This is a genomic window from Desulfitobacterium sp. (genome assembly GCF_034927245.1).
Classification (GTDB): Bacteria; Bacillota; Desulfitobacteriia; order Desulfitobacteriales; family Desulfitobacteriaceae; genus Desulfitobacterium_A.
The window spans coordinates 1-57,671 of record NZ_JAYFQK010000024.1 but is presented as its reverse complement, the minus strand read 5'-3'; the positions used below and the strand labels follow the sequence as shown (position 1 = coordinate 57,671).

General features: G+C 43.7%; 57 protein-coding genes and 1 tRNA gene (1 of these 58 running past the window's edge). 52 read left to right on the top strand and 6 right to left on the bottom strand.

Going from position 1 to position 57,671, the window contains the following annotated elements; all coding sequences use genetic code 11:
• The 32 genes from VB077_RS07035 to VB077_RS06880 all read left to right on the top strand — a co-directional run.
• Window positions 1–127 carry the 3' portion of a tRNA (cytidine(34)-2'-O)-methyltransferase gene (locus VB077_RS07035; protein ID WP_323414514.1) on the top strand. It extends 335 nt beyond the left edge of the window, so the window shows 127 of its 462 coding nt (coding positions 336–462); the start codon falls outside the window, past its left edge; the stop codon is at window positions 125–127.
• A gap of 36 nt (window positions 128–163) precedes the next feature.
• Entirely contained in the window at window positions 164–1,192 is a 1,029-nt protein-coding gene (locus VB077_RS07030; RefSeq protein ID WP_323414513.1) for an MraY family glycosyltransferase, read from the top strand.
• Window positions 1,193–1,274: 82 nt separating this feature from the next.
• The gene (locus tag VB077_RS07025) at window positions 1,275–2,231 is read left to right on the top strand and encodes a glycosyl hydrolase family 18 protein (RefSeq protein WP_323414512.1); all 957 of its coding nucleotides are present in this window, start codon (window positions 1,275–1,277) and stop codon (window positions 2,229–2,231) included.
• A 38-nt stretch (window positions 2,232–2,269) separates the two neighbouring features.
• Window positions 2,270–2,974 carry a metal-dependent hydrolase gene (locus tag VB077_RS07020; protein ID WP_323414511.1) on the top strand — a complete coding sequence of 235 codons (705 nt, stop codon included), beginning with the start codon at window positions 2,270–2,272 and terminating at the stop codon, window positions 2,972–2,974.
• 283 nt (window positions 2,975–3,257) lie between these two features.
• Window positions 3,258–3,440, top strand: a complete 183-nt coding sequence (locus VB077_RS07015) for a small, acid-soluble spore protein, alpha/beta type (protein ID WP_323414510.1) — start codon at window positions 3,258–3,260, stop codon at window positions 3,438–3,440.
• Window positions 3,441–3,537: 97 nt separating this feature from the next.
• Window positions 3,538–4,851 carry a DRTGG domain-containing protein gene (locus VB077_RS07010; RefSeq protein ID WP_323414509.1) on the top strand — a complete coding sequence of 438 codons (1,314 nt, stop codon included), beginning with the start codon at window positions 3,538–3,540 and terminating at the stop codon, window positions 4,849–4,851.
• Window positions 4,852–4,995: 144 nt separating this feature from the next.
• Entirely contained in the window at window positions 4,996–8,481 is a 3,486-nt protein-coding gene (locus VB077_RS07005) for a DNA polymerase III subunit alpha (protein ID WP_323414508.1), read from the top strand.
• A 19-nt stretch (window positions 8,482–8,500) separates the two neighbouring features.
• Window positions 8,501–8,983: a pantetheine-phosphate adenylyltransferase gene (gene coaD / locus VB077_RS07000; RefSeq protein ID WP_323414507.1), complete on the top strand. Its 483-nt coding sequence runs from the start codon at window positions 8,501–8,503 to the stop codon at window positions 8,981–8,983.
• 178 nt (window positions 8,984–9,161) lie between these two features.
• On the top strand, window positions 9,162–9,362 hold the full coding sequence (locus tag VB077_RS06995; protein WP_323414506.1) for a glutamate decarboxylase: 201 nt from the start codon (window positions 9,162–9,164) through the stop codon (window positions 9,360–9,362).
• A 6-nt stretch (window positions 9,363–9,368) separates the two neighbouring features.
• Window positions 9,369–10,274, top strand: a complete 906-nt coding sequence (accD, locus tag VB077_RS06990) for an acetyl-CoA carboxylase, carboxyltransferase subunit beta (protein ID WP_323414505.1) — start codon at window positions 9,369–9,371, stop codon at window positions 10,272–10,274.
• A complete protein-coding gene (locus tag VB077_RS06985; protein ID WP_323414504.1) occupies window positions 10,258–11,259 on the top strand; it encodes an acetyl-CoA carboxylase carboxyltransferase subunit alpha in 1,002 nt (333 codons plus the stop codon). Before accD ends, VB077_RS06985 begins: the two co-directional genes overlap by 17 nt.
• A 62-nt stretch (window positions 11,260–11,321) precedes the next feature.
• A tRNA-Leu gene (locus VB077_RS06980) sits at window positions 11,322–11,408 on the top strand.
• A 255-nt stretch (window positions 11,409–11,663) separates the two neighbouring features.
• Window positions 11,664–13,187, top strand: coding sequence for a DNA methylase (locus VB077_RS06975; RefSeq protein WP_323414503.1), 1,524 nt, complete (start codon window positions 11,664–11,666; stop codon window positions 13,185–13,187).
• The gene (locus tag VB077_RS06970; RefSeq protein WP_323414502.1) at window positions 13,184–13,609 is read left to right on the top strand and encodes a hypothetical protein; all 426 of its coding nucleotides are present in this window, start codon (window positions 13,184–13,186) and stop codon (window positions 13,607–13,609) included. Before VB077_RS06975 ends, VB077_RS06970 begins: the two co-directional genes overlap by 4 nt.
• Window positions 13,610–13,786: 177 nt before the next feature.
• Window positions 13,787–14,719: a 1,4-dihydroxy-2-naphthoate polyprenyltransferase gene (locus VB077_RS06965; RefSeq protein ID WP_323414501.1), complete on the top strand. Its 933-nt coding sequence runs from the start codon at window positions 13,787–13,789 to the stop codon at window positions 14,717–14,719.
• Between the two features lie 194 nt (window positions 14,720–14,913).
• Window positions 14,914–16,155 carry an NAD(P)/FAD-dependent oxidoreductase gene (locus VB077_RS06960; RefSeq protein WP_323414500.1) on the top strand — a complete coding sequence of 414 codons (1,242 nt, stop codon included), beginning with the start codon at window positions 14,914–14,916 and terminating at the stop codon, window positions 16,153–16,155.
• Window positions 16,152–16,790: a hypothetical protein gene (locus VB077_RS06955; protein WP_323414499.1), complete on the top strand. Its 639-nt coding sequence runs from the start codon at window positions 16,152–16,154 to the stop codon at window positions 16,788–16,790. The genes VB077_RS06960 and VB077_RS06955 overlap by 4 nt, the downstream gene beginning before the upstream one ends.
• Window positions 16,791–16,823: 33 nt before the next feature.
• The gene (locus VB077_RS06950; protein WP_323414498.1) at window positions 16,824–18,140 is read left to right on the top strand and encodes a DUF2157 domain-containing protein; all 1,317 of its coding nucleotides are present in this window, start codon (window positions 16,824–16,826) and stop codon (window positions 18,138–18,140) included.
• Window positions 18,137–18,724, top strand: a complete 588-nt coding sequence (locus tag VB077_RS06945; protein ID WP_323414497.1) for a GDYXXLXY domain-containing protein — start codon at window positions 18,137–18,139, stop codon at window positions 18,722–18,724. The genes VB077_RS06950 and VB077_RS06945 overlap by 4 nt, the downstream gene beginning before the upstream one ends.
• Window positions 18,725–18,735: 11 nt before the next feature.
• Window positions 18,736–19,569, top strand: a complete 834-nt coding sequence (locus tag VB077_RS06940; RefSeq protein WP_323414496.1) for a deoxyribonuclease IV — start codon at window positions 18,736–18,738, stop codon at window positions 19,567–19,569.
• A 107-nt stretch (window positions 19,570–19,676) separates the two neighbouring features.
• The gene (locus tag VB077_RS06935) at window positions 19,677–20,651 is read left to right on the top strand and encodes a D-2-hydroxyacid dehydrogenase (RefSeq protein ID WP_323414495.1); all 975 of its coding nucleotides are present in this window, start codon (window positions 19,677–19,679) and stop codon (window positions 20,649–20,651) included.
• Between the two features lie 176 nt (window positions 20,652–20,827).
• On the top strand, window positions 20,828–23,458 hold the full coding sequence (gene polA / locus VB077_RS06930) for a DNA polymerase I (RefSeq protein WP_323414494.1): 2,631 nt from the start codon (window positions 20,828–20,830) through the stop codon (window positions 23,456–23,458).
• A gap of 40 nt (window positions 23,459–23,498) precedes the next feature.
• A complete protein-coding gene (gene mutM / locus VB077_RS06925) occupies window positions 23,499–24,320 on the top strand; it encodes a DNA-formamidopyrimidine glycosylase (protein WP_323414493.1) in 822 nt (273 codons plus the stop codon).
• Between the two features lie 39 nt (window positions 24,321–24,359).
• Window positions 24,360–26,222: an ABC-F family ATP-binding cassette domain-containing protein gene (locus VB077_RS06920; RefSeq protein ID WP_323414492.1), complete on the top strand. Its 1,863-nt coding sequence runs from the start codon at window positions 24,360–24,362 to the stop codon at window positions 26,220–26,222.
• Window positions 26,223–26,295: 73 nt separating this feature from the next.
• A complete protein-coding gene (gene ytaF / locus VB077_RS06915) occupies window positions 26,296–26,955 on the top strand; it encodes a sporulation membrane protein YtaF (RefSeq protein WP_323414491.1) in 660 nt (219 codons plus the stop codon).
• 10 nt (window positions 26,956–26,965) lie between these two features.
• Window positions 26,966–27,568 (top strand): dephospho-CoA kinase, encoded by a 603-nt coding sequence (coaE, locus tag VB077_RS06910; RefSeq protein WP_323414490.1) that lies wholly within the window; start codon window positions 26,966–26,968, stop codon window positions 27,566–27,568.
• Between the two features lie 60 nt (window positions 27,569–27,628).
• Window positions 27,629–28,204: a lytic transglycosylase domain-containing protein gene (locus VB077_RS06905; RefSeq protein WP_416337038.1), complete on the top strand. Its 576-nt coding sequence runs from the start codon at window positions 27,629–27,631 to the stop codon at window positions 28,202–28,204.
• A gap of 40 nt (window positions 28,205–28,244) precedes the next feature.
• Window positions 28,245–28,538, top strand: a complete 294-nt coding sequence (locus tag VB077_RS06900; RefSeq protein WP_323414489.1) for a metal-sensitive transcriptional regulator — start codon at window positions 28,245–28,247, stop codon at window positions 28,536–28,538.
• A gap of 200 nt (window positions 28,539–28,738) precedes the next feature.
• Window positions 28,739–28,993 (top strand): hypothetical protein, encoded by a 255-nt coding sequence (locus VB077_RS06895; RefSeq protein WP_323414488.1) that lies wholly within the window; start codon window positions 28,739–28,741, stop codon window positions 28,991–28,993.
• Window positions 28,994–29,045: 52 nt separating this feature from the next.
• Window positions 29,046–29,288 carry a hypothetical protein gene (locus tag VB077_RS06890; RefSeq protein WP_323414487.1) on the top strand — a complete coding sequence of 81 codons (243 nt, stop codon included), beginning with the start codon at window positions 29,046–29,048 and terminating at the stop codon, window positions 29,286–29,288.
• A 12-nt stretch (window positions 29,289–29,300) separates the two neighbouring features.
• A complete protein-coding gene (locus VB077_RS06885; protein ID WP_323414486.1) occupies window positions 29,301–30,005 on the top strand; it encodes a 4Fe-4S dicluster domain-containing protein in 705 nt (234 codons plus the stop codon).
• A complete protein-coding gene (locus VB077_RS06880) occupies window positions 29,998–30,927 on the top strand; it encodes a CoB--CoM heterodisulfide reductase iron-sulfur subunit B family protein (protein ID WP_323414485.1) in 930 nt (309 codons plus the stop codon). Before VB077_RS06885 ends, VB077_RS06880 begins: the two co-directional genes overlap by 8 nt.
• A 159-nt stretch (window positions 30,928–31,086) precedes the next feature.
• Here VB077_RS06880 and VB077_RS06875 read toward each other — a convergent pair whose 3' ends face one another.
• A complete protein-coding gene (locus tag VB077_RS06875) occupies window positions 31,087–32,319 on the bottom strand; it encodes an IS110 family transposase (protein ID WP_323414484.1) in 1,233 nt (410 codons plus the stop codon).
• A 549-nt stretch (window positions 32,320–32,868) separates the two neighbouring features.
• Here VB077_RS06875 and VB077_RS06870 point away from each other — a divergent pair.
• From VB077_RS06870 to aroD, 5 genes are all read left to right on the top strand, one after another.
• Entirely contained in the window at window positions 32,869–33,552 is a 684-nt protein-coding gene (locus VB077_RS06870) for a response regulator transcription factor (protein ID WP_323414483.1), read from the top strand.
• 34 nt (window positions 33,553–33,586) lie between these two features.
• Window positions 33,587–35,080 carry a HAMP domain-containing sensor histidine kinase gene (locus VB077_RS06865; RefSeq protein WP_323414482.1) on the top strand — a complete coding sequence of 498 codons (1,494 nt, stop codon included), beginning with the start codon at window positions 33,587–33,589 and terminating at the stop codon, window positions 35,078–35,080.
• A gap of 17 nt (window positions 35,081–35,097) precedes the next feature.
• Window positions 35,098–35,733, top strand: a complete 636-nt coding sequence (locus tag VB077_RS06860) for a fumarylacetoacetate hydrolase family protein (RefSeq protein ID WP_323414481.1) — start codon at window positions 35,098–35,100, stop codon at window positions 35,731–35,733.
• Window positions 35,734–35,847: 114 nt separating this feature from the next.
• Window positions 35,848–38,193 (top strand): hydratase, encoded by a 2,346-nt coding sequence (locus VB077_RS06855; RefSeq protein WP_323414480.1) that lies wholly within the window; start codon window positions 35,848–35,850, stop codon window positions 38,191–38,193.
• A 161-nt stretch (window positions 38,194–38,354) separates the two neighbouring features.
• Window positions 38,355–39,113 (top strand): type I 3-dehydroquinate dehydratase, encoded by a 759-nt coding sequence (gene aroD, locus VB077_RS06850; protein WP_323414479.1) that lies wholly within the window; start codon window positions 38,355–38,357, stop codon window positions 39,111–39,113.
• A gap of 93 nt (window positions 39,114–39,206) precedes the next feature.
• On the opposite strand, the gene VB077_RS06845 is transcribed toward aroD, so the two are convergent.
• Complete coding sequence (locus tag VB077_RS06845) at window positions 39,207–39,917, bottom strand: DUF2225 domain-containing protein (protein ID WP_323414478.1); 711 nt, start codon at window positions 39,915–39,917, stop codon at window positions 39,207–39,209.
• Window positions 39,918–40,186: 269 nt separating this feature from the next.
• Between VB077_RS06845 and VB077_RS06840 the strand changes: the two genes are divergently transcribed.
• From VB077_RS06840 to VB077_RS06815, 6 genes are all read left to right on the top strand, one after another.
• Entirely contained in the window at window positions 40,187–40,660 is a 474-nt protein-coding gene (locus VB077_RS06840) for an NAD(P)H-dependent oxidoreductase subunit E (protein WP_323414477.1), read from the top strand.
• Between the two features lie 34 nt (window positions 40,661–40,694).
• Window positions 40,695–42,491, top strand: a complete 1,797-nt coding sequence (locus tag VB077_RS06835) for an NADH-quinone oxidoreductase subunit NuoF (protein ID WP_323414476.1) — start codon at window positions 40,695–40,697, stop codon at window positions 42,489–42,491.
• Window positions 42,492–42,507: 16 nt separating this feature from the next.
• Entirely contained in the window at window positions 42,508–44,256 is a 1,749-nt protein-coding gene (locus VB077_RS06830) for an NADH-dependent [FeFe] hydrogenase, group A6 (protein ID WP_323414475.1), read from the top strand.
• Window positions 44,257–44,331: 75 nt separating this feature from the next.
• The gene (locus VB077_RS06825; RefSeq protein WP_323414474.1) at window positions 44,332–45,105 is read left to right on the top strand and encodes an ABC transporter permease; all 774 of its coding nucleotides are present in this window, start codon (window positions 44,332–44,334) and stop codon (window positions 45,103–45,105) included.
• 2 nt (window positions 45,106–45,107) lie between these two features.
• Complete coding sequence (locus VB077_RS06820; RefSeq protein WP_323414473.1) at window positions 45,108–45,878, top strand: ABC transporter ATP-binding protein; 771 nt, start codon at window positions 45,108–45,110, stop codon at window positions 45,876–45,878.
• Window positions 45,857–46,864: an aliphatic sulfonate ABC transporter substrate-binding protein gene (locus tag VB077_RS06815; protein WP_323414472.1), complete on the top strand. Its 1,008-nt coding sequence runs from the start codon at window positions 45,857–45,859 to the stop codon at window positions 46,862–46,864. The genes VB077_RS06820 and VB077_RS06815 overlap by 22 nt, the downstream gene beginning before the upstream one ends.
• A gap of 72 nt (window positions 46,865–46,936) precedes the next feature.
• On the opposite strand, the gene VB077_RS06810 is transcribed toward VB077_RS06815, so the two are convergent.
• Entirely contained in the window at window positions 46,937–47,704 is a 768-nt protein-coding gene (locus tag VB077_RS06810) for a GDSL-type esterase/lipase family protein (RefSeq protein ID WP_323414471.1), read from the bottom strand.
• 174 nt (window positions 47,705–47,878) lie between these two features.
• Between VB077_RS06810 and VB077_RS06805 the strand changes: the two genes are divergently transcribed.
• The 6 genes from VB077_RS06805 to VB077_RS06780 all read left to right on the top strand — a co-directional run bounded on the left by VB077_RS06805 (window position 47,879) and on the right by VB077_RS06780 (window position 51,436).
• Window positions 47,879–48,391 (top strand): nicotinamide-nucleotide amidohydrolase family protein, encoded by a 513-nt coding sequence (locus VB077_RS06805; protein ID WP_323414470.1) that lies wholly within the window; start codon window positions 47,879–47,881, stop codon window positions 48,389–48,391.
• A gap of 152 nt (window positions 48,392–48,543) precedes the next feature.
• Window positions 48,544–49,623, top strand: a complete 1,080-nt coding sequence (gene rsgA / locus VB077_RS06800; RefSeq protein WP_323414469.1) for a ribosome small subunit-dependent GTPase A — start codon at window positions 48,544–48,546, stop codon at window positions 49,621–49,623.
• Window positions 49,624–49,672: 49 nt separating this feature from the next.
• Window positions 49,673–49,927, top strand: a complete 255-nt coding sequence (locus tag VB077_RS06795; protein ID WP_323414468.1) for a CD3324 family protein — start codon at window positions 49,673–49,675, stop codon at window positions 49,925–49,927.
• Window positions 49,928–50,504: 577 nt separating this feature from the next.
• Window positions 50,505–50,834 (top strand): DUF2975 domain-containing protein, encoded by a 330-nt coding sequence (locus VB077_RS06790; RefSeq protein WP_323414467.1) that lies wholly within the window; start codon window positions 50,505–50,507, stop codon window positions 50,832–50,834.
• Window positions 50,835–50,847: 13 nt separating this feature from the next.
• Entirely contained in the window at window positions 50,848–51,066 is a 219-nt protein-coding gene (locus VB077_RS06785) for a helix-turn-helix transcriptional regulator (protein ID WP_323414466.1), read from the top strand.
• 103 nt (window positions 51,067–51,169) lie between these two features.
• Window positions 51,170–51,436: a CinA family protein gene (locus tag VB077_RS06780; RefSeq protein WP_323414465.1), complete on the top strand. Its 267-nt coding sequence runs from the start codon at window positions 51,170–51,172 to the stop codon at window positions 51,434–51,436.
• A gap of 84 nt (window positions 51,437–51,520) precedes the next feature.
• Here the strand turns inward: VB077_RS06780 and VB077_RS06775 are convergent, their stop codons facing one another.
• Both VB077_RS06775 and VB077_RS06770 read right to left on the bottom strand, forming a co-directional pair.
• Window positions 51,521–51,706: a ferredoxin gene (locus tag VB077_RS06775; protein ID WP_323414464.1), complete on the bottom strand. Its 186-nt coding sequence runs from the start codon at window positions 51,704–51,706 to the stop codon at window positions 51,521–51,523.
• Between the two features lie 247 nt (window positions 51,707–51,953).
• Window positions 51,954–52,757 (bottom strand): hypothetical protein, encoded by an 804-nt coding sequence (locus VB077_RS06770; protein ID WP_323414463.1) that lies wholly within the window; start codon window positions 52,755–52,757, stop codon window positions 51,954–51,956.
• 532 nt (window positions 52,758–53,289) lie between these two features.
• On the opposite strand from VB077_RS06770, the gene VB077_RS06765 reads away from it, so the two are divergent.
• Window positions 53,290–53,694 carry a hypothetical protein gene (locus VB077_RS06765; protein ID WP_323414462.1) on the top strand — a complete coding sequence of 135 codons (405 nt, stop codon included), beginning with the start codon at window positions 53,290–53,292 and terminating at the stop codon, window positions 53,692–53,694.
• Window positions 53,695–53,936: 242 nt separating this feature from the next.
• Here the strand turns inward: VB077_RS06765 and VB077_RS06760 are convergent, their stop codons facing one another.
• The gene (locus VB077_RS06760) at window positions 53,937–54,890 is read right to left on the bottom strand and encodes a sigma-54 interaction domain-containing protein (RefSeq protein WP_323414461.1); all 954 of its coding nucleotides are present in this window, start codon (window positions 54,888–54,890) and stop codon (window positions 53,937–53,939) included.
• A gap of 220 nt (window positions 54,891–55,110) precedes the next feature.
• Between VB077_RS06760 and VB077_RS06755 the strand changes: the two genes are divergently transcribed.
• Together VB077_RS06755 and VB077_RS06750 are read left to right on the top strand one after the other, a co-directional pair.
• Window positions 55,111–56,466: a glutamine synthetase family protein gene (locus tag VB077_RS06755; protein WP_323414460.1), complete on the top strand. Its 1,356-nt coding sequence runs from the start codon at window positions 55,111–55,113 to the stop codon at window positions 56,464–56,466.
• Between the two features lie 156 nt (window positions 56,467–56,622).
• The gene (locus tag VB077_RS06750) at window positions 56,623–57,528 is read left to right on the top strand and encodes an acetamidase/formamidase family protein (RefSeq protein WP_323414459.1); all 906 of its coding nucleotides are present in this window, start codon (window positions 56,623–56,625) and stop codon (window positions 57,526–57,528) included.
• Window positions 57,529–57,671 lie beyond the last annotated feature (143 nt).

Here is a 57,671-nt window from a genome sequence, read left to right as displayed (position 1 = left end):
CAAATATCCGGATACAGCGATTCGTTTACCGATGCTCCCAAATGCTCGCTGCTTAAATTTATCAAATTCTGTTGCTATAATCGCGTATGAGGCCTTGCGTCAGTGGGGATATCCCGGTCTTGTCTAAAGCATCAATAATCAAGCGGATTTCGGAGGAGGAATCATGAGTTATATCTGGACATTTATCCTTGCCCTTTTGATTGCTGTCGTGGCCACGCCTATTTCGATGGTTTTGGGCCATCGTTGGGGTGCCATTGCCATACCGGGAGGCAGACATGTTCATAAAAGACCGGTCCCTCGAATTGGCGGACTGGCAATCTATGCCGCTTTCTGGCTGGCTGTTGTGTTTACACAAAAGTGGGACTTTGAGCTAACGGGTTTATTTATTGGAAGCACAGTCATAGTTGGGGTTGGTCTTTGGGATGATATTAAAGATATGCGACCGTGGACAAAACTTTTCTGGCAGATTGCCGCTGCCTCGGTACTCTTATTGTTCGGCTTCTCGGTGGATCAAATCACTCTCCCTTATTTTGAAACAATACGTTTGGGATGGTTTGGCGGTCTGCTTGCTATCTTTTGGGTTATCGGGCTTGTCAATACTGTAAACATCTCAGATGGTCTTGACGGATTAGCGGCAGGGATATGTTTTATGGCTGCAATCCTCTTATTTTGGTCGGCTAACCGAATCGACCAGGTTGGTCCGGCGCATCTGACGATAGCCTTAGCGGGTTCGGCTCTTGGATTTCTTTTCTATAATTTTCATCCGGCAAAGGTATTCATGGGGGATACGGGAAGCATGTTCCTAGGATATATCATTGGCGGAATTTCAATCATGGGGTTATTAAAAACAGCTACGGTTCTTGGTTTGGTTTTTCCCCTGATCGTTCTGGGGATGCCGCTTACGGACCTAACCTTCGCGATTATCCGCCGCAAAATTCATGGACAGTCGATAGGACAAGCCGATAGGGGACATCTGCATCACCGCTTGCTTGACGCAGGACTCTCCCAGAGACAGGCAGTTCTTGTGCTCTATGCGATGAGTGCCTGTTTTGGAATTGCCGCGGTGTTAGGAACACTTAATTTATGGATTTGGGCAGCACTGTTGTTGATTGCGGATTTTACCTTCATACTAACGATCATGCTCCGTCGTAACCGGGCGCTGACGGGATTGGCTCGAAAGCACAGTAAGTAAATTATAAAATTGATGATAAGATGCCTTTAATGTAAACTCCCCCCTTTCTGTAGCATAAACTGCTTGAAAGGGGGGATGATCTATGCCTCTAAGTATTTTGGGGTTTTATACCGGGTTAACCGAACAGGAAAGAGCGTATTCCTATTTTCAGCGCTACGGGTATCTTCTCGATGAAATCGCCTTCTTCGAGGTTTCAATTCAGGAAAACGGGGAACTGTCAGCAAAACCCAGCCGTAAACTGGTCAATGAGGCTCGTCAGAAGGGAATTAAAACGCTGTTAGTGATTTCAAATCTAAATTCGAAAGGGCAATTTTCGGCGGAACTTATGTCTAGGCTAGTCCGCGACCCGGCATTTTCTAATCGGGTATACCAAAATATTCGTAATATGTTAAGTACATATCGTTTGGATGGTGTCAATTTTGACCTTGAAAAAGTAGACGTACGGGATCGAAATCTCTTCACTCAACTTATCTATAATTGGACCCGCCAATTTAAACAGGATAATTATCGAGTAACAATGGATGTTCCTGCAAAAACAGGGGAAGATACAACTGATATCTGGAGGGGAGCGTTTGATTATCCGGCTCTGGGGCAAATTGTCGATGAGATCATCTTGATGACCTATGAAGAGCATTGGCCGGGTAGTTCACCGGGTTCTGTAGCTTCTTTGCCATGGGTAAATCAAGTCCTTAATTACGCCTTGACCACGATTCCCGCTCAAAAAATAATGATAGGTGTTCCTTTATATGGGTATGACTGGGTTCTCGGCAATGGGGCAAAAGTGATAAGTTACCGGCGTGCGACGGAGTTGGCACGGCGGATGGGGGCGCCGCTGCAATGGGATACTCAACAACATTCCACCTTTTTCAATTATGAAAGTGAAGGAAAACGTCATACCGTTTACTTTGAAGACGTGCGGAGCTTGAAAGAGAAATTAGATCTGGCCATTCAACGGGGAATTCGCGGTGCAGCCCTTTGGCAATTAAATCTTAGTTATCCGGAATTATGGACAACGCTGCAGACATATAAGCAAATGTAAACCAAGTGGAGGCTTGGCTTACAGGGGAGGCATCATTAGTGGAAATTCGTTATCATGGACATTCTTGTTTTGAGATTTCCGGGTATGGGGGCAGGGTCTTGATTGATCCGTTTTTAACGGGTAATCCGAAAGCAGATATAAAAGCTGAGGATATTCAACAACTGGATGGGATACTCGTCTCCCACGGCCATGCGGATCATCTGGGGGATGCTATTGAGATTTCGAAACGAACGGGTGCACCCATAATCGGGGTTTATGAAATGGCCTTGTTTTGTGAGCGTTGCGGGGCTAGGGCGCATGCGATGCATATTGGCGGAAAGCATGAGTTCACCTTTGGTACGGTTCGTTTAACCCAGGCTTTGCATGGGTCGTTTTTCGAAGTCCCGGGAAGTGAAAATAATTTTGAATATGCAGGTTTGGCGTGCGGCTTCCTTCTGCAAATGGAGGGAAAATGGCTTTACCATGCCGGTGACACGGGCTTGTTTGGAGATATGGAACTGATTGGACGCCGTCATCCCCTAGAGCTGGCGATGCTTCCGATTGGGGATAATTTTGTCATGGGTCAGGAAGAAGCAGCCTATGCGGCAACGCTTTTGCGTGCCAAACGTGTGATTCCGATGCACTATAATACCTTTTCCAACATAAAACAAGATCCGAATGAGTTTAATGAAATGCTAAGGCGAAAATTCCCGGAAAGCCAGGGAATTGCGCTAAAACCCGGAGAAATATTGAGAATTGATTAGGGTTAATAAAAAACGTTATGAAAAGAGCTGCCAAGGTAAATGGCAGCTCTTTTCTGCTTTTTGTGTACAGCTAACGCTGGCTATTATCAAAGAAGGGGTATTTTTTTCGTAATTTCGGCAAAAATGAGAATAAGGAGTTGAGGAGTATGACGCAAAAAAATTGTACAGCAAACTGCTTTTTCCTCATTGATGGACGTTGCCGCTTAGAACATAGGCATGGGCAGAAGACCCCCATTTGTCCACATTATCTAGAACATGGGATAAGTAGGGGGGGACTTTAATCATGAAAAAAGGGAATAACCCGAAAGTAAAGCGAACAGATCCGTACGAAGCTTTAAAACTCGAAATAGCCGCGGAATTAGGCTTGCTGGATCAAGTACGGGATAAAGGCTGGCATTCTCTTAGTGCGAAGGATGCCGGTAAAATCGGTGGAATTATGACCCAGCGCAAGAAAAACATTAAATAATATCCGTAAGCTGTAATGGTTGAAAATCAATTCTTATGTTATAATACAGTTAAATAAATACTAAAGTTGTTTGTAGATAAGTGGGGAGCGTATACATTTGAGCCAAACAAAACATCAACAGATTTTAAGCTTTATTGAGAACCTTGCTGTGGGGAGCAAGGTTTCTGTGCGTTTTATCGCACGGGAATTGGATGTAAGTGAAGGGACCGCTTACAGGGCAATTAAAGAGGCCGAAAATAAAGGCTTTGTTCGCTCAATACCTAAGGTCGGTACGATACGTATTGAAGGAGTTAAAGAACGACAGATTGAAGACTTAACGTTACGTGAAGTTTCTCAAATCGTAGAAGGAGTTGTCCTTTGCGGTGCGGAAGGTCTGGATCATACCCCCAATCGATTTGTTATTGCGGCGATGGAAATAGATGCCATGGAGCGCTATCTTGAAGAAGAAGGACTTTGCATCGTAGGAAATCGTCATGATGCCCAACTTTATGTTTTAAATCACGGTTTACCTTTGCTTATTACAGGGGGGTTTGACCCTGAGCAAGATGTCCTTGATTTAGCTCGTCAAAAGAATTTGGCAATTATTCAATCTCCTTATGATACATTTGCGGTAACAACAATGATCAACCGAGCTCTTTATGATCGCTTGATTGAGAAGGAAATCGTACTCGCCGAGGATATTATGGTTAAAGATGTTCAATATTTAACGACTAAGGCGACGGTTAAGGATTGGTATGAACTTTCCCAAAAAACGAATCACAGCCGTTTCCCTGTTGTTGATGAGGACATGATGGTGGTGGGTATTATCACCGCCGTAGATCTTGCAGGGGCCGAGATGAATACTTCGGTGGTTGATGTGATGAATCCGAAGCCATATGTCGTAGGGCGTGACGATTCAGTTACTCATGTTTCCCGTATTATGGTCTGGGAAGGCTGGGAAATAGCTGCGGTTGCCGAGCAGGGCAAACTTATTGGAATTATCAGCCTCCAAGATGTACTGGAAGCCTATCAGCAGGTTCAGCAGCAGCCTCAATTCGGTGAAACTATGGATAACTTAATCTTAAGCGGCTTCCGCTATGCAGAGGATCCGGAAAACGTAACGATCGAAGGGGAAATAACCCAATTCATGATCAACGAGTTCGGCTCAGCGAGCTGTGGTGTGTTAGTCACGGTGATGAATATGGCCGGATATATTGCATTGCGTAAGCAACATCGTCTGGATGCAATAACGGAGAATTTTACGCTTTATCAATTGCAGCCGATCGCAGTAGGAACACAGGTGCGAATTACGGCAAAACTCCTCCTGGTTACCAAAAAACATTGCAACATTGAAATCGATGTTTATGCAGAGGATACACTCGTGGCTAAAGGCTTGATGGCAGCGCGTATGGGCAATAAGAAACTTACTTAGTTTTAAAAAAGTTAAATAATGAATAATAACAGCGAGCCTTTGACTCGCTGTTATTTCACTTTTTAGAATAGACAAGTTATGGATATCACTGTTACAATGTTTAGAGTTAGAGGTGCATTGTACAAGAAAGGAGATGGCTATTTTATGGGATTTGTTCACCTTCATGTCCATACTGAATATAGTTTGCTTGACGGCGCAGCTCGGATTGAGCAGGTTGTGAAACAAGCGGCTGAACTTGGTATGAAATCATTGGCCATCACTGATCATGGTGTGATGTACGGGGTGGTAGATTTTTATAAAGCCTGTCAAAAGGCGGGGATTAAGCCGATTATCGGATGCGAGGTCTATGTGGCTCCACATGGGCGAAAGGAACGAATTCCGGGAAGAGATGAGAAGAGCCGTCATTTGGTCTTACTAGCGGAAAATGAAGAAGGCTATCATAATCTGGTTCGTTTAGTCACACTAGCCCAAGTGGAGGGATTTTATTATAAGCCGCGGGTAGATAAGACATTGCTGCGCGGGTATAGCCAAGGACTGATCGCGCTCAGTGCATGCTTGGCAGGGGAAGTTTCAGAGTATCTTTTAGGAAATCAGTTTGAAAGTGCGTGTAAAGCGGCCTTGGAGTATCAAGAGATTTTTGGAAAGGGAAATTTTTTTCTTGAAATCCAAGATCACGGACTAGAGGAACAGCGCCGCGTGAATTCCGGCATGTTCAAAATACATGAGCAGACTGGCATACCCCTGATAGCGACCAATGATGTTCACTATATTAAACGGGATGATGCATTTGTTCAGGATGTGCTGCTATGCATTCAAACGGGAAAAACATTAACAGATGCTTCGCGCATGAGCTTTTCCAGTCAAGAGTTTTACTTAAAATCCGAGGAAGAAATGAAGCTGCTTTTTGGAGAATATCCGGAGGCACTCGAAAATACGTCACGGATTGCTGAACGCTGCCAAGTGGACTTTACGTTTGGGGAGCACTATTTGCCGGTTTTTCAAGTGCCGGAAGGGTATACACTGGATACCTTTTTACGTCAACAATGTATGGAGGCTTTTCCCACACTTTATCCCGAGCAGACAGAAGAACAAAAAGAACGCTTGGAGTACGAACTTGGGGTAATCTCCCAAACGGGGTTTTCAGGGTATTTTCTGATTGTTGCTGATTTTTGTCATTATGCGCGGACACATGGCGTGGCGGTGGGACCGGGGCGGGGGTCTGCTGCTGCAAGTATGATAGCTTACCTCCTAGGGATTACCACGGTCGAACCGTTACAACATGATCTCCTTTTTGAACGTTTTCTTAATCCGGAACGGATCAGTATGCCGGATATCGATATTGATTTTGACCCCGAAGGACGAGAGCGCGTTATCCAATACGTGACAGAAAAATATGGGGCGGATAAGGTCTGCCAAATCATTACCTTCGGAACGATGGGGGCGAAGGCCGCTATCCGAGATGTCGGACGTGTTTTAGCATTACCCCTGATCCGAGTAGATAAAGTAGCAAAGGCGATTCCCAATGATCCCGGGATGACGCTTGAAAAGGCATTAACGGTATCTCCCGATTTAAATAAGATGATTGAAGAAGATCCCGAAATAAAACGCCTTTATGAGCTGGCACAAGCCGTAGAAGGAATGCCGCGTCATGCTTCAACACATGCCGCAGGGGTTGTTATTGCAAAGGAACCATTAATGAATTATCTCCCTCTTCAAAAGACGTCAGACGGGAGTTTTCTCATGACCCAGTTTCCGATGAAAACGGTAGAGGAAATTGGACTTTTAAAAATGGATTTCCTGGGATTACGAAATTTGACGATTATCCAAGTTGCTGTAAGATTGATTGAAGAAACGCATGGAATTACTTTAGATTTACGCAATCTCGCGCTTGATGACCCAATGACTTATACGTTGCTTTCTTCAGGTAATACTACCGGAGTGTTTCAGTTGGAAAGCGGAGGAATGCGAGCTGTACTTAAAGAATTAAAACCAACGTGCTTTGAAGATATTATCGCAGTGTTAGCACTTTACCGTCCCGGTCCGATGGATCAAATCCCTGAATTTATCCGTCGTAAACATGGGGGTGAAATCACCTATCTTCATCCGGAACTCGAACCGATATTGCGCTCAACTTATGGAATTATTGTCTATCAAGAGCAGGTTATGCAGATTGCTCGAAATTTAGCAGGTTACTCTTTAGGCCGAGCCGATTTACTGCGGCGGGCAATGGGAAAAAAGAAAAAAGAAATCATGGTTGAGGAACGGCAGAATTTTATCTATGGGTCTCAAAACGAAGACGGAGATTGGGAAATCCCAGGAGCCATACGTTTAGGAACTACCGAAAAAGAAGCCGGAGATATATTCGATTTGATGGCTAAATTTGCGGAATATGGCTTTAATAAGGGACATGCGACAGCTTATGCAGTAATTTCGTATCAAACTGCGTATCTAAAAGCTCATTATCCTCAGGAATTTACAGCTGCACTGCTCAGTACAGTTATGAATTCTTCAGATAAAGTTTCCTTCTATATCCAAGATGCAAAATCGTTAGGAATTCAAGTCCTGCCGCCGGATGTACAAAAAAGCGGTGTTGATTTTACGATCGAAGGGGACGGAATTCGATTTGGCCTGGGAGCTATTCGCAATGTAGGAGTAAATGTCGTAGAAAAGATTATTGAAGCCCGTCAGGACGGTCCTTTTACTTCGCTTTATGATTTCTGCATTCGAGTGGATAGCAAGGTTCTTAATAAACGTGTTTTAGAAAGCTTATTAAAAGCCGGGGCTTTCAGTACACTTTGCGGCAGGGCCCAAGGACTTTTGGGGTTAGACCAGGTTCTGGAAATGGCTCAACAGCGGCAGAAAGATAGAGAAAGCGGACAGATTTCGTTCTTTGACTTGAGTGAGTCAGCAGATGAAGGTGTGACTTTACCGGAGGTCGCCGAATTTCCGGAACGAGAATTGCTCAATATGGAAAAAGAGTATTTAGGACTTTATCTTTCCGGACACCCTCTTTCAAGCGTTCTGGATAAGCTTAAAACGGCTGTTTCCATGGATATTATGACTTGTCTTGAAGCAGAGGAAGATCAGAGGGTTATCCTGGGCGGATTAGTTACCGGATACCGAACAACGATAACGAAGAAAGGGGAGATGATGGCCAGTTTTGTTCTTGAAGACTTAACAGATACGATCGAAGTTCTCGTTTTCCCGCGTGTTTTTGCGCAAATATCAGGATTAGACAATGATCAAATCTTGATCATTGAGGGGAAGTTCAATGTCCGTGACGATGAAAAGAAGCTATTTGCTGAAAAAATTTACGATTTGGACCACTTACCGGAGTATAGGATAGAACAGAACAAGGGTTACCCAAGCAATTTCACTTCAACGCATAGAAGCAAGCGTTCAAATCGAAAACTATATCTGAGATTTTCACAGGAGGGAACTCCCCTTTTAGAGCAAGTTCTTCCCGTATTACAGAAATATGCGGGTCCCTATCCAGTTTACTTTTATTATGAAGAAACCAAAAAACTCATTCAAAGTCGACAAGATTATTGGGTTAAAGATTTTGACGCACTGATTCAGACTCTTGATCACATTTTAGGTAAAGAGAATGTCGCGTGGAAGGTTAATTGAGTTAAAGTGAGGTATGTGTGTGAAAACGGCAATTTATCCGGGAACATTTGATCCCGTAACTAATGGTCACTTAGATATTATTAAGCGAGCATCGGGGCTTTTCGATGAAATTATTGTTGCGGTTGCCTCAGATAGTCAAAAAGAGACACTGTTTTCTATTAAGGAACGAGTGGCCATGCTGGAAGAAGCTACGAAAGATATCGAAGGGGTAACGGTTAAAGGATTTAAGGGGCTCACCGTTGAATTTGCAAGGCAGTATGGCGTAAACGCCGTTATTCGAGGATTGAGAGTTTCGGGTGATTTCGAATTCGAATTACAGCTTGCATTGATGAATAAAAAACTTGCGCCGGATATCGAAACGATCTTTCTGATGACCAAAAGTGACTACTCATATATAAGTTCAAGTGCAATCCGTTGGGCGGCCAGCCTGGAAGGCAAAATTTCTGAGTTTGTGCCGCCACACGTTGAGAAGGCACTATTAGAAAAATACCATCAAAGTTGATCCGGTCCGCCCGTCTGTTGCAGAATTGTTGGGGACATGATATTATAAATCAAAAAAGCTCATGGCAGCTATACTATTTATTTTGTTAGCTGGTCACAAATTATAAACTAGTAACGGTTAGAACATATCCGTTCAAGCGGGGTATGTTTCTCTTTTTGAACAAGGAGGAATCAGTGTTATGTGGACCGTTATTTACATTGCACCAAATAAAGCTATTGCTGAAAAGTATAAGAAAAACTTGACGGATGAAGGAATGCTGGTTCAACTCAGACCCATTGGTTCAGCCCATTTGGGAGAGCATGCTTCTGTTGAAATTCTCGTTCCGGAATCGGAAGCAGAAGAAGCCCATGAAATTATTACTAGCTTGATGGGGAGCTAGTTGGGTATGTTTAAAGATATCTTTCGTAAACCGAAATATGCAACATTAACACCAACCGGGCTTGCTCCGCGGCAACAGCAGAAAACAACAGCGGCTTTGGAGCGCAGAGAAATTCCGGACGGTCTATGGGTGAAATGCCCCGGCTGCGGAGAAGCTCTTTTTAAGAAGGATATTGAAGAGAATCTCAAGGTATGCCCACTCTGCAACCATCATTTCCGAGTTACATCACGTGAGCGATTAGCATTAATTGCTGACCCCGGAAGTTTTGAGGAATGGGATACCGGACTCTGTACCATAAATCCTTTGGATTTTCCCGGCTATGAGGAAAAATTAGCGAAAGCTAAAGAAAACTCAGATCAAACCGAATCCGTCCTTACAGGAAGAGCGACGATTGAGGGTTTGCCGATTGTATTGGCAATCAATGAGGGAAACTTCATGATGGGGAGTATGGGGTCGGTAACCGGTGAAAAAATCACGCGGGCGATTGAACGTGCTATTGAATTACGTTTACCGGTGATCATTTTTTCGACGTCGGGTGGAGCACGAATGCAGGAGGGCATTTTATCCCTCTATCAAATGGCAAAAACAAGTGCTGCGCTTGAGCATTTGTCCGAAAATCACTTGCTATATATTTCTGTAATGACAGACCCTACCTTTGGAGGAGTTACGGCCAGTTATGCTTCTTTAGGCGATATTTCTATCGCTGAACCGGGGGCGCTGATTGGATTTACCGGTCCTCGCGTCATTAAACAAACTATGCGTCAGGAACTTCCTCTTGGAGCGCAGACTGCTGAATTTAACCAAGAGCATGGAATGATTGACCTTGTGGTTGATCGAGCGCAGATGCGTTATGTTTTAGCTCGTTTGTTGCGCTATCATCAGGAAGGGGCATCATATGACACATCACTTTGAATTTGAAAAGCCAATCGTTGAAATCGAACAGAAAATAGCGGAGCTTCAAGGATTTTCGAAAGAAAAAGAAGTAGATTTAACTCAGGAAATTTCGAAATTGCAGCATAAACTTATTCGTAAGAAAAAAGAGATTTACGGAAATCTTGAACCTTGGCAAAAAGTGCAGATCGCGCGTTATTCGGAACGTCCTAATATTTATGACTATGCTCCGTTGCTCTTTGACGACTTTATTGAGTTAAAAGGAGATCGCCTGTTTGCGGATGATCATGCAATTGTCGGCGGTATTGCAAGCTTTCAAGGAATTCCTGTGACAGTAGTGGCTCATGTCAAAGGAAAAGATACAAAGGAAAACATCCGGCGCAATTTTGGTATGCCCCATCCGGAAGGCTATCGTAAGGCCTTGCGGTTAATGGATCAAGCGGATAAATTCAATCGCCCGATTTTAACCTTTATTGATACTCCCGGAGCGGCTTGTGATCTCGCAGCTGAAGAGCGAGGTCAGGGTGAAGCGATTGCCCGATGCTTACAGGCAATGGCAGGGTATCGTGTTCCGATTATCAGCACGGTTATCGGGGAAGGGGGCAGCGGCGGTGCGCTGGCTCTTGGTGTCGGCAATATCGTTTTAATGCTGGAGAATTCTTTTTATTCGGTGATTGCTCCGGAGAGTTGTGCTTCGATTCTATGGAAGGATACCGGCAAAGCGAAAGAGGCTGCGGCTTCTTTAAAATTTACTGCCGATGACCTTTTCGCTTTAGGTGTAGCCGATGGGATTTTGCAGGAGCCTTTAGGGGGAGCCCATAAGGATGTTAACAAAACGGCCGATGGGATTGCCAAAGGAATTGCCAAACATCTCATGAAACTCAGGAAACAATCTCCTGAAGCATTAAAGCAGCAACGTTATGAAAAGCTGAGAGCAATCGGACGCTTCGAGGAGCGAGCCGGTCAGGAATTGTCTGAGCAATCCGGTAGCCCAGAAAAGGCTTGACTAATTTCTTGAGAAATGATAATATAACTTTCGTCACCTGATTACTATGCGTTGTAACCTTTGCGAGTGTGGCGGAATCGGCAGACGCGATGGTCTCAAAAACCATTGGGTGAAAGCCCGTATCGGTTCAAGTCCGATCACTCGCACCATATATGAATTTTAAAAGAGCCTGAGAGGGCTCTTGTTTTTAACAGTTGCAGAATAGAAAAAGCTTGAAAGTCTTGCGTTTACAAGGCGTTCAAGCTTTTTTACATTTTAAAAGTGAGTAAATTTTTTATTTTAGTCTGAAACTGTGGTATTCTGGATTTAAAGACTATCACTTCGCACAGAAATATCGAAACGAACGCAGTAAGCTCCGAATTTGCCTGGCAGATAATTTTCGAAGGAGGTGACCGGAGAATAAAATGAAGAACAGAACCTATATCGCAATCGATTTAAAGTCCTTCTATGCTTCGGTCGAGTGTATTGAACGGGGGCTTGATCCGCTGACCACCAACCTTGTTGTCGCCGATGCAAGCCGCACCGAAAAAACGATCTGTCTCGCCGTTTCTCCCTCCCTTAAAGCATACGGCATTCCCGGTAGGGCAAGGCTGTTTGAAGTCGTACAGAAGGTCAAGGAAGTAAACGCGGCACGGCTGCGCAAAGCACCGGGACGAGCCTTTTCCGGCGTTTCTTGCAACGATACTGAATTAAAATCCTCACCGGGTCTTTCGTTGGACTACATTGCTGCTCCACCGAGGATGGCGTATTATATAGAGTACAGCACGCGGATTTACAAAATCTATTTGAAGTACATCGCGCCCGAAGATATTCATGTCTACTCCATCGACGAGGTATTCCTTGACGCCACCGATTATCTGAACACCTACAGTCTTTCAGCCCGTGAGCTTACCACGAAAATGATTCTGGATGTACTCAAAACAACCGGCATTACAGCAACGGCAGGAATTGGCACAAACCTATACCTTAGCAAGATCGCTATGGATATTCAGGCAAAGCACATACCTGCTGATAACAATGGTATGCGGATCGCCGAGCTGGATGAAATGAGCTACCGTCGCTTGCTGTGGTCACATCGGCCTTTAACAGACTTTTGGCGCGTTGGAAAAGGATATGTCAAGAAACTGGAGGAACAAGGCCTCTTTACGATGGGAGATATTGCAAGATGCTCCCTCGGTAAACCTTCCGATTACTACAACGAGGATTTACTGTATAAACTGTTCGGCATCAACGCTGAGTTGTTGATCGACCATGCGTGGGGGTGGGAGCCATGCACAATTGCGGATATTAAAGCGTATAAGCCAAGCACAAACAGTATTGGATCAGGGCAGGTGCTGCACTGTGCCTATACTTTTGACAAAGCGAAGCTGATCGTGCGGGAAATGACTGATTTGCTGGTACTTGATCTGGTAGATAAAAGGCTTGTGACCGACCAGCTTGTTTTGACAGTCGGATATGATATCGATAATCTAACAAACCCTGAGATAAAGAAATCATATCACGGGGCGATCACCACTGACCACTATGGACGCGCCGTTCCGAAATCCGCGCATGGTTCAGTAAATCTTGGCAGACAGACCTCCTCTACAAAACTAATCATGGATGCCGTCACAGAGTTATTTGAACGCATCGTTGACAAAAATCTCCTAATCAGAAGAGTCAACATCACGGCAAATCATGCTGTTGATGAGGCAACTGTTCAAAAGACGGACACCTATGAACAGCTTGATCTCTTTACGGATTACGCGGCTGCGCAGGCGAAAAAAGAGGATGAAGAAGCCGAGCTTGCACGGGAAAAAAAGGTGCAGAAAGCAATGCTGGAGATAAAAAAGAAACACGGCAAGAACGCCATTCTAAAGGGTATGAATCTGGAGGAAGGCGCTACCACAGTAGCCCGGAACAAGCGGATTGGAGGGCACAAGGAATGACGAGGACATATGATGACATCATTAATCTACCGCACCCTGTTTCCACGACACACCCTCATATGACGGTTATTGACCGGGCGGCTCAGTTTTCCCCCTTCGCCGCATTGACCGGCTTTGATGCCGCCATCAAAGAAACCGCAAGATTGGCTGACAAGAGAGTAGAATTGGACGAATATATAAAGGACGCATTGAACGATAGGCTGCAAATCATAGCAGATCGGATTAAAGAGCATCCCGAAATCACAATCACCTACTTTCAGCCGGATGCGAAGAAGAACGGCGGCGCCTATGTTACTGCTATCGGTACGGTAAAAAAGATAGACAGATATGAGCGGGTTGTCGCTATGGCTAATGGCACAGTGATCCCCATTGATGAGATAATCAGCATAGATGGGCAGATATTCTCCATATATGAATTTTAAAAGGGCCTGAAAGGGCTCTTCTTTAATACTAAAAAATGCAAAAGGTAGGGAAATTAATCCTACTATACAATATCGCTTCTCTTGGGTAAAATATTAAATAGAGCAGACATACTACTGATAAGAAAATATAATATTGTTACAAAACTAAGTCTATTTTTAAAGATTAGAGGAGAAAAAATGCAAGTACAATACAAAAATCAGTCTCAGTCACTCTCCCAAACGCGGAATTGGAAAGTTTGGTGGGAATTAATACGGCCGCATACCTTAACTGCCTCTATTGTTCCTGTTCTTCTGGGAACGGTTTTAGCTCTTCTTGACGGAAAGTTTGATGGATTGATTTTTGCAGCGATGATGGTGGCTAGTATCCTTATTCAAATCGCAACGAACCTCTTTAACGAATACTACGATTTTAAACGCGGACTAGATACCGAGGAATCTGTGGGTATAGGCGGAGGAATTGTCCGCTTCGGAATGACTCCGCAATTAATTATGAAGCTTGCCCTTAGTTTGTATGGAATCTCAGTAATTCTGGGAGTCTATATTTGTGCATCATCTTCCTGGTGGCTTGCTTTACTGGGAGCGGGATGTATGCTGGTGGGTTACCTCTATACCGGTGGTCCGTTGCCGATTTCCAGAACTCCCTTTGGGGAGCTTTTATCCGGTCTGTTTTTGGGCTATTTAGTTATCCTTATTTCCTTTTTTATTCAAACAGGGTATGTTTCAAATACAGTTATGCTTGTTGGTGTACCGAGCTGGATTTTAGTCAGTTTAATCAATCTAAGCAACAATCTTCGTGACCATGATGGAGATAAAGCCAATGGGCGCAAAACGCTTCCTATTGTTCTCGGACCGAAAAGGGCGATCCGTTTCATGGGGATTATGTTTGCTGTTGTTTATCTTTGGTTAGTTGGACTCGTTATTACTAATACGGCAACTCCCTGGGTACTCTTAGCTCTCCTAAGCATACCTAAAGCTGTTGCCGCGACCAAAGGGTTTATAGGAAAAACCGAACCCATAACAATGATGCCGGCTATGAAAGCAACAGCTCAAACGAATACGTTCTTTGGGTTACTCATGGCCATTGGCTTATTTATCAGCTTCCTTATGTAAATCTAAAGAATTTGAGCATCTGCGAACGTAGGCAGGTGCTTTTTATTTTACACAGAAAACGTATGGTATAATGATTTTATTGAGTAATCCTATTTGATTTGTAAATAAATGACTATATTTGGATAAAAATCAACTTGATTATATAATATTAAACAGATGGCTAGAGAGATTGGTTTTGGCATAGGGGGATAATAATGGCGAAAGACGAACGTAACAAGATTGCCGTAGTTGGAGGAGGAGCAGCGGGTTTATTTGCGGCGGTAATCGCTGCTCGGCAAGGAGCTCAGGTTACGATTTTAGAGAAAAACCAGCGTGTCGGCAAGAAGATACTGGCCACGGGGAATGGACGGTGTAATTTAACCAATATGGATATGCACATTTCTCATTTCCATGGTTTATATCCAAAATTCTCCTATAGTGCTTTGCATCAATTTGATAATATTAAGGCCATCGATTTCTTTGAACACTTAGGGATTTCTCATAAGGTAGAAGATGAGGGCAAAGTGTTTCCCTTTTCAAATCAAGCGTCAAGTGTCCTTGACGTCCTGCGCTATGAAGCAGAACGCCTAGGGATCGAAACACGGGTTGAGTCGGAAGTAAAAGAGATTCGAAAAATAGCAAAGGGCTTTGAGCTTACAGTAAAAGATGGAACAAAAATATTTGCGCACCGAGTGATACTTGCAACCGGCGGAAAAGCGGCTCCTAATTTGGGTTCAGATGGCAGCGGTTATGTTTTAGCGGAAAAGTTAGGGCATCGCCTTGTTGAGCCTTTCCCGGCGCTTGTCCAGCTTAAGCTGGCTGAGCCCTTTCTTAAGCAAATCAAAGGCATTAAATTCGAGGGTGAAGCGGAGATAATCGTTCATGAAAAATCCCTGGTTAAAGCACAAGGCGAACTTCTGTTTACGGAATATGGCATTTCCGGTCCTCCGATTTTTCAGTTGAGTCGGACAGCGGCCGAGCAATTAAAAAAGAAGCAGAAGGTTTGGGTCAAGGTCAAGATCGTCCATCACTTAGCGAAGGAGGAACTGGGCAGCTATCTGGACAAACGCTGGCAGGACAGTCCCGAAAAAAATATTTCTTTCAGCTTTGTGGGTTTTCTTAATAAACAACTTGTACCCGTTTTGCTCAAACAAGCGGGGCTCAATGACATAAACAAGCCGGTTAAGCAGTTGACAATTCAAGAAAAGGAAAGAATCATCACTATTTTGCAGGACTGGCGCTTTGAGGTCACCGGCACTAACACCTGGACGGCTGCCCAAGTAACCGCGGGAGGAATCGATGTCCGAGATATTAATCCGCATACGATGGAATCAACGTTAGTTCCCGGACTCTTCTTTGCCGGCGAAATCATGGATATTGACGGCGACTGTGGAGGCTATAATTTACAGTGGGCCTGGTCTTCAGGTTATGCTGCGGGGAAGGAGTGCGGGCGATGAAGGCAGTAGCCATCGGCAATCTCAATCTATTTAAGATTGTGGATAAAACGAAAGCAGAGACTTATTATGGCTGTCAGCAGTTATGGTATCCTAAACAGTGGCAGCGTCTTTCAGGATGCGGACCGACAGTGGCCACCAATCTTTTCTTTTATCTCTGTCATAATCAAGCCCCACTTGAATTGGAAGAGAAAACCAATACCAAGGAAAACTGGATATCCCTGATGGAAGAAATGTGGGAGTATGTTACCCCAACAAAGCGGGGAGTCAATACAACCGAACGGTTTTACGAATCTCTGCAGACCTTTTTGCAAGCGAAGGGATTAGAAGCGGACTATCGTTTTTGTAACGTGGCTGTAGATAAGTCGCAACGTCCCGGGTTCCGGGAAATCTTAGATTTTATTGTAGAAGCACTCACTAATGATAGTCCGGTTGCATTTCTTAATTTATGCAACGGTAAAGTTGAAAATCTTGATCGGTGGCATTGGGTAACTCTTATTTCACTCGATTACTCTGAGGATGATTCTTGTGCCTTTGCCAGTATTTTAGATGAAGGTCAAATTAAAAGAATTGATTTAGCGCTTTGGTTTGAGACGACAACTCTGGGCGGCGGATTCGTTTATTTCATGTTGGAATAAGGCATCAGGCAAACGTTTGAAGGGGGGACTTTTGTGAGAGACCGGAATATCAAATGGCTCCTGGAAGAATTACCGAAGTGGGTTGCCAAGGATGTGGTTAATGAGGAGACTGCGGCTAGAATTCAGAGTTATTACGATGAGACTGAAGAAAAAAATGGGCTAAGGATGGCTCTTGCCATTTTTGGGACCATCGGAACCGTTTTGATCGGGAGTGGAATTATTCTCCTTTTTGCAAAGAACTGGGAAAGTTTCTCACTCTCCGTACGAACCGTTTTGTCATTGCTCCCCTTGATTCTTGCTCAATTGCTTACAGGCTGGGTTATCTATAAAGAAAAAGATTCTCCGGCGTGGAGAGAAGGAACAGCCGTTTTTCTCTTTTTAACGATCGGTGCTTCGATTTCCTTAATAGGTCAAACCTATCATATTCCGGGAAATGCGCCTCAATTTATTTTGACGTGGATGCTTCTTGCCCTTCCGGCTATTTATCTTTTAGAGGCGACAGTTCCCGCAATCGCCTATATTTTTGGCATAGTTGCTTGGGCGGGTGCAACCCGGGGAGAAGGGGAATATACTTTCTTTTACTGGTTACTGCTGGCGTTAATCAGCGGTTATCTTTTTAAGATGTTTAAAACCTCACCGAATTCCAATCGTTCATCTTTCTTACTGTGGGCTTTGACGCTTAGCTTGTGTATTTCCTTTGGAATAGTAATGGAACAGGCTTTACCCGGCCTTTGGATTATCGTATACAGCTGTTATTTTACGATTCTCTTTTTACTGGGCTGGATGAATTGGGGGCAAGGTGAGCTTAGATGGAAAAAATCGGTGTTGATAATCGGGGCCATGGGGTCACTGATCCTTTCAATTATTCTTTCCTATAAGGGAGTATGGAAAGAAATTGGCTGGAAATATTATGCTAACGGCTTTAATCATAATTGGGCAAATGCAGTTCAAGATTATATTTTAGTAACCTTTTTATTGATTTGCCTAAGCTATTTGCATTATAAATTCTTCAAACAGAAAAATACGCTCGGTCTGATTTTTTCTGCGTTGCCCGTAATTGCAATTTTAGGCTACCTTCTGGCATCTTTCATAGGGCCCGGCATTTCCGATTTATTATTTGATGCGTATTTACTGATTATCGGAATCTTTATTGTCGTGCGGGGGCTGAAAAATTATAGCTTAGCCTTGACGAATGCGGGGATGCTTATTCTTGCCTTTCTTATCGTCTTACGGTTCTTCGACAGCGATCTGGGTTTTCTTGAAAAGGGAATCGCTTTTATTCTTGTAGGCTCAGGCTTTTTGCTGGCCAATTACCGATTGGTTAGACGGCAGAAAGGGGTTGGACAATGAAGAAAAACGTTAAACTGCTGATTTTCCTTGGAATGGTCATTCTTCAATTGGCTGTACCGGTTTTTATGATTCAGGACCATCAGGCAACGCTTAATCAAGGTCAGCAGTTTAAATTCAAGGCTGCGCCTGTAGATCCGTATGATGCCTTTATGGGGCGATACCTCAATATCAGTATTGAAGAACAGCGTAAAGCCGTAGAAGATAGCTCCATTTATCAGCCAGGCAAAACTGTTTATGCGGTACTTGAAAATGATGCTCAAGGATATGCGCATATTTCGGGACTAAGCTTTAATCGTCCGCCAAATCAAGCTTATTTTAAAACGAAAATTGCCTATACAGAGGGTTCTAATTCACCGTCCGGAAATGTTATTCTCCAAATTCCCTTTAATCGTTATTACATGCCGGAGAATCAGGCTATAGAAGCTGAGAAAGTCCTTAATACTCGTTTTATCAATAGAATCGATGATGTTTATATCACGGTTAGAATCCATAACGGAAAGGCAGTCATGGAACGGGTTTATATCGGCGGTAAAACAATTGAGGATTATCTCGAGGAAAATCGTGGTCTGGCAGAAAGAAAGTGAGGAAATTTTTTATGTTAAATATAGGCTGTCATCTATCCGTTTCTAAAGGCTTTGCAGCTATGGGAAAAGAGGCCTTGAAAATCAATGCCAATACGTTTCAGTTTTTTACGAGAAACCCCAGAGGAAGTAAAGCGAAGGCAATCGACCCTAAAGATGCCCTTGAGTTGCAAGAACTCGTTAAGGAAAATAAATTTGCAGTTCTTTTGGCCCATGCTCCCTACACCCTCAACCCCTGTTCAGCTGATGAAAAGACGCGGGAGTTTGCGGCCCAAGTTATGGCAGATGATCTGGAGCGAATGGAGTATTTACCTAACAATTTTTATAACTTCCATCCGGGCAGTCATGTCGGTCAAGGTGCGGATGCAGGTATCGAGCAAATCACCGCGCTGCTCAATGCGCTGCTAAAGTCTGAACAGACGACCACGGTTTTGCTGGAAACGATGGCTGGCAAAGGGACGGAAGTAGGGCGTACTTTTGAAGAATTAAAGCGGATTATCGACGGTATAACTCTATCCGAAAAGGTGGGGGTTTGTCTCGATACTTGTCACGTCTATGATGGCGGCTATGATATTGTCCACGACCTTGAAGGTGTTCTTGAAAAGTTTGATCAGGTCATCGGTTTGGACAAGCTTCGGGCTATTCATCTCAACGACGACATGAATCCAATGGGCAGTCATAAAGACCGCCATGCTAAGATTGGCGAGGGTTCTATTGGTCTGGAAGCCATCACCCGAATCATCAATCATCCCAAACTTCGTCATTTACCCTTCTTCCTGGAAACCCCCAACGATATCGCAGGCTATGCTAAGGAAATCGCTTTACTTAGGAGTCTTTTTAAGGAATAGCGAATAGGCATGTACAATTTTAGAAATGCGTTTATTCATTTACGGGAAAGGGCCGAAAAGGGGAGCGGCGATTTCTATAAATTTAGCATAGAAGAGGATGTGAAAGAATGAAGATTGTTGTTCTTGATGGCTATACTCTCAATCCCGGTGATTTATCTTGGAAGGGCTTGGAAAGACTCGGTAATCTAATCGTTTATGATCGCACAACCTTTGACCGAAGCGGGGAGTCCTTAATCGTTGAAAGAGCAAAGGAAGCGGAGGCTCTTTTCACAAATAAAACCCCCATATCCAGAGAAGTTCTGGCGCAACTGCCCCACCTAAGGTACATTGGTGTTCTTGCAACAGGATATAATGTTGTCGATATTGAAGCGGCCCAAGAAAAAGGCGTTGTAGTCACTAATATTCCTGCATATGGTACAGATTCCGTGGGACAGATGACAATCGCCTTATTGTTGGAAATGTGCAATCATGTTGGGGTACATAGTGAATCTGTAAAACGTGGAGAATGGACCAATAATGCGGATTGGTGTTACTGGAGCACTCCAATGATCGAGCTTACGGGCAAAACCATGGGGATTATCGGCTATGGAAAGATTGGTCAAGCAACAGGCCGGATCGCTCAAGCCCTCGGGATGAAGGTCATTGCCTATAATCACCGCCCCCGTAAGGAGTTAGAAAACGAAATAATGAAATATGCAGACCTTGACATCGTATTTGCAAATTCTGATGTGATTTCCCTTCACTGCCCGCTTAATGAGGAGACAAAGGGGATAATCAATAAACAAACAATTGCCAAGATGAAAGACGGTGTAATGCTTATCAATACCTCCAGAGGCCCTTTGATTGTCGAGGAGGATTTAGCGGAAGCATTGAATCTTGGAAAGGTAAGAGGGGCAGCTTTAGATGTTGTTTCTAATGAACCTATCCGGGCCGATAATCCGTTGCTGACGGCTAAAAATTGTTATATCACTCCTCATATCGCGTGGGCAGCAGTAGAGACAAGGCAACGATTGATGGGCATCGCCGTCGATAATTTCGAAAAATTTCTTACCGGTCAGCCCGTGAATGTAATTAAACATTAATTTAGAAAGTGAACAGCCCTTTCTTTATACTAACAGAAAGTATAAGTTTTGGGCAGATAGCATAAGTGCAACCAGCGGCTTTGCCTTCGCTGAGGCTCGGCGAAGCCGGGTTTTCTTTATTTGGCACTAACTATATCAATATGGTATAGTAATGTCGGATAGAAAGGGGTTTTTTTATGCCGAAAATCCTAGTTCTCGATGGAAACAGCCTGGCTAACCGGGCTTTTTATGCGTTGCCTTTGCTAACCTCGACTGAAGGCAAGCCAACGAATGTCTTACACGGCTTCATGACGATGCTGCTCAGACTTCTTACCGAGCAAAAACCGGATTATTGGGTTGTAGCTTTTGATAAGACCAAAGCTACCGTCCGGATTGAGCAGTATGCAGATTATAAGGGAAATCGGAAAGAAACACCCGAGGCGTTGAGACCTCAGTTTGACTATTTAAAAGAATTGCTTACTGCTTTTGGCGTACCATTTATTGAATGTGCAGGGTATGAAGCGGATGATCTGATCGCTGCGGTAACGACCCTAGCGGAAGCACGTGACTGGGAGGTTCAGATCTATACCGGGGATCGGGATGCGCTTCAATTAGTTTCTCCCAAGACGACCGTTTATTTAACACGTAAGGGTATCAGTGAAGTGGATGCTTATGATGAAAAGGCGCTTTATGAGAAGTATAAACTTCGTCCTGCTCAAATTATTGATCTTAAAGGACTGATGGGGGATGCTTCCGATAATATTCCGGGGGTGCCCGGAGTAGGGGAAAAAACAGCGCTGAAGCTCCTTGACGAATTTGAAACGGTTGAAGCTGTGTTATCCAACATCGATAAAGTCTCTGGGAAAAAGCTCCAAGAAAAACTTAGTACTTACACGGAACAAGCCCTTTTAAGCAAGAAGCTGGCGACAATGCTGCATGAGGTTCCGCTGGAGATCAATTTAGACACATTTATCTATCAACGACCGGATGAGACAACCTTTGCAGCAGCACTTGATAAATATACGTTAAAAAATGTAGCGAAAATCTGGAGGCTGCATCATGCGGAAGACCCGAATTCCCAAACCTCAATGCCCGAGGCAGTACAGGGGGAAATAAAGAATTGGCCGGTCCGAACCTTAGATGCTCATGATGGAACTCAACTGATCGAGACTTGGCGAAAAGCAAAGGCCAATGTAACTGTTGCGTACAGGATAGCTCCGGGAAATCCTCATTGGAGTCAAGTTCTTGAATGGGGAATGGCTTTTCAAGGTGAAGCGTTCAGCTTTAACTGGCATGAGGCGGAGCCTTCATTAAGACACGCTTGGACATCTTTTTTAGAAGATCAGGAATCACCGAAGACGGTAGGAGAAGGAAAAAATCTTTACAGCGTTCTACTCAATGAAGGGATTGAGTTAAGAGGAGTCAACCTGGATTTAAGTTTGGCCGCTTATTTAATTAACCCGACACGGTCTAAGTTTGAGTCAGTCGAATTGGTTCGCGAATATGTACCGGGATATCCGGATATTAAGAATGTTGCGGAAGAAGCTTCGGCCCTTGCTCAAGTGGCGAACCGTTATACAGAAACACTCGAACAACTGGGCTTAACAGCACTCCTTCACCAAGTAGAAGAGCCGTTAAGCGCTGTCTTGGCTCAAATGGAGAGAACCGGTATCGGTGTTGATGCAGACCGGCTGGAAGTGTTTGGGCAGGAGTTGTCCAAGGAACTTGAGGGCTTGGAGCAGGCAATCTATATGATGGCCGGCGAAACGTTTAACCTAAATTCTCCGCAGCAATTAGGTCATATTCTTTTTGAAGTTCTCGGGCTGCCTCCGGCTAAAAAGACAAAGACGGGTTATTCTACGGATGCGGAAACCCTTGAGGAATTGCAAGCTGCTCATCCGATCGTTGACAGCGTTTTGAATTATCGTCAATTGAGCAAACTGATGTCCACTTATGTCAACGGTTTGCTTGGACAAATTCGGGAGGGGAAAATTCATACCACTTTCCAACAGACGGTGACGGCAACAGGACGATTATCAAGTACGGAACCTAATTTGCAGAATATCCCAATTCGTTTAGAGCAAGGACGTTTGCTGCGTAAAGTTTTCCGTGCGCCTCACAAGGATTGGGTTCTGCTGTCGGCCGACTATTCCCAGATTGAGCTTCGCATTTTAGCCCATTATTCCAAGGACGAAGTCCTTTCGGAATCGTTTGCACTGAATCAGGATGTGCATACACGGACAGCTTCGGAAGTTTTTGGGGTACCGATGGATCAAGTTACAAAAGATATGCGCCGGAAAGCTAAGGCAGTTAATTTTGGTTTAGTCTATGGGTTGACGGAATTTGGGCTTTCACGGGATCTGGGGATTCCGCGAAAAGAAGCCAAGTATTATATTGAAAAATATTTTGATCGCTATGCCGGAGTAAAGCGTTATTTAGCTGAAATTGTCTTGCAAGCCAAAGAACAAGGAGAAGTCCGAACGCTCATGAATCGGCTTAGGCGAATTCCCGAGCTGCGTCATCCCAATCGGAACCAGCGGCAGTTTGGGGAGCGAATCGCGATGAATACTCCGATTCAGGGAACAGCCGCGGATATTATGAAACTGGCGATGCTTAACGTGGTACAAGCGTTGGAGCCCTACCAAGCGGATGCTTTATTACAGGTTCACGATGAGCTTGTGGTTCAGGTTGCCCCAGCGGAACTCGAACAGGTAGCCAAAATCGTCAAGGAAGAAATGGAAAATGCATTTCCTCTTTCCGTACCTTTAACCGTAGAATGTAAAACAGGACCGAATTGGTATGATATGCAGCCTTTGGTTTTGGAATAACAATGTTTAATTTTCTTTACAACAAGTGAGGCGATATGTTATGCCTGAATTACCTGAAGTTGAAACGATTCGTCGAACACTTTGTCAGCATATTCTCCGACAAACGATTGAAGACGTTCTTATTCGCTGGCCCGGAGCGGTCAAGGGCTGGGACATCTTCCCATTTGAGCAGGAGGTCAAAGGACGTCGAATCTTAAGTGTCGATCGGCGAGGGAAGTATCTCTTGATTCATTTGGAGGGAGATTGGTCTCTCCTTGCTCATATGAGGATGACGGGGCGGTTTAATTTTTATGATGAGCATCGGGAGCCGGAAAAGCATACCCATGCCGTTTTTACGTTATCGAATGGGGAACTGCATTTTACCGATACACGTAAATTCGGAAGAATTTTGCTTGTCCCGACTGGGGAATGCTCCAATCACCCTTCGTTATGCATCCTCGGACCGGAACCGTTAGAAGATGATTTTACGCCCAAGATTTTGGGGGAACGCTTGAAGAGAAGAAACGCAGCCTTAAAAATTGCGTTGCTTGATCAAAAGGTTGTTGCAGGGTTGGGTAATATTTATGCGGATGAATCGCTGTTCCGGGCGGGAATTTCTCCGCTGCGGGCAGCCAATTCCCTGTCCCGTAAGGAGCTTTCTGCATTGCATGATTCGATTCGTACGCTGTTGCAAGCCGGCATTGATGCTCAAGGGACCTCCTTTCGTGACTACCGGGATGCCAATGGGGAAAAAGGAAGCTTTCAGAAGGCTTTGCAGGTCTATGGACGCGGCGGAGAAAATTGTTACCGCTGCGGAAGGCCCCTTATCAAGCTGCGGCTGGGAGGCAGAACGACTGTTTATTGTTTACATTGTCAAAAGTAAGCGTATATTATTTAAAAGAAGCAAGGAGTTTAGTTAAGAATGAGTATACTTTACTGCCGAAATTGCGGAGTAGATATTTCCGGGGAGGCTCTTTTTCGGCAAGTGACGTTTGGCATAGAACCGGGTGAAAAAGTTGGCCTTGTGGGACCCAATGGTGCCGGTAAGACAACTTTGCTTCGGGCCTGTCTTGGGGAACTTCGCTTAGAAGTCGGACAGGTTCAAATTATGGGGACGTATGGCTACCTTCCACAGAAGCCGCTTATCGCAGAAACGGGAACCGTGTGGGAGAGTATGTTGGAAGAACGGGCCGAAATCATTGAAATGCGTGAGCAGCTGAGAATACTGGAACATCGAATGGCTCAAGCAACTGATGAAAAGGTATTTGAGCAATACAGCACTCTTACGGAGAGTTATGAACGTTCCGGAGGGTATGCGTTAGAGACCCAAATTCGTAAAATACTCGCGGGATTAGGTCTTGATAAAGAAACTCATACGCCTATCGCTCGGCTAAGCGGGGGTCAGAAAACACGCCTGGCTTTAAGTAAACTTTTACTGAGTGCGCCGGAACTTTTAATACTGGATGAACCGACAAACCATCTTGATATGGAAGCTCTTGAATGGCTGGAAGGCTTTTTACATGGGTATGCAGGTGCAATCCTTGTCGTCTCCCATGATCGCTATTTTTTAGATCGCATAGCTCAAAAAATTCTTCATCTTGAAAATGGATCACTGAAGGCTTATCCGGGGAATTATTCCGAGTATGAACTACAACGGGTTGTTGAAGAAACGACACTGGCCAGGGAAGCGGAGAAGCTTAGTAAAAAGATCAACCGCCTTCAAGAATATATCCGCCGGAATAAAGCAGGTGTAAATGCCCGACAAGCACGGGGGCGCGAGATTCAGTTAAACAAGCTCAAGCCTATCCAAACTGCAAACTCAGCAACAGAGGTCCATTTTAATTTACATGCAGGCAAGCGAAGCGGGGACAAGGTTCTTATGCTTGAGAAGGTAGGAATCGTTTTTCCGGAAAGAACGCTTTTCCGCAATATTAACTTTGAATTACGCCGCGGAGATCGGGTCGCTTTGTTAGGTAAAAATGGCGTTGGCAAAACAAGTTTGCTTAAGGCGATTTCCCATAAACTTTCCTATCAAGGGGAGATTCGTCTCGGAGCCAATGTCCAGCTTGGCTATTACTCACAGGAGCATGAAGATCTGCATTTGCTGGGAACCATTATGGATGAAATTCGTGGGGACACAGCACTCAAAGATCCTGAGATTCGCAGCCTCTTAGCTCGCTTTGGCTTTACCGGTGAGGATGTTTTTAAATCGGTAAGCGTTTTAAGCGGTGGTGAGAAGAGCCGGTTGGCCCTTGCCAAGCTTTTTTTAAAGCAGGGCAATTTATTGCTTCTCGACGAGCCGACCAATCACTTGGACACGAAGATGCGTGACGTTTTGGAAGAAGCGCTCGCTGATTATGAAGGCACTTTGCTTATCGTATCCCATGATCGCTATTTTTTGGATCACGTGGTCAATAAAATTGTGCATCTCACGCCAACCGGGCTGAAAATTTATGAAGGCGACTATAGTGATTATAAGGCACAAGTTCAAGAGGAAGAGGCTTCGGTGACCGCGGAAAATGGCCGTTCTCCTTCAGGAAACAGATCAACCTCTGAAAGGGGAACACGAGATCGGGAAACCCAAAAAAGGCAAAAACGTGTCCAGATTCTTGAAAAACAGATAGCCGAACAAGAGGATCAGCTTCGGGAAATGGAAAATCAGCTTGCCCAAACCGCTTCAAATTATCAACGGGCAATGGAATTGCAGCAGGAATATGACACGGTGAAAGAGAACCTTGATTCGATCATGATGGAATGGCTGGGGCTTTCAGAGGAGTTAAGTTAACGATAGTGCAAGGAAAAGCACCCTAAGGCGTAATAGCCCATATATTATCCTGACCGTAAAAAGGGGGATGATTATGGGGACTGCAATTTTACTTGCCATTGCTTTAAGCCTGGATGGATTTGGAGTGGGAATGTCTTATGGATTAAGAAGAATTCGCATTCCTTGGGCTTCAATGCTGATGATTGCCTTCTGTACAGTAGCAGCGATGAGTTCGGCTGTATTATTTGGAGGCTGGTTTGCTCAGTGGATTCAATTCCTCTCGCCCAATACGCTTGGAGCCATAATCTTACTTAGCTTAGGGGCTTACCAACTCTTTCGCGCTTTTGTACCCAAAGACAATTTGGAGGAAGAAGCTTTGCCGGTTTCAACCATTGGAGCAGCAGTAAGAGAACCCGTTATCAAATTTCAGTTCGAAGTACTGGGAATTGTCGTTCAAGTTCTCCGCTATCCCGAACAGGCCGACTTGGATGGTTCAGGCGTGATTACGATCAAGGAAAGTGCCTTACTTGGAACAGCTTTATCTTTAGATGCGCTTGCTTCCGGACTTGCCCTTGGGTTCTCGGCCGGAATCATACACTCCCTGCCGGTCATTTCTCTGGTTGCCTTTACCCAGGTTCTGATGCTGCGTTTAGGTCAAGTTGTAACAGGGATAGTGCCGAGAAGAATTTTAACACGCATTGGCTATTTGCCGGGGATCTTACTTATTTTGATTGGAATAGGAAAGATGATATGAAGGTGAATATATGTGGACTATCGGTCTGACCGGAGGAATAGGCAGTGGGAAATCCTCAGTCGCACAGTGGCTTAAGGAGCATGATATTGCTGTTTTGGATGCGGATCAAACGGTGCACCGGTTGCTTGCCGACGACCCGACGACGATTTGCCGCGTGGCCCAAACTTTTGGAAAAGATATTTTGGACATGCAAGGGAAGATCAATCGCCAAGTTCTGGGAGCAAAGGTTTTTAATAATAAGGAAGCGCGAACGCGTCTGGAGGAAATACTTCATCCACTTGTCAAAGGAAAGATGATTGCAGATCAAATGGCACTGGAAGCAGCCGGGGTAAAGTTATGTATTTGGGATGTACCCCTTCTTTTTGAAGCGGGTTTTGCTGCTTTGATGAACGAAATCTGGGTAGTATGGGTTACCCCTGAAATTCAAGTCGAGCGGGTGATGATGCGTGATTCTTTTACACGTGATGAGGCAGAACTGCGAATCGCGGCGCAGTGGCCTTTAAAAGACAAAAAGAAATTAGCGGATGTTTTGATCAATAACTCAGGGACCTGGGAGGACACAGTGGTTCAAATGGAGGACCTTTTGGTTAGAATAAAAAATAGAGTATCCTAATAAATATTAAAAGACTTCTCCTTAGGGTGTTCTACTGATAAAATAGATAGGAAGTTTGAATTGCGAATAAGACGGTTAAAGCTTCGAAAATTAAAGATAAGATTAATTGTGTTCCTAATTGTTATTATTGGGATAGGATTACTGGTGCGGATGCCGTCGGCCCAGAAGTTTTTCTACCCCTATCCTTATCGTCCAACGGTCGAAAAGTATGCGCAGGAGTACGGGGTTGATCCTTTTTTAGTGATCGCCGTGATCCGCGCGGAAAGTTCCTTTATGCCGCAATCAGAGTCGCATAAAGGAGCTCTGGGATTAATGCAGGTCATGCCTAATACTGCCGGTGAAATTGCTAAGAAGATTGGTGATAATAGCTTTACCCCAGAGAAATTAAAGGATCCGGAAACAAATATTCAGTATGGAACCTGGTATCTTGCCAACCTACAGAAGGAATTTAATAATCTTACTTTGACTATTGCCGCCTATAACGGCGGACGAGGGCATGTTAACGAATGGATCAGCTCACAGCAGATAGATCCCAATAATTTGGATGTCGATGATATTCCTTTTCAGGAAACACGTCAATATGTGGAACGTGTTTTAAAGTTCTATGGAAAATATAAAGAACTTTATGGGACTTAATGGTAATTCCCAGCAATGTTCAAAGAGGGCAGGGAAATAAATGAATGAAGAAATGTTAAGTACGATTGATCCGGAGGATAGGAAAAAAATTATCACTCGTCTCAAAACCGTTAAAGGTCATGTCGCAGCGGTAGAACGGATGGTTGAAGAAGGCAAAGGTTGTGAGGAAGTCTTGCTTCAATTGGTTGCTATTAAATCCGCAGTTCAAAAGGTTTCAGTGGTTGTTGCCCAGCATTATACAAATATTTGCTTGGTCGAAGCGCTGGAAAAGGGTGACGATAAAAGGGAAGTACTGAATAAAGCGGTTGAAACGCTGATGAAACTCAATGATTAAATAAAGATAGTAGAAATAATACATAAAAGGGGCTTCTTAAGTGAAGCCCCTTTTATATTTGCCAATTAGTCTATTCGCTTAAGTTGGGATATGTCGAAAGATAGTAGAATTTTGTATAATTTTTGGATTGACGCAGAGATATATAAGAGTTATATTTTAATCAAAGATACCCATACCCACAGGGGAGGGGGGTGCGTAATTTGCTTGAGTGTTCTCATTGTGGTCAAAGGATTGAGGAATTCCGACCGAAGTTCTTTATGGTATTAGAGAAAATTGATCCATTACCGCCAAATGTGAAAGAGATCTCATGTCCAAGATGCCATGGTATCAATTATGCTATCAATTTAAAGTATTGTGCTCAATCCTGCGAATTTTATAAACCTATTCTTAATCCTATGAATCCGGAAGAAATTCTTAATATCGGATGCCGGGGCCAATGTATGAAGGATTACTAATTCTTGTGAATATGATAACTACATGAAGTTCCATAAGGGGAGGTGATTTTTAATGGCGGATAATTACCTTGAAGAGTATGGTAAGGAAACCAGCCAGGAAGTCGGTGAACGTACTCTCAATTACTTTAGTGAACTTTTCAGTATGGAAATGCCGTTGTCCCGGATGATGAAAATGATGCCGGGCATGGTTAAATTCATGATGGCAGGGAAAGACACGCGCGAAGATTTGTTGAATTTCATGCCCCAAATGATGCCGATGGTCAAGCAAGCCTTTACGGGCAAAAAAGAGGAGTAAGGGGGGAATACCGTGCTCGAACGAACAAAAGACTGGAGCGATGATTTCTACGAAAGGTGGAAGCCCATTGCCATGGGTTTCGTCAATGAAGCCGAGAAATGTCTGCAGTGTGGGAAATGTACAGGACAGTGTCCGGCGGCCGCTGTCACACCCAGCTATAACCCCCGCAAGATCATCCGGGATTTGGTAAACGGTAATATTCAACGGGTTCTATCCAGTGTTGAACTATGGCAGTGCTTCTTTTGCGGGGGATGTTATGCAACATGCCCAATGGACATTAACTTTCAATTTTTTGTTTTCATGCTGCGTTTAGCGGCTATGAATGAAGGGTATGGCTGGGAAGATGTAAAGCAGTTGGAAAGCTATGCTGAAAAAGATTATTTAAGGGATGGTATTACGGTTTCAGCTGCGGAAAGAAATCCCTTTGTTACGGATACCCGGGGTGATATTGGCGCGATTCGTGAGGCGGCGGGGTTGCCCCGTAAACGTCAAGTCAGCGACCGGGCGATAGCCGAAATTAACATGCTGTCCGATTTAACGGGAATGACTTCTTTTATGAAGAAAATCGGCGGAGTGGAGCTTTTGGATTGCCGGACGTGTACCTCGGAACAAGAGAAAAAGTGCAAGAATAAGCCAATGCCATCGCGCGTGGATAAAATTAAGACGCATCATCGTTTCTATAATTATGGAGAGCCGGGAGGGAAAAAACATGCCTAGACAAGATATTGTTGCCAAGATCCCGAAACCGAAAGAAATCTTTTTCTTTAAAAGCTGCGTCGCCAGTAATAAGTATCCGGGGATCGAAGTGTGCGGGCGAGATGCCCTCCGAATTCTTGGCGTCGAACCGGTTGAATCTGATGAACAAACGTGCTGTGGCGGGTTTGTGACCTTTGCCAATGTCGCGGCTCCGACATCTTCCATGCCGGCGGTTGCGCGGAATCTATCGCTGGCCGAGGAAAAGGGCTTAGATACGTGTGTTCTATGCAACGGGTGCTGGACGTTCCTCAGTGAATTCGGACACTTTATGAATCATAACGATGAAATAAAGTCCAGTATCAATATGATGATGAATATGATGGGACGGGAATATAAAGGGACGAGTAATGTCTATCATATTGCGGAAATGTTTTACCGCCTCAAAGACGAGATTGGCAAAAATGTCAAACGTCCGCTCAAGGGAATTAAAATTGCGACGCATTATGGGTGCCATTATCTGGCCGGGGGAAAATATACGGCTATTGATGATCCCCAAATGCCGACTTATTTGGAAGAGTTGATCGAGATCATGGGGGGTACCGTTGTCCCCTATACGGCGAACCGCGAATGCTGCGGAACAGGCTTTACCCAGATCATCAATGGCAAAGATCTATCCCTGGAGCACACGCAGCACAAATTAGATTCGGTGAAGGAAGCGGATCCGGATCTTCTGGTTGTGCAATGTCCCTATTGCCACAGTCAGCTGGATCGTGTTCAGCAACAACTGAATTATCGCCAGGATGGGGATTATCAAACGCCTATTATCCATATTGCCCAACTTGTCGGCTTAGCATTAGGACTTGACAAGCCCAAACTGGCCTTGAAAGCTCATATTAGCGGACGTGAACGTTTGGAGAAGGTTCTTGACAAAGTCGGTTGTTAGGAGTCCTTCGGTAATATGTCAAGACCTTAAAAATTTCGGTCAATCTTTTCAGGATGCTAGTTAACCTAAAAAAGGCAATAAAAAACCTACCCATTTCCAAAATATAGTGGAAATAAGTTGCAAAAATGGGATTTGTGCTTTTGGATTATTTAATAGCTATTACCCCCAGTTGCCTTTCGGCTGGTAGATTTGGTTAGTGCGTAGCAGAGCATCAACCATACGTACGAGTTTACGTGCAGTTAGTACTAAGGCACGGCGATGATGATGGGTTTTACTCTCTTTAAACTTACGAGAGTAAAAAGCTTTGTACTCCGGCTCGTGTAACCTAACCAGATTAGCTGCTTGAACAAAATAAGTGCGCAAATAACGGTTGCCCGATCTGCTTAAAGGAGTATCATCGGCTGTAAAATTACCCGATTGATGTGTTTTCCAAGTTAGCCCTGCGTATTTAGCTAAAGCAGCTTCATTGGGAAAACGTCGAATGTCAGCAATTTCAGCAATAATTCCGGCGGTAAATACCGGACCTATTCCTGGAATGGAAGAGAGTGTGTTAGGAAAATGTTCAAGCTCAGCTTCAATCGCTTTATCAATTTTCTTAAGTTGTAATTGTAACGTTCTAATGGTTTCAAAGCTTGTAGCTAAAATCAGATTAACGGGTTGGAGTAAGTTACCACGTAGACGATGCGCTTTACGGGCTGCTTCCTTAATTTCAGCAGCAGTACCTTCAGGGTCTTTAAACTTGCTTTTCCCTTTGTCCACGAGGAAGTCAATTAATTCATCAAGCGGTCGAGCCGCAACTTCCTCAGGAGAGAAAAACTCAAGAATAAGTGATTCGGATGTAGCCCCAAAAGTATTGCTAAAGACGTCTCCTTGAGCCAAAGTACTGAACTTTAAAAATAAGTTTGTTAAAAAGTAATTCTTCTCACGGGTAATGGTTTCAACTAAATGGCAGCGAAAGCGGGTTAAACGCTGAAGGGGCAGGAAACGAAAATCGACTTGGCAATTCTCGGGAAGACGCCCAAACCTTAAACGATCAGCAATAACCCATGCATCAATCCAGTCATTCTTAGGAAGATCCAAATAGGATTCTTTAAACTTTTCTACGATTTTAGGATTAAACGAATAGACTTGAGGGCTAAAAGGAGCTAAGCTGGGCTCTTCGGCCAAAAACATCTGGATATGCCAGCTATATACGGAAGTAGCCTCCATCCCAACCACAAGCCGATTCTCTGCATTGTTTTTACAGGCATTAACCAAGTATAAAGCCAGAGATTCCACACCTAAACGATCATTAGAAGCCTGAAAGCGCTTAGCAGCTTCATCCCCCCGATCATTCATGACCTTAACCTTGAAATCCTTAGAACTCACATCAATGCCTACAAATAAACTCATAAAAATCACCTCACTCTCTATTTAGGAGTAATGTAAAAATTACTGCTGGGCACCAGGCACCACAACCGGTCAACAACCTCGCCGAATCAGCACTTTCTTGTTGGTACTGTAACCCTTAAGACCTGCTACTATCAAAAGGAGAATCATCAAGTTGCGCAACCTTCGAGTTAAAAGCTCAAGTTGTGGGCTGGGGGTCAGACTCTATAAGAGGTCAAGCCTCAAGGAGGAGGATACCTTCCCAGGATGTAACCTTACGGTTTCATTGTGCCTGTAAGACCAGCAAAATTAAATACTTTTTTAGAATTTTAGTTAAGGCATGCGTGTGTGCCTTAATGTGGAAAAGCCATTTGGGGCTGTATTAAAAGATCTTTTCCACAACGGCACGCCCCGCACACCTTCGACGGCTGCATGGGGTATGCGTTATACTGCGCGCACCCTATTGCTCAAAGAAATTTCCAGTTATAACTTGGCTAAATTAAAACTCCACGTTCCATTTAAAAAGGACTCGTGGAGCTAGGAACAAATCATATTATACGAGGAGGTTGCTCTATGCAAACATCAAGGGGAATCAAGATATTGCTTGTCGATGATGAGCCAAATATCTTAGAGTTTTTAGAAATGGGACTTTTAAACGAAGGGTATAGGGTCCGGACGGCACTGGATGGAATGACAGCAGTAACCATAGCCGGCCAATTCGAACCGCATATCGTTGTTTTGGATGTCATGATGCCCGGCATGGATGGTTTTGAAGTGTGCAGGATGTTAAAAAAGCAGGGAAATGTCGCGATTATTATGCTTACGGCAAAGGATGAAGTGGAGGATCGAGTCAAAGGGCTTAATCTGGGAGCCGATGATTATATGTCGAAACCGTTCAGTTTCGATGAATTGCTGGCGCGGATTCAGGCACGCATTCGCAACCAATTCCCGAATTTACTGGGGGAAGTTGTGAGCGGTCCCTTTCGGGTAGATGATCGACGGCGGGAGATTGTTTATAACGATCACGTTCTTGAACTATCTCCCACGGAGTATGAACTGCTGAAATTCCTGATTCTTAATCGGGGTATAGTCTTAAGCAAAACGATGATTCTTGATAAAGTATGGGGTTATGATTTTGTCGGAGATGAAAATATCGTGGAAGTTTATATTCGTTCCTTACGTGACAAATTAAAGGATAAGGATCATCAATTGATTCGAACATTGCGCGGAGCGGGATATCGCATGGATCTTTCTTAAGAAGGACAGTAAAGCATATAAGGCTGGAATTATAATGAACTTGGATTTTTTTGAGGATTTAAAAAAGAAGGTTAATAAATTAGTGGTTCCCAATTCGCTTCGGTTTCAGCTTCTTTCCCGAACGTTGGTGATTATGGCTATTCTCCTTGCGGTTATCGGTTTTGTTCAGTATTTTTATATGCTGAAGTTTATCTACGCAAATAATGCTTTAAGTATCCAAAAGCAGATTTCGGCGGTTTCCCCGGAAATTTGGGAGCAAATCGCTTCGGGAGGTTATTACTCCGATGGCCGAAATTATCGCCTGACGTTTAACTTATTGCCGGATTCGACGATTGCGGTTATCGATTCGTTGGGGAATTTGACCGTAGTCACTAATTCATCCAATGTCAAAAGCGTACCGCAACTGAGCGCACAGGATTATATCAATGCCCTGCAAGACAAAAACAGTCTGAATTACCGCATCGTTGAATCCGCCGAAGGTCAGGAGCAAATGGTTGTCCTTCAAAGCGTAGAAAATCGCGGCCGGTGGCTCGGGGTGGTTCAAGTCAGCGTCGGCACGAATTATATGAAAGATATGCTGATTAAACAACTTCTGACGTTTATACTGCTGGCCGTGATTGCTTTAATCATGGGGTTGTTAGCCTTTATTCCTGTTCTGCGCAGGATTCTCATTCCTTTATCCAATATGGTTAAACAAGTGGAAAAAATCGATGCCGGAAATCTCTCGGAACGTCTGCCCGTGGACGAGGGACAAATTGAGATCAATCGTCTGGCTGTTTCCTTTAACGGAATGCTGGAGCGCCTGGAAACCTCATTCAAAGCTGAGAAAGAGGCTAAAGAACAGATGCGCCGCTTTGTGGCGGATGCCTCACATGAGCTCCGTACACCTTTAACTTCGATTCATGGGTTTACCGAGGTTCTTCTTCGCGGAGCAATGAATCAGCCGGAACGGCTTTATCGTTCCTTAAAGAGTATGTATACTGAATCAGAGCGGATGAAAAAGCTGATTGAGGATTTGCTTTTACTGGCCAAGCTGGATCGTTTGCCTAAGCTGGAATGTATTGAAAGAGATTTAAATGAATTGGTCCTGGAAATGGAGAATCAGCTTCGCTTGCTCGCAGGTCATCGCAAGGTGAGTTTTAACCTCAATTCACCCTCGAAGTGCTGGTTTAATGCAGACAAGATCAAGCAGGTTATCCTGAATCTTTTTAATAATGCAGTTCAGCATACTGATCCGGAAAGCGGAGAAATCGAAATTTCGGTGGGCCCGGCAGAGGCCGGAATAGAGCTCAAGGTGAAGGACAGCGGGCACGGAATATCTGAGGAACATCTTAACCATTTGTTTGAACGGTTTTATCGGGTTGAATCCTCACGTACGCGTAAATACGGCGGCTCAGGTCTTGGACTAGCGATTACTCAATCCCTTGTGGAGCTTCATGGCGGGAAGATATACGTCGAAAGTACCGTTGGGGAAGGCAGCACCTTTTGTGTTTGGCTTCCTAAGGAACCGCTTAATATTGAAGGTTAAAAAGGAGAAACGTTGCTTTGGAAATCAAAAATATTTACTGTGTCGGACGAAATTATCGGCAGCATGCCCGGGAGTTAAATAATGCTATTCCCACGTCTCCCTTTTTGTTCAGCAAACCGACTCATGCCTTAGTTGAAGCAAAGGGGCAAGTGATTCAACTTCCCGGAGATCGAGGCGCCATTCATTATGAAGCAGAACTCGTTGTTCATATGGCAAGGCCTTATGATCCTAACCTCCCCTTAGAAGCTCTTATTGATCAAATGACCATCGGTTTGGATTTGACGCTTAGGGATGTTCAGGATGAATTAAAAAAGAAAGCCTATCCCTGGTTGTTGGCGAAAGGTTTCCCGAATTCAGCAGTGCTCTCTGCTTGGCTCCCTTTTGAAGGATTGGAGAAGATGGCAGAATACGATTTTGCCTTGGAGAAAAATGGCCAAGAAGTTCAACGGGGTAATATTAAGGATATGATTTTTGATTTACCCACACTGCTGGAGTTCTCCGCTAAGCATTTTGGGTTGGACGCAGGGGATATCCTTTTTACGGGAACCCCCGCGGGGGTTGGGCCGCTTGCCCCCCATGATGAATTAGTCCTCAAATGGCGGGAAAAAATGACGGGCAGCTGTAAAGTAGAATTTTCCGCCAAAATGATATAACCTGGCACAAATATTGTATACATGTTCGAAAACAGTTGATAGAATCTCGAATTATAGGTACATTTAAAGCATGTTATAATGGGTGATAGATTATTGCGATATGGAGGAAAACAAATGGTTCGTCTGATCAATAATGGTGTATATCTTATTAAAGGGCAGAAGGTTCTTGAAGCGAAGGATCAAAATACCCTTTTTGATTTAAATGGTTCTGCCGTGAATCGCGAGGACCTTCCTGTCGAGCTTGGAGCCGTTGAAAAGCAAACGGCTCGTCAAAAGACAATTGCGCATGGAATTCTGAGCAAGCACAATACATCCGGAAATCCTGATCAATTAAAGATCCGTTTTGATGCGATGGCTTCTCATGACATTACCTATGTAGGGATTACTCAAACCGCACGTGCCAGCGGTCTGAAAGAATTCCCGATTCCCTACGTGTTAACCAATTGCCATAATAGCCTCAATGCCGTAGGCGGGACGATCAATGAGGACGATCACGTTTTCGGACTCTCAGCCGCCCAAAAATATGGCGGAATCTATGTTCCTGCCCATCAAGCCGTCATTCATCAGTATATGCGGGAAATGATGGCAGGCTGCGGCAAGATGATTCTCGGATCCGACAGTCATACCCGTTATGGAGCTTTAGGAACGATGGCGGTTGGGGAAGGCGGTCCGGAGCTGGTTAAACAGCTTCTGAAAAAAACTTACGATATCCAATACCCCGGAGTGATTGCGGTCTACCTTAAGGGTAAACCGCAGGTCGGAGTGGGTCCCCAGGATGTGGCGTTGGCCTTAGTCCGCGCTGTTTTTGCCAATGGCTTTGTCAAGAATAAGGTTCTCGAATTTGTCGGCCCCGGCGTAGAGAACTTATCCGTTGATTTCCGTATTGGCGTTGATGTCATGACTACAGAGACGACCTGTTTAAGTTCAATTTGGATAACCGATGAGAAAGTTCAGGAGTACTTGAGGATTCATGGAAGACCGGAAGCTTATGCGCAACTTGAGCCGGGTGAAGTCGCTTATTATGACGGTATGGTGATTATCGATCTTGACAAGATCGTACCGATGATTGCGCTGCCCTTCCACCCCAGCAATGTTTATACGATTGAAGAACTGAAGCAAAACCCCTATGACATTCTGCACAAAGTAGAAGAAGAGGGGAAAAAGCAAATCAACAATCCGTTTATTTCCTTTAACCTAACGAATCACATTGTGGATGGCCAAATAAGGGTTGATCAAGGGATTGTCGCCGGTTGTGCCGGCGGATCTTTTGAGAACTTGATGGATGTTGCCGCCATTGTTAAAGGAAAGTCTGTCGGAAATCAATATCTCTCCTTCAGTGTTTATCCGGCCAGTCAGCCCATTTATCTGGAATTGATGAAAAACGGAGCAACCGCTGATTTAATGTCTGCCGGAGCAAATCTAAAAACGGCCTTCTGCGGACCTTGCTTTGGAGCAGGGGATGTCCCGGCTAACGGCCAGTTCAGTATCCGTCATACGACCCGGAACTTCCCGAATCGGGAAGGATCGAAGCCGGGTGAAGGGCAAATTTCTTCTGTTGCTCTGATGGATGCCCGATCTGTTGCCGCAACCGTGACCAATGGCGGACGTTTAACTTCGGCGACAGAGATTGAATTTACGGTGCCTTCGCACGCCTATCACTTTGATACCGGGATTTACGAAAAACGGGTTTATAATGGCTTTGGCAATCCGAAACCCGACCAAGGGTTAAAGCTCGGTCCCAATATTACCGATTGGCCGGAAATGATTGCTTTGCCGGAAAACCTTCTGCTGAAAGTGGCTTCGGTCATCAATGACCCCGTTACGACGACAGATGAGCTGATTCCTTCGGGTGAAACCTCATCCTATCGGTCCAATCCGCTTCGTTTAGCGGAATTCACCCTCTCCCGAAAAGATCCGCAGTATGTGGGAAGAGCCAAACACGTTCAGACGTTGGAGAAGGAACGTGAAAATCTGTTGCAGACGGCACAAACTTCCCAGCCTTCCGCAGCGTTGAAAGAGGCATTGGAACATGTTCTGCAAGTGGATACTGCCGCCGGTCTCACAGAGATTATGAACACGACCGGGATTGGAACGGTTGTTTATGCGGTTAAACCGGGAGACGGTTCCGCTCGGGAGCAAGCGGCTTCCTGTCAAAAGGTTCTTGGAGGTTGGGCGAATATTGCTCAAGAGTACGCAACGAAACGATATCGGAGCAATCTCATTAACTGGGGAATGCTGCCCTTTACGCTCAGCAGGCCTTTAGAGGTTCAGTTGACGACTGAGGATTATGTGTATGTTCCCGGAATTCGCCAACGGATTATCAACGGCGAGGAAACGATGATCGCTCAAGTTATAGGTCCGAATGGAGTCCGCGAACTAACACTGGAATTAAGGGATTTAACTCCGGATGAGAAAGATATTATCTTAAAGGGTTGCCTAATTAATTTTTATAGTATGTAAAAAGCACATTTTCGAAAACAAATACGGTTTCGAAAACAAAGAAGAATAATAAAAACAAGGGGGTCTGCGACCCGGCGGCGAAGTCCGCGGGTTGCAGACCTTAGAAATTATCCGATGACTAACCGCCACTACAGGCTTGATCCGGCAAGGGGGGACTGGGGATGAAACGACATATGATTGGTGAGGGAAATCAGCCGTTGATCTGTACTCCCTTAGTAGGCAAACAACGGGAGGCTATCCTTTTAGAATTACATCATGTTCTGGAGAAGTGCCCGGACTTGATTGAGTGGCGGGTCGATTTCTTCGAAGGAATTGAGAATACGGGCGAAGTCCTCAAGCTCGCTCAAGCCATAAAAAAGGATGCCGGGGATATTCCCATTATCTTTACGCAGCGATCGGTTCGCGAAGGAGGTCAGCCCGTACCCCTTGATGATAAGGAAGCATTAAAGCTGCTCAAGGCGATTTGTCAGAAGACAGACATAGAATATGTCGATTTTGAATTAAACAACCCGGAAGAAGCGTTTGAAGAACTGCGCCAAGCCGCCTCAGCCGGCCGGACAAAGATCATTGCTTCATACCATAATTTTTCGTATACACCCGATGCTGAGAGCTTGTTCGAAAAGATTAAGGAGGCGAAGCGGTTAAAGGCTGATGTGGTTAAAATCGCCGTTATGCCGCAAAACCTTAAGGATGTTTTAAATCTTCTTAATTTAACTTTAGAAGCGAAGGAAACAGTAAATATCCCCCTTATTAGTTTAGCCATGGGACAGTATGGAACAATAACCCGCATGATCGGCGGTGTTTTCGGATCGGCCGTGACCTTTGCCGTTGGGGAAAACAGTTCGGCACCGGGGCAGATGATGATAGAAGATGTGCGAAGTGTTCTTGAGATTATCCGAAAATCTGTGGATCGGTCATAATTATAATAAGAATAGTAAGATAGAAAACGAAGGGAACTGCCGCAATTATTTTGTAACAGTTCCCTTCGTTATTAATGAGTAGAGTATCTTCAATTACTGAGGATTATCATCAGGATTTTGATTTCGATATTCCTCAGTCGCCAGTGACCATTGTTCCCGGGTTCGGTTCAGAATAAGGCGATCACGATTCCGATCAGGATCATTCACAATCTTGGAAAAGTAGCTGATGGCCTGCTTGTATTCACCGATTTGGCGATTAAGTTCCCCCAGCATATATAAATGCCTAAGGGGAGACCATGAGTTCACAAAGTCAGAATAAAGATAAGAAGCATCGTATTCCTTGACGGCAAGTTTGAGAAAGCGCTGTTCATCTTCAGGTTGGTTTTCCTGCCGGTAAATCCATGCCAAGCGCAAGCATAATCCACCAAGAACAAAATGGCGTTCTTCTTTTAATGATGCGGAATAAATGGCAAGCTTAAAGGTTTCAATTGCAGTATTCACATCTCTCAACTTACCAAAATCCCGGCTTTTCCATTTTTCAGCGATGTTTTTTTGAATCATATATTTAGCACTGGATGTAAAATCTTTGGAAAACTCACTATTAAAGGCAAAACCACAGGATGGGCAGACACTGACATGATAATAAAGTGAGTTATACAGGTTGTCTTTATAATGAGGACAAAAATCCGGATCTGTTTTATACGGAGCAGAAAAATGGGAACGAATTTTTTTTGTTGTAAAACTTTGGCCGCAATAGGGGCAAGTTAATTTCTTATCGTAAAAGGGCATTAAATCTGTAACCATATCTATAACCTTCCTCAACTCAATATCCACCATAATTCCCAACAAAAAGGTGCGTACCTAAATGTTACAACACAACCCTCTATCTGAACAGTACAAAAATCATTTTCTTTTTTCTTCTGCATTATTGCAACATTCAGAGTAGGTAATCTCGTGCGAAAAATGAAATATTTTGCAACAATAACTGATTATATATTGTATAATAATAAGAGTTGTCGGATTATGTCGAATAATATCTAATTATATCTAATAGTGAAGGGGTGGAGGTTTCAATGTGTACCAATGACTTTAATGACTCCAAGTTTAGAGAACTCGACGAATATATTGAATCGCTTGAGGTCAAGGAGGGCAGCTTGATTGCGATTTTGCATAAAGCACAGGATATCTTTGGATATCTTCCGAGGATCGTTCAGTCCCACGTGGCACAAAAAACGAATATACCCGAAGCTAAAATTTATGGGGTTGTAACATTTTACTCCTATTTTAATGAAGCCCCGCGTGGTGAGCATGTCGTTAATGTATGTCTCGGAACAGCGTGCTTTGTTAAAGGTTCCATGGGAATTTTGCATGAAGTAGAAGAACAGCTGGGTATTTCGGCGGGACAGACAACGCCTGACGGAAAATACAGTATTGATACGCTTCGCTGTATCGGGGCCTGCGGCCTGTCACCGGTTGTGATGATCGATGGAAAGGTCCATGGTCGCGTAGAACGAAAGAAAGTGAGAAAGTTATTACAGATTAGCTAGAAACATATAGGTTCTGTGATTTGGAGGTAGTAAGATGGATAGAATTAATTCCGTAGCCCAACTGAAAGCGATTCAAGCTAAACCCGACAGCAATCAAATTATTATTCGGGTGGGTATGGGAACATGCGGTATAGCAGCAGGTGCCAAGGAAGCCTTAGATGTTATGGTTGAAGAGGCAAAACGACTTAAGATTAATAATATAACATTCGTAAAAACGGGATGTATCGGCATGTGTTTTGCGGAGCCAACGGTTGAGGTTGCAATTCCGGGACAAAAAGCCGTTCTTTACGGAAATGTAGATCAGGATAAAGCACGCGAGATTATTAATCGTCACCTCACTAAGGGAGAGCTCTTAGATGATATTTTAGAAATTAAAAATCAGTACAGAATTGCGTTGCGTAATTGCGGGGTCATCGATCCTGAGAATATAAATGACTACATTGCTCGGGACGGGTATCAGGCGTTAGGCAAGGTTATTCAGGAACTGACTCCCGAACAGGTCATAGAAACGGTGAAATTGAGCGGACTTCGGGGCAGAGGAGGCGGCGGATTCCCAACAGGAATCAAGTGGCAGTCTACTCACAACAGCCCTTCTGATATAAAATACATTATTTGCAATGCGGATGAAGGCGATCCGGGAGCTTTCATGGATCGCAGCGTCCTTGAAGGGGACCCGCATAGTGTTCTTGAGGCCATGGCGATTGCAGGGTATGCTATCGGGGCCCATACCGGATATATCTATATTCGTGCTGAATATCCTCTGGCGATTGCCCGACTGGAAGTGGCCTTAAGCCAAGCCAGGGAATGCGGGCTCTTGGGCAATAATATCTTGGGTTCATCATTTTCTTTCGATATTTCCCTGCGTTATGGGGCCGGGGCTTTCGTCTGCGGTGAAGAAACCTCATTAATTAATTCTATTCAGGGAAGCCGCGGCGAGCCGACCAATAAACCTCCTTATCCGGCGGAAAAAGGATTATGGGGCAAACCTACTTCGGTGAATAATGTCGAAACCTTCGCCAATATACCTCCCATTTTTCTAAGAGGACCGGAATGGTTTGCGTCCATCGGAACCGAAAAAAGCAAGGGGACCAAGGTTTTTGCTTTAGCGGGAAGTGTTAATAGAGTTGGCCTGATCGAAGTGGTTATGGGGACAACACTCCGACAAATTATTTATGATATCGGCGGCGGGACAAAGGACAACAAAAAGTTTAAAGCCGTTCAAACAGGTGGTCCTTCCGGAGGGTGTATTACAGAAGCACACTTAGATATGCCAATCGACTATGAGCACTTAATAAAGATCGGAACGATGATGGGTTCCGGCGGCATGATTGTTATGAACGATGATGACTGTATGGTTAACTTCGCCAAGTTTTATCTTGAATTTATGTGTGAAGAGTCATGCGGTAAATGCACACCGTGCCGGATCGGAAATAAGCGCTTGCTTGAAATTCTGACGAAGGTTACCGATGGTCAGGGTACGGAAAAAGACCTCGAAACCTTGAAGGAACTGGGTCATTATATTAAAGATACGGCGCTTTGCGGGTTGGGCCAGACGGCTCCAAATCCGGTTTTAAGCACCTTAGAGTATTTTGAAGACGAATATTTAGCCCACGTAAGGGACAAGAAGTGTCCGTCACATGTATGTGTGAATTTATTGGAGTACCATATCGTGGAAGATAAGTGCATAGGGTGTACCGCTTGTGCCAGAGCCTGTCCTTCACAATGTATTACGGGAGAAGTTAAAGGGACGCATATGATTGATCAAAGCAAATGCCTCAAATGCGGAACTTGCTTTGCAACGTGCAAATTCAAGGCCATCGTAAGACGTTAGTGGAGGAGGACTAAAAATGGATGTAAATATTAAAATCAATGACGTTGAACTCGGAGTACCTTCAGGGTATACCGTTTTAGAAGCGGCCCATCTTGCCAAAATCAATATTCCATCACTTTGTCATATGAAGCTTAAGGATATGAATGTAACGAACCATGTTGCATCCTGTCGGGTATGCATGGTTGAGGTTGAAGGAAAACGAAATTTGGCGCCGGCATGTTCCACCGTTGTCTCGGAAGGAATGGTCATTCGAACGAATACCGATCGGGCCATGAAGGCAAGAAGAACATCTGTAGAATTACTTCTCTCAGATCATCCTTCAGATTGCTTAGTGTGCGCTAAGAACCAAAAGTGTGATCTCCAGAAGATAGCGGCAGACTTGGGAATAAGGGGTCAACTGCATTATCAAGGGGAGAAGTCTAAGTATCCGAAGGATTTGTCGAGCAAGTCGATCATAAGGGACCCGGAAAAGTGTATCCTATGCAGACGATGTGAGACGATGTGTAATGAAGTTCAGACCTGTGGGATTCTTTCCGCGGTAGATCGTGGGTTTAAAACGGTTGTAAAGCCAACCTTTGGTCTGCCTTTGGCCGAAACGATGTGTACATTTTGCGGACAATGTGTCGCCGTATGCCCGACGGGGGCCTTAACAGAAGCGAATAACGTCAATGAAGTGTGGGATGCTATTCATAATCCTAACAAATATGTGGTTGTCCAAACGGCCCCGGCGGTCAGAGTCGCCTTGGGGGAAGAATTTGGGTTGGAAGCCGGAAGTAATGTCACAGGCAAAATGGTGACTGCCTTGAGAAATTTAGGGTTCAAAAAGGTATTTGATACAGATTTTGCGGCCGATCTTACGATTGTCGAAGAGGCCTCGGAATTTGTCCATCGGCTTCAACAGGGGGGAAAACTTCCCATGCTCACAAGCTGCTGCCCGGCTTGGATTAACTTTCTTGAATATCAATTCCCGGATCTCTTAGATAACCCATCGACCTGTAAATCACCTCATGAAATGCTGGGTGCGGTAATTAAGACGTATTACGCTCATAAGATGAATATTGCTCCGGAACAGATCGTGGTGGTATCGGTTATGCCGTGTGTTGCCAAGAAATACGAGGCCAGCCGATCTGAATTATCGCAGAATCAGGTGCAGAATGTTGATTATGTTCTAACAACACGGGAACTCGCTATAATGATTAATGAAACAGGAATGGATTTTAGCGGACTGGATGATGGTGAATTTGACAGTCCGTTAGGTGAATCAACAGGGGTTGCCCTCATTTTTGGAGCTACAGGCGGCGTGATGGAAGCTGCTTTGCGCACAGCTTACGAATGGTTAACGGGAGACGTTCTGGAGAATTTGGAAATGACGGAATTAAGGGGTTTTAAAGGGATCCGCGAAGCTTCCATACCCATTAACGGGGAAGAGGTGAAAATTGCGATAGCGAATGGATTAGGAAATGCGCGTAAATTGCTAGAAGATATTCGCAAGGGAAAAAGTGACTATGCTTTAATTGAAGTCATGGCTTGCCCGGGCGGATGTATTGGCGGGGCCGGACAACCCTATCACCACGGAGACTCAGAGATTATCAAGAAAAGAGCCCAGGCCTTGTATCGTGAAGATAGAGAAATGGTAAAAAGAAAATCGCATAAGAATGAAGATGTCCTCAAGCTATACCATGATTTCTTGGGTGAATTCTACGGCGAAAAGGCCCATGAGTTATTGCATACCCACTATACGAACAAAAGGAAAACTGAGTACTAAAACAAATTTGAAATAGGGATAGGTTAAAACCGCTGGTTTAATCTGGCGGTTTACTTTTTAAGCTGGGTGAAAAAAATGAAAAATGTAAAGGTTGCGGTCAAATGGGGTCAAGGTCTCCTGTTTCCTATTTCAATCATTCTCATTTGGCAGTATCTCGCGGTATCCGGACGTTTGAATCCCTATATTTTACCCTCGCCGACGCAAATTTTTAAGTCGTTTCTTGACCTGCTTTATAATGGGAAGATTGGGGAACAAGTGCTAACCAGCCTCTATCGTCTTGGGCTGGGTATGACAATAACCGTTCTAATTGCTTTTCCTATGGGCATAGTATTAGGAGGGTTTCCCCGCATTGAGAAGCTGCTCACTCCCACATTGACTTTTCTGCAGCAGATTCCGGCTATAGCCTGGATTCCCGTTTTTATATTATGGTTTGGAATTGGGGAAAGCTCAAAAATTGCGGTGCTGATTTACGCTTCTTTTTTCCCGGTCTTTATCAATACGTTTTTCGGGATTCAATCCCTAGATCCCAAACTTAAAGAAGTGTCAAATATCTTCGGCCTCCGTTTTAAAACGAAAATCTTGCGGGTTTTTCTTCCATCCGCCGCGCCTTATTTTTTTGTAGGTTTTCGCCTTGGCTTGAGCAATGGTTGGCGTGCCCTTGTTGCCGCTGAAATCATCAACTCTTCGCGCGGTATTGGATATCTCCTTATGGAAGGAAGAAATTTGGCTCAACCTGAACAAATCTTCATTTCTATTTTTATCATCGGATTATTAGGGACAATGATGGACTATGGGGTAAAAACACTGGAAAAAAGACTCATTCCATGGGGTCAAGTGCAGGAGAAATAACGATGCCAATACTTGAATTGAAGCATGTTCATAAAACGTTTCATAGTTCGAGAATGAAAGTCACCGCACTTCAGGATATCAATCTGTCCGTCCGGCAGGGAGAATTCGTCTGTATTTTAGGACCCAGCGGCTGTGGGAAAACAACGATGCTTCGATTGATTGCCGGTTTAGAAAGGCAAAGTGAAGGGATTATCTTGATTCAAGGAGTTCAAGCCGGAAAGCCAAATCATCATCGCGCTTTCGTGTTTCAGGAACCGCGGCTTTTTCCGTGGCTTACGGTTGAAGAAAATATTGCCATAGGGATACAGGATAAGATGGATAGGAAGGAATGTCACAAAATTGCCGCTGAGTGTTTAGAGTGGATTGGATTTGATCATCAATTTTTACAGGCTTATCCTGACGAATTATCAGGGGGGATGGCCCAAAGGGTATCCATCGCGCGAGCGCTGGCAGTAAACCCGGAAATTCTTCTCTTGGATGAGCCGTTTTCCGCTCTTGATGCGATCACACGAAAGCATCTGCAGGCGGAGATACAGAAGGTGTGGCAGCAGACGGGAAAAACAATGATTATGGTTACACATGATATCGATGAAGCCCTCCGCTTAGGGCAACGGGTGATCACCTTGTCAGCCGCACCGGGGCATATCATTTCAGAGTTTAATCTTATGAAGAGCACAGTCGAACAACGTGCACTGATCAAAGATCAGATCTTAAATGATCTTGAAATTAAGAACAATGGGGGGTTAAGATTATGGATAGACGCCGGAAATTGATCGTTATCACTTTGATTTTTACATTATTAGCTCTAACAGGGTGTAATACGCCGATGAAATCTCCATCTTCGCAAACACAAACTAACGCCCAAAACCCGATTCAAGTGAAGGCTTCTTATTCCACACGTCCGATCAATGTTCCCGCAATTGTTGCTTTGGAACAACATAACTTTGAAAAAGAATTCCAAAAAAACGGGACTGAATTCGAATGGGCGGAAATCGCAGCCGGACCATCTCAATTGGAAGCTCTGGCGTCCAAAAGTATCGATATCAGCACATCTATGAATTACGTGTCAGCCTTGCTGGCTAAAGCCAATGGCAACGATATAAAAGTTGTCGGAGGGTATGCCCAGTTTCCAAAGGGAATTGGCATTGTGGCTCGCAAGGATCTTAATGTGACATCAATGACCGGACTTAAAAATAAAACGATTGCCTTGCAGCAAGGAACGATGCTTCATGAATTTTTGGTTAAAGCGTTGAAAAAGGAAAATCTCAAGGTATCCGATGTTGAGATGGTCTCCATGGAATCGCCTGATGCTGTAGCCGCTCTTATGGCGGGACAGGTTGATGCCGCTATTTTGCCGGAGCCGCTATTATCTAAGGTGATTAGCTCCGGGAAAGGCAGTTTAGTTATGACGGCTGAAGGGTTTATTACCGGGCAGACCTTCATCGTTGCCCGGTCCGAATTTGTAAACAGTCATCCTGAGATAATCCAACAGTTTTTAAAATTGAATGACGATAATGTCCGGTGGGCGGAGGAAAATAAAGACAGCTTTTACGACATAGCAAGCAAACAGCTGAATCTCGATCCTAAGGCTGTTCAGGCAATGTATCCGAAGTTTGCTTTTCAAACGAAAATTGATTCCGAGATGGTCCGCAATCTCAAGGAATCGGCTCATTTCCTTCAAGAAAATGGATTTATCAAACCGCAAGTCGATGTTGAATCTTTGGTTAACGATTTAGTCGATACTTCGTTTAGTCAATAAGTTATTAGAGACTCGACGAACCCGCGGGAAAAACTCTCGTCCCTGCAGCTTAGGCTGTGGGAACGAGAGTTTTTATTTAAGTGCTTGACTGATTCGTTTAGAAATCGCCTGATAGCCCAAAGCGCTCGGATGTAAACCATCTTTGGAGATGTAGCGGGCAGAATTATATTTCATGAGATCATAGGTGGGTATAAAGATGGCATTGCCATCGCTTTCAATAATTTTGCGGCTCTGATCGTTTACCTCATTGAGAAGATGTTGATTTTCGGCACTGGTTAATATTTCGTAAGGGTTATAAAGTCCGAGCAGGATAATTGTAGAATCGGGGTAGACATTTCGCAGCAGCCCTAGGGTTTGTCGTAGATTATCGGTATAACCGGCGAGTTCTCCCTGAAAAGCATCATTTTGCCCCAGCAGATTTGAGGGAAGTGACTTCAGAAGATCATTGCCCCCGATTGAGACGAGAATAATATCGGCATCGGTTATCGCCGGGTTCAGGCGTTTGCTTTGAAGCTGTTCGAGAAGGCCTTTGCTCGTTAATCCGTCAATTCCTTCGTTTTTTACGATAATGTCTTTTGAGGTGCTCTTTTTAAGCTCATCGGGGAGATATTCTGAAAATCCTTGGCCCTGATCGTCACCGGTCCCTTTGGCTATGGAATCCCCCAAGATAAGGACTTTCAGAGGGCAAGCCGTATCCGCTAATTTTTGGGATAATTCAGAGGCGGATGGCGAACCCTTAGGTGTCGTCACTCGATTTGCTTGAAATATCCTGATGCCCAAGACGATTATGGTAATGCAAGCGAGTATAAGCAGGGTGTAAGCCATTATTTTTTTGATCAAGGTGATTGCTCCTTAGACAATGTTATGTTTGAGTCACTTTAGGTTACTTTTTAATTCGCTAATACCCTCTTTTTTCCTCTTTAAACAAAGTTTTGAGTTAGACTTTAAAAGCTCTCGCTTACTGTGAGGGCTTTTGCTATGATTAATGAGGGAATGTAAATGGGAGGGAAGATTTTGGAGACTGCAGAGAAACTTGTAGAGTTACTTAAAAAGTTGGGTTTAACGATAACGACCGTTGAGAGCTGTACCGGTGGGTATATCATTTCGACCATTACAGATGTTGAAGGGGCTTCGGATATCACCCCGGGGGGATATGTTACCTACTCGAATCAGCAAAAGCGGGCTATCGGTGTTTCGGACAAAATTATTGAGGAATACGGCGTTTATAGCAGCGAATGTGCAGAAGCTATGGCCAAAGCGGGTTTTAGAAATACCGGGGCGGATTTAAGCATCGGCGTAACTGGGACATTCTCTAATGTTGATCCACATAATGACGATAGCGTTTCAGGGGTTGTCTATTTTTCTGTCATATTTCATGCCGAGCAGGCAATAGCCGGCAAAATAAATGTACCGATACTTATGGAAAGGTCTAAGCAAAAACAGTTCGTGACTGAAGTCGTGCTGAAAAGAGTGTTAGAGGTTATTGAGTCGATCTATAACGCTCTATTAAATAATGAGGGGGAATAAAATAAAAGCAGCGCAAAATTCATACTAAAGGAGATGTTTTTTATGTTTAAATATGGTACATCGGAGAGTGTGGCAAACCGGGAGGTTTGCGTAAACTAGTTTCTACAAAAACCTCCCATAAGTTATAACAATAACTTTCAGGAGGATTAAAAATGAATAGTATTAATATGAAAACATTAGGTTTTACCGATAGGTTAGCAGCGGAATCAACTTTATACAACGGCCTTTATGTTGGACGTGTTTTTTCACAAGCTAAAGACTTATATAAAGTGATGTCCGAAGGCGGAGAATTGATGGCAGAAGTCACCGGGAAATTTCGATTTGAAGCGAAAACGCTGTCTGATTTTCCGGCAGTTGGCGATTTTGTCATGCTTGACCGGGACGTGAGTGCAACCGGAAATGCCATCATCCATCATGTGCTTTCAAGAAAAAGCGCCTTTATCAGAAAAGCGGCAGGAACGTCGAATGATGAGCAGGTTGTGGCGAGTAATATTGACACGATTTTTATCTGCATGTCGCTGAATAACGACTTTAATTTGCGTAGATTGGAACGTTACCTATCCATTGCTTGGGTTAGTGGAGCGGTCCCTGTTGTTGTTCTGACCAAATCGGATTTATCCGACGAGTTAGAACAGCAGCTCCGTGAAGCGAATTCTGTCGCTCTTGGCGCTGACGTTCTTGTTACTACCGCCATGAGCGAGGATGGCTATTCTCAGATAATGCCTTATATCAAGGATGGACGCACAATAGCGTTTATTGGTTCATCGGGTGCTGGCAAATCCACCCTCATCAATCGTTTAATTGGGGGGGAAAGGCTAGACACCAATGGGCTAAGAAATGATGATAAGGGCAGACATACAACCACAAGACGCGAACTCGTGCTGCTCAAAAATGGTGGCATAGTCATTGATACTCCGGGGATGAGAGAGCTTGGCATAGAAAGTGCTAATTTATCAAAAGCTTTTTCGGATATTGACGAACTTGCGTCTATGTGTAAATTTCGTGATTGCACACATGCTAAGGAACCGGGTTGCGCAGTGCAAAAAGCAATTTGCGCCGGAAAACTGTCTGTTGAAAGACTTTTGAGCTATCAGAAGATTAAGAAAGAGGCTAAATACAACGGCCTTGATTTTAAGCAAATTGAAACTATGAAGCTAAATGAAATGTTTGGCGGCGTTGGAGGCATGAAAAATGCCCGAAAGTTTGCCAAAGGGAATCATCGCGGAAGATAAAACTGTTAAAAAAGGAAGTTGACCTATCACTCCATGCTATTATGGCATAATGGGTTACAAAAACGCAGTGAGCGTCTTTCCCGCTGATTTGCTAGAAGCGATACAAAAGCATATTGATGGTGAATATATTTATATCCCTCGAAAAGCAAAGAACAAAAAGGGAGAGCTGAAAAACAGTAGGAAATATATTCAAGAACGCAACCAGATGATTTTTTTCAGTATCAAGGCGGTGCTTCGGTTGACGAAATTGCAACTCGAGATTTTTTATCGCCTAAAACAATATATGAAATACTGGCAGATATGAAGAGAAAGTCCTAAAAGGGAGCGATATGGTGATTAAACCATGTCGCTCTTTTGCTTTGTGCGCCACGCATGGCGATTAACTTGACGGTGAAAGTTCGTTACGAATAATGAGGTACGACCCCAATGTCAATCTCAATGTCATCTATGTCGTTAGAATTTGGACCGATAATGTATCCCAAGAATTGACGAAATTAGCCCAATATAATGATAATCGTTAATTTATTATTGAATAACGAATATAATTCTATTACAATAGTTTTATTATCTGCCATAACTAAGAAGGGGATGATTATAATTCAAGCAAGTATTTTATCATTAAAAAAGAGAACAAATATTACACACAAACTTATAATATTTATATTGATTCTCGGGTTAATACTCTTGACCATTGGAACAATTGCTTTCATTTTTTTCTTTTTGATTCACCTGATAAATTTTCAGCAGTTAAAGGTAATTCAAATTGGTCTATTCGCTATTATGTCAATAATAATTCTTATTTTTCCATTTATATTCCATTTAAAGTTATACAACCTTTAGATAGTAATAGCTTTAGTGCTAAATATGCTTTTATTACCTATTTGGGCTCGTCTCTTTTAAGTTACTCTCTGATTATTTATGGCATTAAACAGGTAGCCAATATTCTAAAATTCACTAAAAAGGAAGAAACTCCGTTTATTATGAACAATGCAAAAAGCTTAAAAAAGATTGCTTATACTATAGCTATCTATTCGGTATCAACAGAAATCTTAGCCGCTATTTTATGCTCAGCATTTGTAACCAAAATATTCACCATAGATTTACTGAGTATTCATTGGAGTGGAGTAATAGTTGGGGGACTCATATTTATCGTGGCGGATATATTCCAATATGGAGTTTTTCTACAAAATGAATATGACACCACTTTATGAGGATGTGAAATGAGTGGCTATAATAATAAGATTAGATAGAATTTTAGTCGAACGAAAAGTTAAACTAAATGAATTAGCTGAAAAAGTGGGTATTTCTACTGTTAATCTTTCAAATCTCAAAACAGGTAAAGTAAGAGCAATTCGTTTTTCTACACTTGATGCAATTTGTAAAAATCTCAACTGCCAGCCGGGTGATATTCTAGAGTATGTTTTAACGAATAACGATGATTGAAAATTCTTATAGGAGTTAGGTAACAAATAGGATATTAAGAATTTTTTATTACCATGGGGCGGGAATTTCTAAATTTAAATCAATCTATTAAAAAGTTTGCTTTTTGCATCAGTCCTTCGAGAAGGTACTCCATGTTTTCCCCATAAAACAACTACAGATATCCTTTGAGGAATACGGCATTTATAGCCGCGAATGTGCAGAGGCTATGGCTAAAGTGGGTTTCAGAAATACCGGAGCGGATTTAAGTATCGGCGTAACCGGGACGTTCTCTAATGTTGATCCACATAATGACGATAGTGTTTCAGGGGTTGTCTATTTTTCTGTCATCAATTTAGTAGGGAAGGTGATTGCTAAGACTTCAACCCTATAGAAAAATATAAAGGCTCCAGAAATAATCACCATTTCCGAGCCTTTATATTTTGATTTACAGTTTAACCATTATTAAAAACTTATGTTACTCCAAAATGATTACATTTACAGGGCACATATTGGCTGCTTCTTTAGCCTTCTCTTCCAGTTCCGACGGAACAGGATTAACATAAGCTTCAGCCAGTCCGTCATCATTCAACCGAAAGATTTCCGGGCATAAGGCTTCGCAGGAGCCACAACCAATGCAGCCAGATTCTATAGTTGCATACATGATAATTCACCTCCCTTTCTATGTGCTTGCCGATGACATTGGGGTCATGTATTTCGTGTTCTAACATATACAATTTATCAGGTAAAGTCAATTAGCAATTCGATAATGGAAGTTTCGCTTATGGAGAAACTTTTCAAATTCCACAAAACATTGAACCTGTGGTATTACTATTACTTGGGTATCCGAGCAACGATTCCTTGCCAAGTCCAAATCATCATAAACGCTTAGATATAGCCCAAACGGTTTTTTATGGCTCCTTTTCTGAACTTGGAAATTGATCCAGCACCTGTTCGACTACCCAGATCCCCGAATCGCCATGTACTTTCGGTTGTCGCATCAAAACCTTCACGCTACCATCGGGCCAAACGAAGGTGACGCGTGCGGTTCCGGGTTCGTTCAAATACTCAACCTGAGCGGTAGCGTGGCTGATGTTCAGTTGGTTCTGAGCCGCATTTGCCGGATCACAATATATCTCGGCTTGGGTAGGATCGGAATCCGCGTGCAGTTGATATGCCGTTGAAAACCCTGCAAAATCAGGAAGACCGTATTGGTAGGCATCGATAAAGACTTTCTTCGCTGACGGCTCCAGCATTATCATTGTTTCGTCGGCTACCTGGTAGACACTGTCCAGTTTTTCATAGGTCAAGGTTTCTTTGTGTACCCAAATATGAGGGTCGGAGGCGCGGAAATAATAATAAATGTCGATAATTCCATTACCCAGAACGATTTTATGATCTTTGTCCCAGGGCCAGGGACTGGACATGCCAAAGCCATGCCTGCCATCTTCAAAGCTGTAGCCGCCTATCGCCGTAAATAAGTCATTATTCTTACACAGACGGTATAAAGTATCTCCGTCTCTCTCGCTATAAGCATTGGCCCAGGTGTCGGCTAAGGCTTTAATTTCCGTTAGATCTTCTTCGGCAGCTTTGTCCTCCGCCGGGTAAAGCGGCCCGGGTATAGGTTTCGTACGTGCTTGTACGATTGAAATGACCAGAACGGTCATGATCGCGAAAATTACTATTACGCTTATTGGGCTCGGTTTATTGCTCATAGGGCTACCCTCCTGCGCCTTCTATGTTATTTATTATAACGGATCTGCATTGAATCGCAATTACCATCACATTAGTGATATAAAAAACTGGATGATATTCCGTCAAGGGTGATATTGTCCGGTTTCTCTTTTCCCTTCCGAATATTTCTACAAAAAGAAGGTGATATGTTCTTCACTGTCTAAATTTACATATATATCCTTACTCAATGAAGCTGAGAAAACGAGAATTAGACCATGCAATAAGAAATTTCGTACACCGAAGACAGGAAAAAAACAGCCTATCATGAAATTAAATGGAGGTATGACGATGGATAACATGCCGATAGGGGGGAGGTGGACTTATGGAAATAGGTTTTGGCTCTTTGCCTTTGTGGATTTTCTTTTTGTGGGGAATAGTAATGCTTGCTGTAGTAATAGGAATAATAAAATTAATAAAAAGATAGTCTTTTAAATCCCCCCAATAATAGATAAATTTTAGTTATATTAGAAATAGCAATTTAAGTTTAATTCTTATTTGGATGGTGGTGTAATAATGACGAAGCTATCACGTTCTTTGGGATTCTTATTTACTTTAATCTTTTTATTTGCAATTACAGGTTGTAATAATTCCTCTGGTTCACGAAGCATGAACTTTATAGGTGAAAGTGAGCATTGGATAGCGAATTATTCAATTTCACAAGGTCAATCTCAAACAAATATAGGTAAAATAAGCTACAAGGGAACTGATGTAGAGTCTGTAGGACTCGTTAAATATGCCTTTGAAGCCAGTCCATATGTAGGGGTAAATGGCAGTATTGACCTCCCCCCAAGAGGGTATATTGAATTAACGAATACTTCCAGTAAAGGCCCTTATCCAAATAAAGATTTAGTTATAAAGGCGAAAATAGAATGGAATGGACAGATCGAAAATATGGATTTAAAGTATACAAATCAATAGGTATAGAAAAAAGCTAGATGGCATGCTTATTAAGGGCAATATCATCTAGCTTTTTTCTTTTCTTTTCTTGTTATAAGTTCGAATGTATAAGAATATTTAGAATGCTCGCTATTACGGGGTGATCAGCGAGCGGCAAGTTGTTCGGCTCTCGCCCAATAAAGATTACGGCTATTCTTGCCGAATGTAAGCGAAAAAAATACACCGTGCTCAATGAAATGAGCACGGTGTATTTCTAATGCTTTCTAAACTGACTTGGATTTCAGGTCGTATTTTTGCATACGACGCAACAATGTAGCGTGGCTAATACCTAAAATCTTGGCCGCTTGGCGAATGCTTGGGCTTTTCAGTAGGGCCTGTTGGATAATCGTTTTTTCCGCAGCATCTAATTGTGCTTGAAGATTACTACTCACGTGGTTCGTCAATGGACTGCAAGAACTGGGCCGTAAACGGTTTACAACAGAATCAAGAGTAATAAGCTCTGACTCTGCGCTTACACATAGCCCTTCAACAAGGTTGCGCAACTCACGGACATTTCCGGGGTAGTCATAATTAAGAATGAAATTCAATGCTTCATTACTGAACCGCCGATTGATTTTGAATTCTTCCATGATTTCATTTAGAAAGTGATTCAGTAAAGGGAGAATATCCTCTCTTCGTTCACGTAAGGGTGGAACATAGAGATAGGCGACGTTTAAACGATAAAAGAGATCCTCCCGAAACAGGTGTTGTTCAACCATGGTTTGAAGATTCTTATTCGTGCAGGCGATTACCCTCACATCGACGGTTCTGGACCAACTCCCACCGACACGACGAATTTCTCGGTCGTGCAGGACACGTAATAATTTAACCTGCATAGCAAGAGAGAGCTCACCGACTTCATCGAGAAGAAGCGTACCTTTATCCGCTAGCTCAAAGAGACCTGGATTTCCTTCGTTTTTCGCTCCCGTAAAGGCGCCCTTCTCATAACCAAAAAGCTCCGATTCTAAAAGGGTTTCCGGTATCGCTCCACAATTAATCTTTATAAAGGGGAAAGAAGCACGGGGACTATGACGGTAAATCCAATTCGCGACAACCTCTTTGCCGGCTCCTGTTTCTCCTTCTAGTAAGACAGTGGAAGGAAACAGTGCAATACGCTGTGCGCGGTCAAGAAGGGAAGCAAATTCTTGGCTTTGGGCTATTATTTCTTGGTTCAACATTATCATCACCTGGTTCTATTTTAAACCATTAGTTGCCGGATGTCTATTGAGGAAAGACATCTGTCTTAGGATCCGGTTATTCTGTGCGTGGTACGTGTACTAATACTGTGGTACAGAAATTGCATATATTTTATAACACACCGAGAAGAAATTATGTAAAATTTCAAGTTATGCATCGATACTTTTTATTTTAAACTTTACACGAAAGGGGGTGTGAACCTTGGCTACATCGGATTTAAGCAGTCATATTACTCAAATGCTTCATGAAAAACAGATTCATACAATTCGGGTGACTTTTCATGATCCTTCAAATATCCAGCGTGCGCGTTATGTCCCTACAAGGTATTTCCTGGAACAGGTGATGCAAGGTTCTTTATCCTATCCTTCAGCCATGTTCTCGATGGATACTTCTGCCAAGCTGCTGCCGGAAGCAGGAGAGGGCTTTGATGGTGGATATCCAAGCTGGGTGTTAAAACCCGATCTGGCGACCTTTGGAATCCTGCCGACGTCGCCTGGGATGGCTCATGTTATTTCCGATATATTTTTACCCGATGGTCAACCCGTACCCATTTCGCCCCGTCACATCTTACGGCGAGTTTTAAATAATTTTGCTCAGGATGGCTATCGAGTTTATGGTGCCTTTGAGTATGAATTCTATGTTTTTCGGGCGGATGGACAACGTACAGATTTTCAATCTTTAGAACCGGTATGGACCGGATTGCAATGTTTTTCCGAGGTTACACAGGCGAAAGTAGAAGATATCATTACTTCCGTTCTGTTTGCCTTAACAGAAATGGGCGCGGGACCGGAAGTTGCCAATACGGAATATGGGTCGGGGCAATTTGAAGTGACGAATTCGCCATTTTGGGGTTTAGAAATTGCCGACATGGCTTTCTACTATCGAACGATTATTAAAGAAATTCTTGAACACAAGGGGTATAAGGCCACATTTATGAGTAAGCCTGTCACCTCGGCGAGTGGAAGTGGGGCACATACCCATCTCTCCTTGTTTGATAAGAATGGCCACAATGTTTTTTTTGACCTGCATCAACCGGATGGTTTATCGAAGCTTTGCCGCTGGTTTATTGGTGGACAGATCAAGCATGCCAAGGCTTTATGCGCTTTGTGCAATCCGACCATCAATAGCTATAAACGGCTGCAACCCTATACGTTTGCTCCTACAACGGTGACCTGGGGCTACGAACACCGAGGAGCGATGCTCCGCATTCCTCAACAGCGGGGAGAAAACACCCGCTTGGAAAACCGCTTGCCTGGCGCGGATACCAATCCGTATATTTCTTTGGCAGCCATGCTGGCTGCCGGTTTAGATGGTATTAGACAACACATTGAACCGCCTCCCGCATTGGCTAGGCAAGACGCCTATGCTCGGGAATTTCCGCGTTTGCCGCGCTCAATGCCCCAAGCCTTAGCCGCTTTGGAGGACGATGATTTCTTTCGGGAGACATTGGGTGAAGAGTATATTCGTTACTACATCTTGATGCGTCGGACGGAATGGGAAAGGTATGAGGCTGCAGTCACCGACTGGGAGTATAAAGAGTATCTTGATCTTTATTAAACAAGTAATATTTTGGCATTTCGGCTTCACTCTTGAGTTTGGCCCTCGCTCTAAGGGTGAAATGCGAGATGACCAATTTAAGTTATCATAAAATATTTAAACGTTTATTTTGGGAGAATACACCGGAATTACCGGGGATTCGGAGAGGAGTTTGAAATGTATCGTATTAAACGCAATCAAATTATCTATGCTATGTCAGCATTGAACCAACCTGTACAACGGGTGGAAGATGGAGCAACCGTCCTTTTTGAGACTTGTGACTGCTTTGAAAATCAGATCAAGTCGACTGATACGGATTTTGAGACCCTTGATTGGAATAGGATTAATCCCGCTACCGGTCCGGTTTATGTTCAAGGGGCCCAACCGGGTGATATTTTGAAGGTTACAATCGAGAAAATCGGCATAGCCGATCATGGTGTCATGATGACTGGGCCTGATGTAGGGATGATTGGAGACAGGCTAACCCAAAATGCGATTCGTCTTATCCCCATTCGGGACAGTAAGGCAGTATATGAAGGAAAGGTTGAACTCCCTCTTAAACCAATGATTGGGGTTATCGGAACGGCTCCTGCAGGTGATCCCGTATCCTGCGGCACACCCGGTGAACATGGCGGGAATATGGATTGCACGATAATCGGAGAAGGCACCACACTTTATTTGCCGGTTAATGTTCCAGGGGCCTTGTTAGCGATGGGCGATTTGCATGCTGTGATGGGCGATGGGGAAGTTTCAGTCTGTGGGTTGGAAGTCCAAGGTGAGGTTACGGTCACCGTTTCAGTGCTCAAAGACTGTCAACTGCCATTGCCTTTAGCTAAAACCGCTTTTTCTGTGTACGTGATCGCGTCAGCAAATACGCTGGATGAAGCGGTTTTGGATGCTACTCGTAATCTCGTGGATCTACTGACAACGATGACTCATGGCACGTTCAACGAATATGATGCGATCAATTTGCTTAGCCTTGCGGGTAATTTGCAAGTTTGCCAGGTCGTTGACCCGCTGAAGACGGTTCGTTTCGAGCTTAATTTACACTATTTAAAACAGTTGGGAATCACTCTCGAATGAGGGTATGAGTCCTTCGGTAATATGTCAAGACCTTAAAAATTTCGGTCAATCTTTTCAGGATGCTAGTTAACCTAAAAAAGGCAATAAAAAACCTACCCATTTCCAAAATATAGTGGAAATAAGTTGCAAAAATGGGATTTGTG

What these genes read in the sequence shown, in the direction of transcription:
- VB077_RS07030 (WP_323414513.1), top strand. Translation starts at nt 164, where the DNA reads ATGAGTTATATCTGGACATTTATCCTTGCCCTTTTGATTGCTGTCGTG.
- VB077_RS07025 (WP_323414512.1), top strand. Translation starts at nt 1,275, where the DNA reads ATGCCTCTAAGTATTTTGGGGTTTTATACCGGGTTAACCGAACAGGAA.
- VB077_RS07015 (WP_323414510.1), top strand. Translation starts at nt 3,258, where the DNA reads ATGAAAAAAGGGAATAACCCGAAAGTAAAGCGAACAGATCCGTACGAA.
- VB077_RS07005 (WP_323414508.1), top strand. Translation starts at nt 4,996, where the DNA reads ATGGGATTTGTTCACCTTCATGTCCATACTGAATATAGTTTGCTTGAC.
- VB077_RS06995 (WP_323414506.1), top strand. Translation starts at nt 9,162, where the DNA reads ATGTGGACCGTTATTTACATTGCACCAAATAAAGCTATTGCTGAAAAG.
- accD (WP_323414505.1), top strand. Translation starts at nt 9,369, where the DNA reads ATGTTTAAAGATATCTTTCGTAAACCGAAATATGCAACATTAACACCA.
- VB077_RS06985 (WP_323414504.1), top strand. Translation starts at nt 10,258, where the DNA reads ATGACACATCACTTTGAATTTGAAAAGCCAATCGTTGAAATCGAACAG.
- VB077_RS06975 (WP_323414503.1), top strand. Translation starts at nt 11,664, where the DNA reads ATGAAGAACAGAACCTATATCGCAATCGATTTAAAGTCCTTCTATGCT.
- VB077_RS06970 (WP_323414502.1), top strand. Translation starts at nt 13,184, where the DNA reads ATGACGAGGACATATGATGACATCATTAATCTACCGCACCCTGTTTCC.
- VB077_RS06965 (WP_323414501.1), top strand. Translation starts at nt 13,787, where the DNA reads ATGCAAGTACAATACAAAAATCAGTCTCAGTCACTCTCCCAAACGCGG.
- VB077_RS06960 (WP_323414500.1), top strand. Translation starts at nt 14,914, where the DNA reads ATGGCGAAAGACGAACGTAACAAGATTGCCGTAGTTGGAGGAGGAGCA.
- VB077_RS06955 (WP_323414499.1), top strand. Translation starts at nt 16,152, where the DNA reads ATGAAGGCAGTAGCCATCGGCAATCTCAATCTATTTAAGATTGTGGAT.
- VB077_RS06945 (WP_323414497.1), top strand. Translation starts at nt 18,137, where the DNA reads ATGAAGAAAAACGTTAAACTGCTGATTTTCCTTGGAATGGTCATTCTT.
- VB077_RS06940 (WP_323414496.1), top strand. Translation starts at nt 18,736, where the DNA reads ATGTTAAATATAGGCTGTCATCTATCCGTTTCTAAAGGCTTTGCAGCT.
- VB077_RS06935 (WP_323414495.1), top strand. Translation starts at nt 19,677, where the DNA reads ATGAAGATTGTTGTTCTTGATGGCTATACTCTCAATCCCGGTGATTTA.
- polA (WP_323414494.1), top strand. Translation starts at nt 20,828, where the DNA reads ATGCCGAAAATCCTAGTTCTCGATGGAAACAGCCTGGCTAACCGGGCT.
- mutM (WP_323414493.1), top strand. Translation starts at nt 23,499, where the DNA reads ATGCCTGAATTACCTGAAGTTGAAACGATTCGTCGAACACTTTGTCAG.
- VB077_RS06920 (WP_323414492.1), top strand. Translation starts at nt 24,360, where the DNA reads ATGAGTATACTTTACTGCCGAAATTGCGGAGTAGATATTTCCGGGGAG.
- ytaF (WP_323414491.1), top strand. Translation starts at nt 26,296, where the DNA reads ATGGGGACTGCAATTTTACTTGCCATTGCTTTAAGCCTGGATGGATTT.
- coaE (WP_323414490.1), top strand. Translation starts at nt 26,966, where the DNA reads ATGTGGACTATCGGTCTGACCGGAGGAATAGGCAGTGGGAAATCCTCA.
- VB077_RS06900 (WP_323414489.1), top strand. Translation starts at nt 28,245, where the DNA reads ATGAATGAAGAAATGTTAAGTACGATTGATCCGGAGGATAGGAAAAAA.
- VB077_RS06890 (WP_323414487.1), top strand. Translation starts at nt 29,046, where the DNA reads ATGGCGGATAATTACCTTGAAGAGTATGGTAAGGAAACCAGCCAGGAA.
- VB077_RS06880 (WP_323414485.1), top strand. Translation starts at nt 29,998, where the DNA reads ATGCCTAGACAAGATATTGTTGCCAAGATCCCGAAACCGAAAGAAATC.
- VB077_RS06875 (WP_323414484.1), bottom strand. Translation starts at nt 32,319, where the DNA reads ATGAGTTTATTTGTAGGCATTGATGTGAGTTCTAAGGATTTCAAGGTT.
- VB077_RS06870 (WP_323414483.1), top strand. Translation starts at nt 32,869, where the DNA reads ATGCAAACATCAAGGGGAATCAAGATATTGCTTGTCGATGATGAGCCA.
- VB077_RS06865 (WP_323414482.1), top strand. Translation starts at nt 33,587, where the DNA reads ATGAACTTGGATTTTTTTGAGGATTTAAAAAAGAAGGTTAATAAATTA.
- VB077_RS06855 (WP_323414480.1), top strand. Translation starts at nt 35,848, where the DNA reads ATGGTTCGTCTGATCAATAATGGTGTATATCTTATTAAAGGGCAGAAG.
- aroD (WP_323414479.1), top strand. Translation starts at nt 38,355, where the DNA reads ATGAAACGACATATGATTGGTGAGGGAAATCAGCCGTTGATCTGTACT.
- VB077_RS06845 (WP_323414478.1), bottom strand. Translation starts at nt 39,917, where the DNA reads ATGGTTACAGATTTAATGCCCTTTTACGATAAGAAATTAACTTGCCCC.
- VB077_RS06840 (WP_323414477.1), top strand. Translation starts at nt 40,187, where the DNA reads ATGTGTACCAATGACTTTAATGACTCCAAGTTTAGAGAACTCGACGAA.
- VB077_RS06835 (WP_323414476.1), top strand. Translation starts at nt 40,695, where the DNA reads ATGGATAGAATTAATTCCGTAGCCCAACTGAAAGCGATTCAAGCTAAA.
- VB077_RS06830 (WP_323414475.1), top strand. Translation starts at nt 42,508, where the DNA reads ATGGATGTAAATATTAAAATCAATGACGTTGAACTCGGAGTACCTTCA.
- VB077_RS06825 (WP_323414474.1), top strand. Translation starts at nt 44,332, where the DNA reads ATGAAAAATGTAAAGGTTGCGGTCAAATGGGGTCAAGGTCTCCTGTTT.
- VB077_RS06820 (WP_323414473.1), top strand. Translation starts at nt 45,108, where the DNA reads ATGCCAATACTTGAATTGAAGCATGTTCATAAAACGTTTCATAGTTCG.
- VB077_RS06815 (WP_323414472.1), top strand. Translation starts at nt 45,857, where the DNA reads ATGGATAGACGCCGGAAATTGATCGTTATCACTTTGATTTTTACATTA.
- rsgA (WP_323414469.1), top strand. Translation starts at nt 48,544, where the DNA reads ATGAATAGTATTAATATGAAAACATTAGGTTTTACCGATAGGTTAGCA.
- VB077_RS06795 (WP_323414468.1), top strand. Translation starts at nt 49,673, where the DNA reads ATGGGTTACAAAAACGCAGTGAGCGTCTTTCCCGCTGATTTGCTAGAA.
- VB077_RS06775 (WP_323414464.1), bottom strand. Translation starts at nt 51,706, where the DNA reads ATGTATGCAACTATAGAATCTGGCTGCATTGGTTGTGGCTCCTGCGAA.
- VB077_RS06770 (WP_323414463.1), bottom strand. Translation starts at nt 52,757, where the DNA reads ATGAGCAATAAACCGAGCCCAATAAGCGTAATAGTAATTTTCGCGATC.
- VB077_RS06765 (WP_323414462.1), top strand. Translation starts at nt 53,290, where the DNA reads ATGACGAAGCTATCACGTTCTTTGGGATTCTTATTTACTTTAATCTTT.
- VB077_RS06760 (WP_323414461.1), bottom strand. Translation starts at nt 54,890, where the DNA reads ATGTTGAACCAAGAAATAATAGCCCAAAGCCAAGAATTTGCTTCCCTT.
- VB077_RS06750 (WP_323414459.1), top strand. Translation starts at nt 56,623, where the DNA reads ATGTATCGTATTAAACGCAATCAAATTATCTATGCTATGTCAGCATTG.